This window comes from Kitasatospora sp. NPDC127060, assembly GCF_042724935.1.
GTDB lineage: Bacteria > Actinomycetota > Actinomycetes > Streptomycetales > Streptomycetaceae > Kitasatospora.
Window position 1 is genome coordinate 54939 of record NZ_JBHXEG010000025.1, and the last position, 42194, is coordinate 97132.

At 72.9% G+C, this 42194-nt stretch carries 35 protein-coding genes; 25 read left to right on the plus strand and 10 right to left on the minus strand.

Translation table 11 applies throughout. The features are described from left to right. Positions 1-94 precede the first annotated feature (94 nt). The 4 genes from ACFWIS_RS16520 (at position 95) to ACFWIS_RS16535 (ending at position 4150) form a co-directional block, all read left to right on the plus strand. Positions 95-1327 carry an SUKH-4 family immunity protein gene (locus ACFWIS_RS16520; protein WP_380456333.1) on the plus strand — a complete coding sequence of 411 codons (1233 nt, stop codon included), beginning with the start codon at positions 95-97 and terminating at the stop codon, positions 1325-1327. A gap of 98 nt (positions 1328-1425) precedes the next feature. Then, a complete protein-coding gene (locus ACFWIS_RS16525) occupies positions 1426-1806 on the plus strand; it encodes a hypothetical protein (protein ID WP_380523890.1) in 381 nt (126 codons plus the stop codon). 342 nt (positions 1807-2148) lie between these two features. Further along, positions 2149-3240, plus strand: coding sequence for a DUF2332 domain-containing protein (locus tag ACFWIS_RS16530; RefSeq protein WP_380456330.1), 1092 nt, complete (start codon positions 2149-2151; stop codon positions 3238-3240). A gap of 148 nt (positions 3241-3388) precedes the next feature. Next, positions 3389-4150, plus strand: coding sequence for a MerR family transcriptional regulator (locus tag ACFWIS_RS16535; RefSeq protein WP_380456386.1), 762 nt, complete (start codon positions 3389-3391; stop codon positions 4148-4150). A gap of 112 nt (positions 4151-4262) precedes the next feature. Here the strand turns inward: ACFWIS_RS16535 and ACFWIS_RS16540 are convergent, their stop codons facing one another. Next, positions 4263-6653: an FtsX-like permease family protein gene (locus tag ACFWIS_RS16540; RefSeq protein ID WP_380456328.1), complete on the minus strand. Its 2391-nt coding sequence runs from the start codon at positions 6651-6653 to the stop codon at positions 4263-4265. Then, on the minus strand, positions 6650-7375 hold the full coding sequence (locus ACFWIS_RS16545) for an ABC transporter ATP-binding protein (protein ID WP_380456326.1): 726 nt from the start codon (positions 7373-7375) through the stop codon (positions 6650-6652). Before ACFWIS_RS16545 ends, ACFWIS_RS16540 begins: the two co-directional genes overlap by 4 nt. A 271-nt stretch (positions 7376-7646) precedes the next feature. Between ACFWIS_RS16545 and ACFWIS_RS16550 the strand changes: the two genes are divergently transcribed. The 4 genes from ACFWIS_RS16550 (at position 7647) to ACFWIS_RS16565 (ending at position 12255) form a co-directional block, all read left to right on the plus strand. Further along, a complete protein-coding gene (locus ACFWIS_RS16550; protein WP_380456325.1) occupies positions 7647-9098 on the plus strand; it encodes a histidine kinase in 1452 nt (483 codons plus the stop codon). Then, entirely contained in the window at positions 9050-9697 is a 648-nt protein-coding gene (locus tag ACFWIS_RS16555) for a response regulator (RefSeq protein ID WP_380456323.1), read from the plus strand. The genes ACFWIS_RS16550 and ACFWIS_RS16555 overlap by 49 nt, the downstream gene beginning before the upstream one ends. Before the next feature lie 513 nt (positions 9698-10210). Then, positions 10211-11233 carry an isopenicillin N synthase family dioxygenase gene (locus ACFWIS_RS16560; protein ID WP_380456321.1) on the plus strand — a complete coding sequence of 341 codons (1023 nt, stop codon included), beginning with the start codon at positions 10211-10213 and terminating at the stop codon, positions 11231-11233. A gap of 197 nt (positions 11234-11430) precedes the next feature. Further along, positions 11431-12255 (plus strand): MerR family transcriptional regulator, encoded by an 825-nt coding sequence (locus ACFWIS_RS16565; protein WP_380523892.1) that lies wholly within the window; start codon positions 11431-11433, stop codon positions 12253-12255. 238 nt (positions 12256-12493) lie between these two features. On the opposite strand, the gene ACFWIS_RS16570 is transcribed toward ACFWIS_RS16565, so the two are convergent. From ACFWIS_RS16570 to ACFWIS_RS16585, 4 genes are all read right to left on the minus strand, one after another. Next, positions 12494-14677 (minus strand): 3-hydroxyacyl-CoA dehydrogenase NAD-binding domain-containing protein, encoded by a 2184-nt coding sequence (locus ACFWIS_RS16570; RefSeq protein ID WP_380456319.1) that lies wholly within the window; start codon positions 14675-14677, stop codon positions 12494-12496. A gap of 58 nt (positions 14678-14735) precedes the next feature. Beyond that, positions 14736-15950, minus strand: coding sequence for an acetyl-CoA C-acetyltransferase (locus tag ACFWIS_RS16575; protein ID WP_380456317.1), 1215 nt, complete (start codon positions 15948-15950; stop codon positions 14736-14738). Positions 15951-16085: 135 nt separating this feature from the next. Continuing rightward, the gene (locus tag ACFWIS_RS16580) at positions 16086-17228 is read right to left on the minus strand and encodes an acyl-CoA dehydrogenase family protein (protein ID WP_380456315.1); all 1143 of its coding nucleotides are present in this window, start codon (positions 17226-17228) and stop codon (positions 16086-16088) included. Positions 17229-17230: 2 nt separating this feature from the next. Next, on the minus strand, positions 17231-18373 hold the full coding sequence (locus tag ACFWIS_RS16585) for a CaiB/BaiF CoA transferase family protein (protein ID WP_380456384.1): 1143 nt from the start codon (positions 18371-18373) through the stop codon (positions 17231-17233). A gap of 312 nt (positions 18374-18685) precedes the next feature. Between ACFWIS_RS16585 and ACFWIS_RS16590 the strand changes: the two genes are divergently transcribed. The 8 genes from ACFWIS_RS16590 (at position 18686) to ACFWIS_RS16625 (ending at position 26876) form a co-directional block, all read left to right on the plus strand. After that, positions 18686-19156, plus strand: coding sequence for a hypothetical protein (locus tag ACFWIS_RS16590; protein WP_380456313.1), 471 nt, complete (start codon positions 18686-18688; stop codon positions 19154-19156). A gap of 23 nt (positions 19157-19179) precedes the next feature. After that, the gene (locus tag ACFWIS_RS16595; protein WP_380456311.1) at positions 19180-21324 is read left to right on the plus strand and encodes a hypothetical protein; all 2145 of its coding nucleotides are present in this window, start codon (positions 19180-19182) and stop codon (positions 21322-21324) included. A gap of 92 nt (positions 21325-21416) precedes the next feature. Beyond that, positions 21417-22379, plus strand: a complete 963-nt coding sequence (locus ACFWIS_RS16600; RefSeq protein ID WP_380456310.1) for a hypothetical protein — start codon at positions 21417-21419, stop codon at positions 22377-22379. 74 nt (positions 22380-22453) lie between these two features. Continuing rightward, the gene (locus tag ACFWIS_RS16605) at positions 22454-23005 is read left to right on the plus strand and encodes a GNAT family N-acetyltransferase (RefSeq protein ID WP_380456308.1); all 552 of its coding nucleotides are present in this window, start codon (positions 22454-22456) and stop codon (positions 23003-23005) included. Positions 23006-23090: 85 nt separating this feature from the next. After that, positions 23091-24074 carry a hypothetical protein gene (locus tag ACFWIS_RS16610; RefSeq protein ID WP_380456306.1) on the plus strand — a complete coding sequence of 328 codons (984 nt, stop codon included), beginning with the start codon at positions 23091-23093 and terminating at the stop codon, positions 24072-24074. After that, positions 24071-25339: a sensor histidine kinase gene (locus tag ACFWIS_RS16615; protein WP_380456304.1), complete on the plus strand. Its 1269-nt coding sequence runs from the start codon at positions 24071-24073 to the stop codon at positions 25337-25339. Before ACFWIS_RS16610 ends, ACFWIS_RS16615 begins: the two co-directional genes overlap by 4 nt. 113 nt (positions 25340-25452) lie before the next feature. Then, entirely contained in the window at positions 25453-26109 is a 657-nt protein-coding gene (locus ACFWIS_RS16620; protein ID WP_380456383.1) for a response regulator, read from the plus strand. A 125-nt stretch (positions 26110-26234) separates the two neighbouring features. Then, the gene (locus ACFWIS_RS16625; RefSeq protein ID WP_380456302.1) at positions 26235-26876 is read left to right on the plus strand and encodes a Pr6Pr family membrane protein; all 642 of its coding nucleotides are present in this window, start codon (positions 26235-26237) and stop codon (positions 26874-26876) included. 123 nt (positions 26877-26999) lie between these two features. Here ACFWIS_RS16625 and ACFWIS_RS16630 read toward each other — a convergent pair whose 3' ends face one another. Next, positions 27000-27212 (minus strand): hypothetical protein, encoded by a 213-nt coding sequence (locus tag ACFWIS_RS16630; RefSeq protein WP_380456300.1) that lies wholly within the window; start codon positions 27210-27212, stop codon positions 27000-27002. Positions 27213-27453: 241 nt separating this feature from the next. On the opposite strand from ACFWIS_RS16630, the gene ACFWIS_RS16635 reads away from it, so the two are divergent. Continuing rightward, positions 27454-28956, plus strand: coding sequence for a S41 family peptidase (locus ACFWIS_RS16635; RefSeq protein WP_380456299.1), 1503 nt, complete (start codon positions 27454-27456; stop codon positions 28954-28956). A 3-nt stretch (positions 28957-28959) separates the two neighbouring features. On the opposite strand, the gene ACFWIS_RS16640 is transcribed toward ACFWIS_RS16635, so the two are convergent. Next, positions 28960-30567: an ABC-F family ATP-binding cassette domain-containing protein gene (locus ACFWIS_RS16640; RefSeq protein WP_380456297.1), complete on the minus strand. Its 1608-nt coding sequence runs from the start codon at positions 30565-30567 to the stop codon at positions 28960-28962. 505 nt (positions 30568-31072) lie between these two features. On the opposite strand from ACFWIS_RS16640, the gene ACFWIS_RS16645 reads away from it, so the two are divergent. From ACFWIS_RS16645 to ACFWIS_RS16660, 4 genes are all read left to right on the plus strand, one after another. Beyond that, complete coding sequence (locus ACFWIS_RS16645; RefSeq protein ID WP_380456295.1) at positions 31073-32290, plus strand: hypothetical protein; 1218 nt, start codon at positions 31073-31075, stop codon at positions 32288-32290. Positions 32291-32462: 172 nt separating this feature from the next. Beyond that, positions 32463-34100, plus strand: a complete 1638-nt coding sequence (locus ACFWIS_RS16650; protein ID WP_380456293.1) for an ABC-F family ATP-binding cassette domain-containing protein — start codon at positions 32463-32465, stop codon at positions 34098-34100. Between the two features lie 123 nt (positions 34101-34223). Continuing rightward, complete coding sequence (locus tag ACFWIS_RS16655; RefSeq protein ID WP_380456291.1) at positions 34224-34907, plus strand: nitroreductase family protein; 684 nt, start codon at positions 34224-34226, stop codon at positions 34905-34907. A 142-nt stretch (positions 34908-35049) separates the two neighbouring features. Further along, entirely contained in the window at positions 35050-35706 is a 657-nt protein-coding gene (locus tag ACFWIS_RS16660) for a GNAT family N-acetyltransferase (RefSeq protein WP_380456289.1), read from the plus strand. Here the strand turns inward: ACFWIS_RS16660 and ACFWIS_RS16665 are convergent. Continuing rightward, entirely contained in the window at positions 35700-36659 is a 960-nt protein-coding gene (locus ACFWIS_RS16665; protein ID WP_380456287.1) for an aldo/keto reductase, read from the minus strand. The two genes, ACFWIS_RS16660 and ACFWIS_RS16665, sit on opposite strands and share 7 nt — an antisense overlap. Before the next feature lie 311 nt (positions 36660-36970). On the opposite strand from ACFWIS_RS16665, the gene ACFWIS_RS16670 reads away from it, so the two are divergent. From ACFWIS_RS16670 to ACFWIS_RS16680, 3 genes are all read left to right on the plus strand, one after another. Continuing rightward, complete coding sequence (locus ACFWIS_RS16670; protein ID WP_380456285.1) at positions 36971-38464, plus strand: carbohydrate binding domain-containing protein; 1494 nt, start codon at positions 36971-36973, stop codon at positions 38462-38464. 167 nt (positions 38465-38631) lie between these two features. Then, positions 38632-39033 carry a peptidase inhibitor family I36 protein gene (locus tag ACFWIS_RS16675; RefSeq protein WP_380456283.1) on the plus strand — a complete coding sequence of 134 codons (402 nt, stop codon included), beginning with the start codon at positions 38632-38634 and terminating at the stop codon, positions 39031-39033. 89 nt (positions 39034-39122) lie between these two features. Continuing rightward, complete coding sequence (locus tag ACFWIS_RS16680) at positions 39123-40526, plus strand: SDR family oxidoreductase (protein ID WP_380456282.1); 1404 nt, start codon at positions 39123-39125, stop codon at positions 40524-40526. Positions 40527-40643: 117 nt separating this feature from the next. On the opposite strand, the gene ACFWIS_RS16685 is transcribed toward ACFWIS_RS16680, so the two are convergent. Continuing rightward, positions 40644-41387: an SDR family oxidoreductase gene (locus tag ACFWIS_RS16685; RefSeq protein WP_380456280.1), complete on the minus strand. Its 744-nt coding sequence runs from the start codon at positions 41385-41387 to the stop codon at positions 40644-40646. 111 nt (positions 41388-41498) lie between these two features. On the opposite strand from ACFWIS_RS16685, the gene ACFWIS_RS16690 reads away from it, so the two are divergent. After that, on the plus strand, positions 41499-42137 hold the full coding sequence (locus ACFWIS_RS16690) for a TetR/AcrR family transcriptional regulator (RefSeq protein ID WP_380456278.1): 639 nt from the start codon (positions 41499-41501) through the stop codon (positions 42135-42137). Positions 42138-42194 lie beyond the last annotated feature (57 nt).

The following is a 42194-nucleotide window of genomic DNA, read 5'->3' on the forward strand; positions in this document are numbered from 1 at the left end:
CCCGGGGAAACCCCCGTGGCACTGTCGGATCGGCCCGCTAGGGTCAGGGGGTCAGGGGGAACGGTGAAGGGCGGGGCGCGTGGGGTGTGTGCGAGTGGCCGGGGTTCCGGGCGGGGTGGTGCACGAGGGGAGCCGGGAGTTCCTGGTGCGGGAGGGACTGCCCGCCGCCGGGGCGTTCCTGGACTTCGGGGTGCTCGACGGCGGCTCGCTGAAGGCCTTCCCGAGCACCGGGGCGGAGCGACTCTTCGTCCTCGGGGAGACGGACTACTGCATGCCCTTCGCCGCCCTCGGCAACCTGGTGCTGCTGGACGGGACGACCGGTGAGGTGTTCCTCGGCAACGGCGGCCCCCGGCGGGATCCGCTGGCCTCCGACCTCGCCGCGCTGGCCGCGCTGATCCGAGAGGTGGAGGCGGTGGGCGAGGCGGCCCTGCGCCCGGACGCGCTCGACGGGCGGCGCGGGCCGGCGGTGGTGGCCGAGGTGCTGGCCGGGGCCGAGCGGCGGATGAGGGACATCGATCCCGCGCTGTTCGGGCGCGCCGCCGCGCCGGACGCCACGCCTGAGGCCGCGCCCGATGTCGTGGACGCCTTCGTACCTGACGCCGTGGACGACGCCACGCGCGGCGCCGGGTACGGCATCGCGCCGGCGCACTGGGGGACGGCGCTGCTGGTGCGGGCGCTGGCCTGGGGCGCGCTGCCCGGCGGGCCGGGCGGGCCCGCGTACGAGGTCGGCCCGGAGCTGGTGGCCGAGCTGGCGGCGCTGACCGACGAGGACGGCGGTGCGGGCCTGGTGCACCGGTTCCGGCCGGAGGGGCTGCCCGCCGCCCTGGTGCACGAGCCCACCCGACGGCTGCTGACCGAGGTCGGGCTGCCGCTCGGCGGGGCGATGTTCGGGGCGTGCCAGGAGCCGCTGGTCACCATGGCGGAGGCCTACCCCGAGTACTTCGACGGCGAGGAGGAACGCCCCTACCAGCGCGACTACCTCGCGCTCGGCGACTGGCCGACCGACCTCACCATCGCGCTGGACGGCGTCACCGGCCGGCTCGAACTGCCCGACTGGTACGACGACGGCCAGCCCGAGGCGTACCTGAACCGCGACCTGTCCGCCCTGCTCTACGCCCTGTGGACGTACGAGCGGCTGCGCGCCGAGTGGGAACGCTGGGAGCACGGCCGGGGCCGGGACACCTGGGCTGTGTTCGATCCGCAGTCGCTGCTGAGCACCGTGGTGGACCGGCTGGTCGAGGGCGTCGACCCGGAGGCCTTCGCCTCGCCCGGCCGCTCCTGGCGGCTGCTCGCCGAGGACGGGCACATGGGCGGCCTGCTGGGGTGATCGGGCCGGGGCCGCCCCGGGGAGCGGGGCTGGATGGGGCTGGGTGGGGCCGCGCGGTCCGCGCCCGGCCGGGACCGCCACGCCGGTACGCTGCCCCGGTGACGAACATCCGTACGGCGGCCGGGCGAAGACAGCTGATGCTCCTGGGCATCAGCGCCGCCCTCTCCCTCGCCTCGGCGGGCGGGCTGTACGCCCTGCTGTACGTACGGTCGCTGGACTACGGGGAGCGCTGCGAACGCGGCCTGGTGTCCGGCGGTGGGCGGTTACTGGAGACGGGGGCATCCTGGCTACCGCCGGACGCCTGGTGCCGGTTCGAGGACCGGAGTCTGTCCACCACCCCCTTCTGGGCGCTGCTGCTGTTCTACGCGTTGCTGACCGTGATGGTCTGGTCGCTCACCTCACTGCTGCACACCGTCCGTCCGCGCACCGACCCGGGGCTGGACTGGCAGCCGGGGCACGGCGTCGGTCCGGGGCGGTAGGCGGGCTGGTAGGCGGGGCGGTGGGTGGGGCGGTTCGCTGCCGTGGTGGCGCAGTGACCGGGACGGCGGCGGCGCTCGCCGCGGCCGAACTGCCGCTCAGCCCCAAGGAGAGCGCAGCGATCTCGCCCTCGGAGACCTTGCCGCGCCGGTTCCACTCCTCTCCCACTCCTCTCCCGCTTGGGCCGCCCCGATCACGGCGGCGGTGCCGAACCGGCACGGGCGCGGGACTCTCCCCGGCGGCGGTTCAGCGCCCGTACGGCGGACGGCGAAAGGCACGGCCAAGGCCGAGCCGAGATCGATTGGCAAGACCCGACCAAGGTCGGCGGAAAAGGAGCACGGAACATGGACAACAACGGCGCCACGGCGAGCCATTACCTGGCATTTGCGGAGCGGGAGGCGCGCGGCAACTCGCCGGTGTACCGGGAACTGGCCGAACGGACGGCCGGGGACCAGGAGTTGATCGACTTGCTGGACGGACTGCCGACCGCGAAGCGGCAGCCGAACCTGCTGTTCGGTGCGGTGCGGCACCTCGGCGGACCGGTGACGGACGGCTGGCCGGCCTTCCGCGACTGGACGGTGACGCGGTGGGCCGAGGTCTCGACGACGATGCTGGAACGGCGCACCCAGACCAACGAGGCGGGCCGCTGCGCCACCCTGCTGCCACTGCTGGCCTCGCTACCGCAGCCGCTGGCGCTGATCGAGGTGGGCGCCTCGGCTGGGCTCTGCCTGTACCCCGACCGGTATCGGTACCGGTACCGGTCGGGGTACGCGGGTACGGGCGGTACCGGCGGTGAGGTGAAGGCAGTCGGTGAGGTGAAGGCAGTCCGTGAGGTGGAGGCAGTCGGTGAGTTCGGGGCCGTGGGGAGCCCGGTGACGCTGGACTGTTCGGTGAGCGGGCCGGTGCCGATGCTCGATGCCCTGCGGGAACAGCTGCCCGAGGTGGTGTGGCGGGCCGGAATCGACCTCAACCCGCTGGACGTCCGCTCCGAGGACGACATGCGGTGGCTGGAGTCACTGGTCTGGCCGGAGCAGACCCACCGTTTGGAGCGGCTGCGCGGCGCGGTCCGGATCGCCCGGGCCGAACCGCCGCTGCTGGTGCGCGGCGATCTCAACGAGACCGTACGGGATTTGGTGGCGCAGGCACCGGCGGGCTCGACGCCGGTGGTGTTCCACAGCGCGGTGCTCGCGTACCTGTCGCCGGAGGAACGGGAGGAGTTCGCGGCGACGATGCGAGAGCTGCCCGCCCGCTGGATCTCCAACGAGGCGGTCTCCGTCCTGCCGACCGTCGCGGAACGCCTCCCCCACCCGGCCCCGGCCGGTTCCGGGCTGTTCGCTCTCGCCCTGGACGAGCGGCCGGTCGCCTTCACCGGGCCGCACGGGCAGTCCCTGGAGTGGTTCGCCGAGGACGGAGACCGATTCGCCGCCCGGGCTTGAAACTGCCGCAGCGGCAGCTTCTACCGTCGTGACCGGGGCCGGAGGAACCGGCCCCGGTCCGAGCGAACGTGCACGTCGATGGACGTGGGACGAGACCCGGAGGACGGGATACGAGAGGGGAGGGGAGGAGATGGCAGAGGAGACGGCAATGGCCTGGCCGATCGCGGAGGTCGCCCGGATGTCGGGCGTGACCGCCCGGACCCTGCGGCACTACGACGAGATCGGACTGCTGCCTCCCGCCCGGATCGGCTCCAATGGGCATCGCTACTACGAGGAGCGGCAGTTGCTGCAACTGCAGCAGATCCTCGTCCTGCGGGCCCTGGGCGTGGGGCTGACCGAGATCTCCCGGATCATCGGCGACCAGGTGGACGAGTTGGAGTCCTTGCGGGGCCACCACCGCCAACTGGTCGCCGAACGCGACCGGCTCGACGCCCTCGCCGCCACCGTCTCACGCACGATCGCCGACCTGGAACGCTCCCGGAAGGACGGCACACCCATGACCGACATCAACCGACCCGAGAACCTGTTCGAAGGCATCCAGCCCGCCGACATCGACGTCAGCCTGCGTGACTTCCCCGAGCACGCCGAAGCGGCCCGGCAAGCGACCGCCGCGATGACCCCGGCCGAGATCGAGGCCGGCCAGCGTGAGCGGACCGCACGGATGGTCCGCCTGGCGGAGCTGATGGCCGCCGGCCACCCGGCCGGTGCCGAGCCCGCCCAGCGCATGATCGACGAGGAGTACCGGATGCTCAACGGGCTCCGCACGGTCCCGCCGGAGGAGTACCTCGCCATCGCGCGCTCGTGCACGGAGAACGAGCAGTGGAACGCCGCGTACGAGGCCATCGCCCCGGGGCTGGCCGCCTACCAGCGCGCCGCCATGGAGGCGTACGCGGCGGCACGGCTCTCCTGAGCCGAGCTCTGGGTCCGCTTCCGGAGGGGGCGGGCCCATCGGGGCGGCCCGGCGGAGGGGGGCGAGCTCGGAAGCCGCTGCCCTCTCCCCCGCGGTCACTCCGTCCCCACTGTCACTCCGTCCGCAGCGCCGTGACCGTCCGGGTGCGGGCGGCCCAAGTGGCCGGCAGGAGGGCGCCGAGCAGCGCCAACACCAGGCCGCCGAGTATCAGCGGACCCACCACCGACGGGGCGAACACCGTGAGGTCCTCGTCCGGCACCCCGATCCCGGCGGCGCGGGCCATCGCGGGCATCACCAGATGGTGCACCGCGATCCCGATCGGGACCCCGATCAGCCCGGCCAGCAAGCCGCTGCCGCAGACCGAGGTGAGCACCATGCCGACGGTCTGCCGGGGCGACATCCCGAGTGCCTTGAGCACCCCGAGGTCGTGCACCCGTTCCCTGGTGTCCAGCAGCACCGTGTTGAGCACCCCGAGCCCGGCCACCACGGAGAGCAGCAGTGTGAGCATGCCCGCCAGGGTGTTCATCGCCAGCACCACGATGTTGAGGTGCTCCTCTCCGGGGTCGGCGCTCAGCCCCATCGGTTCCACCACCGCGTCCAACCCGTCGGCGTAGACCTTGGCGTCGGTGCCCTGGGTGAGGTCGATGTGGAAGGAGAGCGCTTCGGGGTGGACCGCGCCGCCGAGCGGATCCAGCGAGGCTCGGTCCATGAACAGCAGGTCCTCGACGGTCAGGACCTCGCCGGTGATCTTCGCCGGGGTGCTGCGCCCGTGGTCGGTGAGGGTGACGGTGTCACCGACCTTCGCCTGGTTGGCCCGCAGGAAGGCTGCGCCGACCACCACCTCGCCGGGGCCGTGGAACCAGCGACCCGTGACCAGCTGGAAGCCGCTCCAGGAGGCATCGCCGGTGAAGGCGACCAGCTGGGAGCGTCCGGTGTTCCCGGCCACGGTGGCCGAGGTCGGCACGCTGCTGTACCAGGCCCGGGTGCCGGGGCGGGACTCGATCGCCTTCCGCACGGCCGCCTCGTCCACGTGGTCGACGGGCTTGGAGCCGTCGAACGGGGCCTGGACCACGACCTTGCCCCCGCGGTCGGCCGTCAGGCCGTTCTGGAGCGAGCCCAGGGAGAGCGTCAGACCGACGCAGAGGGTGACCCCGACCGTGCCGAGCACCACCGCGGCCGCGGTGGTCGCCGAGCGGCCCGGCCGGTTCAGCGGGGACGCCAGCCCGAGGCTGAGGGCGCGGGGCACCGGCAGCCGGCCGGTCAGGTTCTGCATCCGGGTCGGCAGACCGGCCGCTGTGGCCCGTCCCGACGCGCCCCTGGCGGCCGCCCGCCTGGCGCCCGGCGCCGTCCGGCCGACCGCGAGCGCCTCCACCGTGCGCAGCCGTCCGGCCCGCAGCGCGGGCACCAGCGCGGTGCCGGCCACCGCGCCCAGGGCCACCACCGCGACCACCACGTCCACCCAGGTCGGGATGCCCAGCAGCCCTCCGCGCAGCGCCTTGTGGGCGATTCCGAGCACCGGCACGGACAGCAGGTTGCCCCCGACCACGCCCAGCGCGGTGCCGATCCCGGCGGGGATCAGCGCCTGGCCGACGTAGGCGCGTGCCACCTGGGCCGGGGTGAAGCCCAGGGACTTGAGGATGCCGATCCGCCGGGTGGCGGCGCTCACCGCGCCGCTGACCACGACGCCGATGATCAGCACCGACATGGCCAGGCCGAGCACCCCGAAGGCGGTGACGAAGGGGACGAAGGTCGAGGCCGTCCGGTTCGCCTCCGCCTGGGCGGGCCGGTTGGTGGTCGCCTTGATGAGCGCGCCGCTCGGCACCGCGGCGGCGATCGCCGCGTGGTCGGCCTCCATCTCGGCGTCGCTGCCGGCGTGGGCGAAGCGGTAGAGGTACTGGGCGGCGGGCGTGGTGCCCGGTGCCGTCAGCCCGGCCACCTGTTCGGGGGCGACCCAGCCGTCCGCGCTCCAGGAGACCGAGTCTGCCAGGCCGACGACCTTGAGCGTCGGGTGCCCGGGCAGATCAGGGAACTGCGCGCTGTCCCCGACCGCCAGCGGTGAGTGCCCGTTCAGGAACACCACCTCGCCGGGGCCCGCGACCCAGCGGCCCATGGTGATCCGCAGGTCGTCCATCGGGCCGTCCTGCGCCCGGCCGACCAGCGTCATCGGCGGCAGCAGGCTGCCGGCCGGCGGGATCCTGGTGTCCTGGCCGGCCCGCGGCTGGAGGGTGACCGCCGGGTAGGGCCCGGACGAGGCCGTCACCCCGGGCGCGTGCGCGGCCGCGGCGAGTTGGGCGGGGCTCGCCTTGGTCTGGTCGTACAGCACGTTGAGGTGCGCGCCGTGCTGGTCGGTGAAGGAGCGCTCATACGGGGCCTGGGCTGCGACCAGCAGCCCGAGGGCGAGGATGCAGGCCGTCACGGACATCATCGTGGTGAGCACCATCACCAGGGTCTGCACCCGCTTGCGGCCGACCCCGGCCCGGACCACCTTTCCCATCGCGTTCATGCGCCCGCTCCACTCCGGCCGCCGGCCACCTGGGCGCCGGCCGTGTCCCGGATCAGGCGGCCGTCGAGCAGCTCGATCGTCCGGTCGGCGCAGGCCTCGGCGAGCGCGGTGTCATGGGTGACCAGCAGGATCGTCTGGCCCTCCGCGTTGAGCCGGCGGAGCAGGTCGCGGACGTCGGCGGCGGAGGTGCTGTCCAGCGCCCCGGTGGGTTCGTCCGCCAGCAGCAGCGGCGGGCGGTTCATCAGCGCCCTCGCCACCGCGACGCGTTGGCGCTCACCGCCGGAGAGCCGCCCCGGGAAGGCCTTGGCGTGCCGGGCCACCCCGAGCCGCTCCAGCAGCTCCCCGGCCCGGGCCCGGGCCTGCTCCCGCCGCATCCCGGCGAGTTGGGCCGGGAGCAGCACGTTGTCCTCCACGTTCAGGTCGTCCAGCAGGTTGAAGAACTGGAACACCATGCCGATCCGCGTCCGCCGGTACTCGGCGAGCGCGGCCTCGCCGAGCTCGTGGACGGCCACGCCGTCCACCTCGACTCCGCCCTCGCTCGGGCGGTCGAGGCCGGCGATCAGGTTCAGCAGCGTGGACTTGCCACTGCCCGAGCGGCCGAGCACGGCCAGCGCCTCTCCCGCCCGCACCTCGAGGTCGAGTTCGGCCAGAGCCGGACGGGCGGCGTCGGTTCCGTCGTACGTCTTGCTGACGCCACGGATCCTGATGATCGGCGCGTTCACGGGCCCTCCACGGTTCGCGGTCCGGCGCCGGGGAGACCCGGGCCGGCTGACGGAACATCACGCTACGAATCCGCGACCGGGTGCGGACAGCCGTCTGAGCGGCGTCCTGGGGGTGTATCCAGATACACCTCGAACTGGGTGTTCAGGCCTAGAGCTTCGGGCTTGCGGGCGGGGCAGACTGACTCAGCGAAAGATCGGGACAGAGGCCGGCGGGGTCTCCGGAACCCAGGCTTCGAGCCCTCGGCAGGGCTCAGGACGGAGGGGGCGCGACATGAGGGCAGAAGAGATCGGCCGGGCGGCCCGGCGGGTGGGCCGGGCCTGTGCGGACGGCGCGCGCGCCTGGTACGTGGTGACGTTGGCCGTGACGGGCCTGATCTCGCTGCTGGCCGGACCGGTCCTGCTCGGCGCCGCGCTGCTCGGGCCCGACGAGTCCCGGCCGTTCGGCCTGGGCGGCCCGCTGATCCTGGCGGTGCCGCTGGGCCCGGTCGCCCTGTGGGCGCTCTGCTGGGCCACCGGCGGTGGCGGTCGGGCGATCGGAGCCGTCCTGTTCGCCCCCGGCGCGCTCGCGGTGACGGCCACCCACCTGTACGGCGGCGCCGCCCCCGGCGGGCGGTCCGTCTCGCTCTGGCTGGCGCCCTCGCTGCTGGTGCTCGGGCTGTTCGGCGCGCGCTGGATCGCCACCGAGACCCGGCGGGTCGTCGACCGGTGGAGCGGGCAGCCGATCCCGGTGCCGTACCGCCGCCCGACCGGCGGGGGCGGCTCCTGGGAGCGGCTGCGGTCCGGCGGCTGGCTGACCGACCCGGCGACCTGGCGGGACCTCGCCTGGGCGTTCCTCAGCGGACTCACCGTACTGTTCACGGCCGCGGCCGTGCTGTTGACGCCGGTCGCCATGGAGATCTTCGGGCGGAACGGGCTGCTGTTCCCGCTGGTGATCGTCTACGGCATGGGTGTCTGGATGGCCCCGTTCGCGATCCTGTGGGCCGCGCCGCCCGTGCTGCGGATGCACGCGAAGGCAGCACGGTCCCTGCTCGGACCGTCCCGGCGGACCGAACTCGCCCGCCAGGTCAGCCACCTGTCGCGCACCAGGGCGGACACCATCGATGCCGGGGCGGCCGAGCTGCGCCGGATCGAGCGGGACCTGCACGACGGCGCGCAGGCCCGGCTGGTGGCGCTGGGCATGCTGCTGACCGTCGCCGAACAGGTGAAGCACGATCCGGAGGCCCTCGGGCCACTGCTGGTCGAGGCCCGGACCTCTTCGGTGAAGGCGCTGAGCGAACTGCGGGACCTGGTCCGGGGCATCCACCCACCGGTGCTGGCCGACCGAGGCCTGGCCGACGCTGTGGAGGCGACCGCACTGGACCTGCCGCTGCCGGTCACCTTCGCCGGCAGCCTGCCCGGCCGGGCCCCGGCTCCGGTGGAGTCGGCCGCCTACTTCGCGGTGAGCGAACTGCTGGCCAACGCGGTGAAACACTCCGGGGCCTCGCACGTATGGATCGAGATAGGGCACAGTGACGGGCTGCTGCGGATATCGGTCACCGACGACGGGCGCGGAGGCGCGGACCCGTCCCGGGGCACCGGCCTCAGCGGAACCGAACGGCGACTGGCCGCCTTCGACGGGGTGCTCGCGATCAGCAGCCCGTCCGGTGGACCGACCATTGTGAACCTGGAGATCCCGTGCGCGTTGTCATCGCGGAAGACCTCTTCCTCCTCCGGGACGGGCTGACCCGGCTACTGGAGGCCAACGGCATGAAGGTCACCGCGGCGGTCGAGAACGGCGAGCAGCTGCTCACCGCGGTGGCCGCCGAGCGGCCCGACATCGCCGTGGTCGACGTACGACTGCCGCCGAGCTTCACGGACGAGGGGCTGCGCGCGGCACTGGCGGCCCGGCAGGCCCACCCGGGCCTGCCCGTGCTGGTGCTGTCGCAGTTCGTGGAGCAGCTCTACGCCCGCGAGCTGCTGGCGGGCAGCTCGGGCGGCATCGGCTACCTGCTCAAGGACCGCGTGCTGGACGGCGCGCAGTTCCTGGACGCCATCCGGCGGGTCGCCCAGGGCGGTACCGCGATGGATCCGGAGGTGATCACCCGGCTGCTGACCCACAACTCCTCGGCCGGCCCGGTCTCCACCCTCTCCCCACGGGAGCGGCAGGTGCTGGGGCTGATGGCAGAGGGCCGCTCGAACGCGGCGATCGCCCAGCAGCTGGTGATCACCGAGCGAGCGGTCGCCAAGCACACCGCGTCGATCTTCGTCCGGCTCGACCTCCAGCCCTCCGATGACGACAACCGTCGCGTCCTGGCCGTCCTGGCCTACCTCAACAACGCCTGACAGCCCTCGATAACGATCGCCTGACAGCCCTCGATCCCAAGCCACAATCGACACCACCCCGCCCAGGAGACACCCAATGTGACCGATCCCTGACAAGCGACGGGCGACCTTCCGCCGCAGGGGGGTTCGCCCGCCACCGAACGGGTCATCTACGCTGGTGAGGTGCTCATCCTTGTTCGCCGCCGCCACGTGGACCTGCTCCGCGTGACGAGCATGTCCTGTCGACGCTCCGGCTGAACCTCGCGCCACCCACCCTCATGGCGGCCCCGAGCGGCCGCCACCACCTCCCGGCTACCGGAGCACCCGCCGCACCAGGCGCGGCTCCGGCCTCCCCTGGTCGACCACCGGGACCAGCCGGGACGAGACCAGCGGATGTCACACATGACGCAGCAGCACACGCCCATATCCGGAACCAGCGCCACCCCGGAGCCGCACCCGGAGCCTCGCCCTGAGAGCGGCCCCGAGACCGGCACCGAGACCCACCCTGCGGCCCGCCTCCCGGCAGGTGCCGAAGTGGGTGCCGCAACAGGTCCAGGGACCCACCCCGACGCCCTCCCGGTGATCGACCTCTCGCTCGCCGACGGCAGCCCGGAGGACCGCCGCCGGCTGCACGACGAACTCCGCACCGCGGCCACCGGCGTCGGCTTCTTCCAGCTCGTCGGCCACGGCATCACCCCGGAGGAAACGGCCGCGCTCACCGGAGCCATGCGCGCCTTCTTCGCCCTCCCCGAGGCCGACCGGCTCTCCGTGAGCAACCTGAACTCCCCCCACTACCGCGGCTACACCCGCACCGGCGACGAGCGCACCGGCGGCAGCCAGGACTGGCGCGACCAGTTGGACATCGGCGCCGAGCTGCCCCCGCACGCCCCCGGCACCGGCGAGCCCCCGTACTGGTGGCTGGAGGGCCCCAACCAGTGGCCGGCCGCGCTCCCCGAACTGCGCACCGCCGCCCTGGGCTGGATCGACCACCTCGGCACGATCGCCCAGCGCCTGCTGCACGAACTCCTCGCCTCGATCGGCGCCCGCCCCGACTTCTACGACGACGCCTTCGCCGGCCACCCCCACCTGCGCCTCAAGCTGGTCCGCTACCCCGGCACCGCCCCGGACGGCGCCGGTCAGGGCGTCGGCGCCCACAAGGACTACGGGTTCATCACCCTGCTGCTCCAGGACACCGTCGGCGGACTCCAGGTCGAGCGCCCGGACGGCACCTTCCTGGACGTCCCGCCACTCGACGGCGCCTTCGTGGTCAACCTCGGCGAGCTCCTGGAGGTGGCCACCGACGGTTACCTCAAGGCCACCAGCCACCGGGTGGTCAGCCCGGCCGGAGCCCGCGAGCGCTACTCCGTCCCGTTCTTCTACAACCCCCGGCTCGACGCCCACATCGCGCCGCTCGACTTCCCCCTCGCCCACCACGCCCCCGGCGCCACCGAAGACCCGGCCAACCCCCTCTTCGCCGACTTCGGATTCAATGAGTGGAAGGGCTACACCCGAGCCCACCCCGAGGTCACCCGCCGCCACCACGCCGCCCTCGCCTGACCCACCGGCCTCGCCCGACAGCAGGCCTCGCCCGACCCAACGCCCTCGCCCGACCGGACCGGCGCTCCCCCGTACACCGGGGCGCGTGCCGGTCCGGTCGTTGGGGCTCCGGGTCACCCCGTCCGATGGACCGGATCGAACCGCACTGTCACACTGCTGCTGTCACAGCAGGAATGTGCCAGCGCGGGAGGCAGCAGATGGGGGAGCACGGCGCCGGGGTGGGCGAGGTGCGGCTGACGGTCGACGAGTTGGCGGCGCGGGCCGGGGTGACGGTGCGGACTGTGCGGTTCTACGGCACGAAGGGGCTGCTGCCGCCTCCCGAGCTGGGGCCGCGGCGGGTGGGCCTGTACGGGGCCGCGCACCTGGACCGGCTGGGGCTGATCGAGGAGTTGCAGCGGCAGGGGCTGACGCTGGCCGCGATCGAGCGGTACCTGGCCCGGCTGCCCGAGGACAGCACCCCGCTGGGCCTGGCGATCCACCGGGCGCTGGTGGCGTCCTGGACGCCGGAGGCGGCCGAGGAGGTGGGCCGGGCGCAGTTGGAGCGGCGGGCCGGTCGGGGGCTGTCGGAGGAGCAGCTGGAACGCCTGGTCGCGATGGGGGCGCTGGAGCGCACGCCCGACCCTGAGGTGTTCCGGGCGGACCCGGGCCTGCTGCCGTTGGGCGTGCGGATCCTGGACGTGCCGATCCCGCTGGAGACGCTGCTGGCCGCCCGCGCGGTGGTCGTGGAGCACAGCCGGGCGACGGCGCGGGAGTTGCAGCGGCTGTTCCGGGAGACGGTGTGGAAGCCGTACCGGGAGAGCGAGCCGGATCCGGCGGAGCTGGCCCGGATGAAGGAGCTGACCGACCACATCCAGCCGATGGTGGCGCAGGCGCTGGTCACCGCGTTCCAGCGGTCCTTGGGCGAGGAGTTGGGCGAGGAGTTGGGCGAGGAGTTGGGCGGCGAGTTGGGCGGCGAGTTGGGCGGGGAGTTGGGCGGGGAACCGGGTGAGGCCGCACCCGCACGCGGCCCGGCCTCACCCTGACCCCCCCGAGTCCCAGTCCCAGTCCCGGGCCCGTAGGCCCAGGCCCGCGGGGCCCAGGCCTGCGGGGCCCAGGCCCGCAGGGGCCCACCCGGTCAGTCGGTCCTACGTTGTTGATGGGTTGGACGGGCCAGTCGTATGGTCCGGACGCCCAGAGACGCCGGGTACGGCTCTCAGTCGGTTGCCCTCGATGGCTCCCCTCACCTGGCCGCCCGGCGTCTCACGACGACTCGGCCGCTGATCAGGAGGTGAAGGTCCGCCCCTCCGCCGCGATCCGCTCCAGCAGCGCCGGCGGCGCGAACCGCTCGCCGTACGCGGCCGCGAGTTCGCGGGCGCGGGCAGCGAAGCCGGCCGGGCCGCCCTCGTACCCGTTGATGTACTGGAAGACGCCACCCGTCCAGGCCGGGAAGCCGATGCCCAGGATCGAGCCCACGTTGGCGTCGGCGACCGAGGTGAGCACGCCCTCCTCCAGGCAGCGCACCGAGTCGATCGCCTCGCTGAACAGCATCCGCTCCTTGAGGTCCTCGAACGGGACCTCGGAGGGATCGGCGGAGCCCGCGACGGAGAAGTGCTCCAGCAGCCCCGGCCAGAGCCGGCCGCGCTTGCCGTCCTCGCCGTACTCGTAGAAGCCCGCGCCGCCGCTGCGCCCGGGGCGGCCGAACTCGTCGACCATCCGGTCCACCACGGCGTCCGCCGGGTGCGGGGTCCAAGTCCCACCGGCGGACTCGACCGCGAGCCGGTACTCGTCGCGGATCTTGCGCGGCAGGGTGAGGGTGAGCTCGTCCATCAGGGAGAGCACCTTGGCGGGGTAGCCGGCCTGGGCGGCGGCCTGCTCGATCGAGGACGGGTGGATGCCCTCGCCGACCATGGCGACGCCCTCGTTGAGGAACTGGCCGATCACCCGGGAGGTGAAGAAGCCCCGCGAGTCGTTGACCACGATCGGCGTCCTGTCGATCTGCCGGACCAGGTCGAAGGCGCGGGCGAGCGCCTCGTCGCCGGTCTGCGGGCCGCGGATGATCTCGACCAGGCGCATCTTGTCGACCGGCGAGAAGAAGTGCAGGCCGATGAAGTCGCCGGTGCGCTGGACGCCTTCGGCGAGTACGCCGATCGGCAGGGTGGAGGTGTTGGAGCAGAGCAGCGCGTCGGGGGCGACCACGCCCTCGATCTCCTGGAACACCTTGTGCTTGAGCTCGGTGTTCTCGAAGACCGCCTCGATCACCGCGTCGCAGCCGGCCAGGTCGGCGGCCTCGGAGGTGGTGGTGATCCGGGCGAGCAGGGCGTCGCGCTTGGCCTCGGTGGAGCGGCCGCGGGCGATTGCCTTGTTCAACAGGCCCTCGGAGTAGGCCTTCCCCCGTTCGGCGGCCTCCGCGCTGACGTCCTTGAGCACGACCTCGATGCCGGCCTTGGCGCAGGCGTAGGCGATGCCGGCGCCCATCATCCCGGCGCCGAGCACCGCGACCTTGCGGACCGGCCGCTTCTCGACGTCCTTGGGGCGCCCGGCACCGGAGTTGACCGCCTGCATGTCGAAGAACAGCGCCTGGATCATGTTCTTGCTGGTCTGCCCGCAGGCCAGCTCGGTGAAGTAGCGGGCCTCGATCGCCATCGCGGTGTCGACGTCGACCTGGCTGCTCTCCACGGCCGCCGCCAGCACGTTGCGCGGGGCCGGGTAGGGGGCGCCGTTGAGCTGCTTGCGCAGATTGGCCGGAAAGGCGGGCAGGTTGGCGGCGAAGGCGGGGGTGGCCGGGGTGCCGCCGGGGATCTTGTAGCCCTTGACGTCCCAGGGCTGGACGGCGGTCGGGTTGGCCTCGATCCAGGCCTTCGCTCGCGCGGTCAACTCCTCCGGGGTGTCGACCAGTTCGTGCACCAGGCCGTGCTCCAGCGCCTGTGCCGGGCGGTACTGGCGGCCCTGCAGCAGGAACTTCAGCAGGGCGTCGGTGATGCCGAACAGCCGCACCGTACGGACCACACCGCCGCCGCCCGGCAGCAGGCCGAGGGTGACCTCGGGCAGGCCGATCCGGCTGGCGGGGGTGTCCAGCGCGATCCGGTGGTGACAGGCGAGGGCGATCTCCAGTCCGCCGCCGAGGGCGCTGCCGTTGACGGCGGCGACGACCGGCTTGCCGAGGGTCTCCAGCGTGCGCAGCGAGCGCTTGATCCGCATGGACTTCTCGAAGACGACCTCGGCCTCCTCGGGGCGGGCCGCGGAGAGCATCCGCAGGTCGCCGCCGGCGAAGAAGGTCTTCTTGCCGGAGGTGACGACCACGCCGCGCAGCGCGTCCCCCAGGCTCGCCAGCCGCTGGACCACGGCCTCGAAGTCGGCCGTGAAGGCCTCGTTCATGGTGTTGACGGACTGGGTGGGGTCGTCGAGGACGAGGGTGACCACGCCGTCCTGGTCCTGCTCCCAGCGGATGGTGGTGGTGTCGCTCATGAGTTCACGGTCTCCAGGTCTACCGGTCTGCTCTACCGGTCTGCGGGGGGCGGGGTGGTCAGACGCGCTCGACGATGGTGGCGACGCCCATGCCACCGCCCACGCACAGGGTGATCAGGCCGTAGCGCAGGTCACGCCGCTCCAGCTCGTCGACGACGGTGCCGAGCAGCATCGCGCCGGTGGCGCCGAGCGGGTGGCCGAGGGCGATCGCGCCACCGTTGACGTTCACCTGGTCGGGCCGGAAGCCGAGTTCGCCGATGAAGCGCAGGGCGACCGCCGCGAAGGCCTCGTTGATCTCGACCAGGTCGATGTCGGCGGCGGTGAGCCCGGCCTTGGCGAGCGCCTTGCGGGTGGCCGGGGCGGGGCCGGTGAGCATGATGGTCGGCTCGGAGCCGGAAACGGCGGCGGAGACGATCCGGGCGCGCGGGCGCAGCCCATACCGTTCGCCGACCTCGCGGTTGCCGATCGCGACGAGCGCGGCGCCGTCCACGATGCCGGAGGAGTTGCCCGCGTGGTGGACGTGATCGATGGCCTCCACCCAGTGGTACTTCTGCAGGGCGACGGCGTCGAAGCCGCCGGCCTCGCCGATCGCGGCGAAGGACGGCTTGAGGGCGGCCAGGGTCTCGACGGTGGTGCCGGGGCGGATGAACTCGTCGCGCTCCAGCACGACCAGGCCGTTGCGGTCGCGGACCGGGACCACCGAGCGGTCGAACAGGCCGTCCGCCTGGGCCTTGGCGGCGCGGGCCTGGGACTCGGCGGCGAAGGCGTCCACGTCGGTGCGGGAGAAGCCGCCGATGGTGGCGATGAGGTCGGCGCCGATGCCCTGCGGGGCGAAGTTGGTCTCGTACGAGGTCATCGGGTCGGCGAACCAGGCGCCGCCGTCGGAGGCCATCTTGACCCGGGACATCGACTCCACGCCGCCGGCCAGGATCAGGTCCTCCCAACCCGAACGGACCTTGGCGGCGGCCAGGTTGACGGCTTCCAGGCCGGAGGCGCAGAAGCGGTTCTCCTGGACGCCGGCCACCGTGTCGGGCAGACCGGCCGCGATGGCGGCGATCCGGGCGATGTCGGAGCCCTGGTCGCCGATCGGGCTGACCACGCCGAGCACGATGTCGTCGATCGCGGCCGGGTCCAACTCGGGGTATCGGCGGCGCAGTTCGTGGATCAGGCCGACGACCAGGTCGATCGGCTTGGTGCCGTGCAGCGAGCCGGTGGCCTTGCCGCGGCCGCGCGGGGTGCGGATCGCGTCGTAGACGTACGCTTCGGTGGTCACGATGGGGATGCCTTTCGGGGCGAGGGTTCCTGCGGGTCCGGGGGCCTTCCGGGGCCTGGGGAGCGGGCGGCGCCGGACGGGGCCTGGGGGTAGGGGCGGCGGCGCCGGGCGGGGCCCGGCCGAGGGCGACGGGGCTCAGCCGAGGATGGAGCGGCCGACGATCTCCTTCATGATCTCGGTGGTGCCGCCGTAGATCGTCTGGATCCGACCGTCGGTGAACGCCCGGGCGACCGGGAACTCGCTCATGTACCCGTAGCCGCCATGGAGTTGGAGGCAGCGGTCGGCCGTGCGCTTCTGCAGTTCGGTGGCCCACCACTTGGCCATCGAGGCGTCGGCCGGGGTGAGCGCGTAGCGGTTGTGCTCGGTGATGCAGCGGTCGACGAAGGTCCGGGTGATCGCGCACTCGGTGGCCAGTTCGGCGATCTCGAAGCGGACGTGCTGGAGCTTGGCCAGCGGACGACCGAAGGCCTCGCGCTGCTTGACGTAGTCGGTGGTGATCTCCACCAGGTACTCGGCGCCGGCGATCGCCGCGGCGGCGATGGTCAGCCGCTCCTGAGCGAGGTTCTGCATCAGGTGGACGAAGCCGCCGTTGAGCTCGCCGAGCAGGTTCTCCTTCGGCACCCGGACGTCCTCGAAGAACAACTCGGCGGTGTCCTGGGCCTTCTGGCCGATCTTGTCCAGGTTCCGGCCGCGCTCGAACCCGGGTGTGCCGCGCTCGACGGCCAGCAGGCTCAGCCCGTGCGCGCCGCCCTCGGGCGTGGTCCGGGCGACCACGATGACCAGGTCGGCCAGGATGCCGTTGGAGATGAAGGTCTTGGCGCCGTTGAGCAGGAAGTGGTCACCCTGGTCGACCGCCTGGGTGCGGATGCCCTGGAGGTCGGAGCCGGTGCCCGGCTCGGTCATCGCGATCGCGGTGATCAGCTCGCCGCTGCAGAAGCCCGGCAGCCAGCGGCGCTTCTGCTCCTCGGTGGCGAGCGAGGTGAGGTACGGGCCGATGATGTCGTTGTGCAGCCCGATCGCCAGTCCGGAGGCCCCGGCCCGGGCGAACTCCTCGGCCAGCACGGCGGCGTAACGGAAGTCCGGGGCGCCGCCACCGCCGAACTCCTCGGGCACGGCCGTCCCGAGCAGCCCCTGTCGGCCGGCCGCCAGCCAGACGGAGCGGTCGACGATGCCCGCCTTCTCCCAGCGGTCGTAGTGGGGCAGCACCTCCTTGGCGAGGAAGGCCTTCACGGTGGCCCGGAAGTCCTCGTGCTGCTCGGTGAAGATCTCGCGCTGCAACGCTACTCCCCTTGCTCTGCCGCTGAGTTGACGGATTCGGTGGCGCTGCTCGCGGGCCGGAGCGCCGGAACGCCCCACTCCCGGGCCACCTCGGCGGTGTCCGCCCCCGGCCGGGCCGGTGGGCGGCGCAGCGCGCCGGGGGTGGCGGAGAAGCGCGGGGCGGGCGCGGGCTGGGTCACGCCGTCCGCCTCGACATAGGTGCCGCGGGCCGACAGGTGCTCCTCAACAGCCGCCTGACGCATCGTCAGAACCGGTTCCACGCAGGCGTCCGAGCCCGCGAAGACGGCCTCCCACTCGCCCCTGGTCCGGGTGGCGAAGCGGGCCGCGATCAGGGCGTGCAGTTCGGGCCAGCGGGCGAGGTCGTACTGACCGGGCGCGTCCGGGCCGAGCTCCAACAGGCGGGCGAACTCGGCGTAGAACCGCGGCTCCAGCGCGCCCACCGCGAGGTGCCCACCGTCGGCGGCCCGGTAGATCGCGTAGAAGGGTGCACCGCCGTCCAGCAGGTTGACGCCCCGGCGGTCCTGCCAGTGGCCGGCCGCCAACAGCCCCCACAGCATGCTGCCGAGGTGGGCCGCACCGTCCACGATCGCGGCGTCGACCACCTGCCCGGCCCCGGTGGTACGGGCGTGGTGCAGCCCGGCCAGCAGGCCGACGACCAGGTAGAGCGAGCCGCCCGCGTAGTCGCCCAGCAGGTTCGCCGGGATCCCGGGCGGCGCGTCGGCCCCGCCCGGCGAGGCGACCAGCCCGAGCACCCCGGCCACCGCCGCGTACCCGAGGTCGTGCCCGGCGGTGGCGGCCCGCGGCCCCTGCTGGCCCCAGCCGGTCATCCGCCCGTACACCAGCGCCGGATTGCGCGCCAGACAAGCCTCCGGGCCCACGCCGAGCCGCTCCGCCACCCCGGGCCGGTAGCCCTCGATCAGCAGGTCGGCCCGCTCGACCAGGTCCAGCACCAGGCCGGGCCCCTCGGGCGACTTGAGGTCGACCAGCACCGAGCGCTTGTTCCGGTTGGTGAGGTCGTACGCCGGGTCGGTGCCGAGCGGCGACGGCTCCGGGCGGTCCACCCGCACCACGTCCGCCCCGAGGTCGCCCAACAGCATCGCCGCGAACGGCCCCGGCCCGATCCCGGCGAGCTCGACCACCCGCACACCCGCCAACGGCCCCGGCCCGCCCGCACCGGCCACCGGACTGCTTGTGTCACGCACTGGCTGCAGAACCCTCCGGGGTTTGACAGTAAAGCTGTAACACTCGCGATGATAGGCAAGCGACCGGCCGGTAACAAGCCCTCGACCCCGGGCCCGTGTCGCCAATTCACCCCCGCGTAAGCCCTGATGGAATCGATCACGCCCAGTGCGGCCGACGGCACGGAGGGTGGGTCGGTGCACTGACGGAGCCGACCTGTACGGTCGTCATGTCGCGGGGGGTGCACGACCCCCCAACGTCCAGGGGAGGACACACACATGGGCAGCCCGTACTTCACCACCGGACCGGTCGCCCCGGCGACGGACCCGATGCCGAGCACGGCGGCCAAGAAATCGCCGTACGCCCCTCCGGCGCCGGCCGACAACGGCACCACCGTGCCGCAACTCCCCTTCATCCCGCCCGGCAAGGTCACCAGCCGACTGGACACCCCGTACGAGCTCACCGCCTCCGCCGGACTCGCCCGGCAGATCGCCACCGACCTCGACGACGCCAACGCCAAGGCCGGGCCCGGCGCGCACAGCCTCACCGAGTACGCGAGCACCGCCGCCACCAGGATCCGCGGCTTCTCCTTCGGTGCCGCCCTCACCGGCAGCACCGAACGGTGGCTCCAGCAGTGCAAGACCCTGCACGACAAGGTCGACAACGCCGCCACGGGCCTCGACCAGACGCGGCAGAACTACCACTCCAACGAGCTCACGACCACCGCCGATCTGCGCGCGACCCGGTAGAAGTCAGAAGGGGGAACGGACACATGGTGTCCTTCAAGGAACTGCACGAAGCCGACTTCTCCGGGGTCTCCGACGCCGCCGAGGCATGGGCCGGGGTCGCCAAGGCCCTCACCGCCCTGGACGGTCGGGTCACCAAGGACCTCACCAGCACCGCGCAACGGGCCGGCTGGAAGGGCGACGCCGCGGACAGCGCCACCAAGGCGCTGCAGGGCATCGACGACGACTTCAAGAAGGGCTCGGCCGTCGCCACCTCCCTCGCCGCGATCATGAAGACCGCCGCCGAGGACTTCACCGCCGCCCGCCACGACCTGGACACGGCCCTCCACGACGCGCAGGCGCAGGGACTGAGCGTCTCGGCTGACGGCACTGTGAGCTGGAGCCTCCCGAAGGATGCGAGGAACGACACGGACAGCGAGGTCCTGGCACGGGACATGGCCGCCAAGTCCCTCGCAATCTCGGACCGTCTGGGCAAGGCCGTCGAAAAGGCCACCGCCGCCGACCAGCGGGCCACTCTCCACCTTCAGAGCGACATCGGCACCAGCAACGCCGTCTTCAACCCCACCCCCGGCGGCACCGGCCCGGTCAGCGACGCCAAGCGGGCGCAGGACCTGATCTCCAAGGCCTACGACCTCTCCGATGACGAACTCAAGCAGTTGCAGGCGCTGCTGGCCGCCAACGCGGAGAACAAGGAGTTCGCGACCACGCTGCTCACCGGCCTCCAGTGCAACGGGCAGACCGGTCCGGAAGCCTTCCTCGACTACAGCAAGATCCTCGGCGACCTCGCGCAAGGCCACCACAACGCCAAGGGCTACCAAGACGTCTACGGCAACATGGCCGTGGTGCTCGCCACCGGCACCCGTGACAACGGGATGGGCAAGGAATGGGAGAACGGGCTGTTCCGGGCCGCCCGCGGTCCGGGCGGCCCGAACGACACGTACCTGGCGCTCACCACGCTGATGGAGACGAAGGGGACCTTCGACAAGGCCTTCGTGCGCAGGGTCGGCACCGACCTGCTCGACTACGAGGCCAACAACAAGCTCAAGGGCATGGACCTGTGGGGCCCTGCCTTCTACGAGGACCCCAGGAAGGGCGACCCGCTGGCCCCGCTCCTGCGGATGATGAAGGGCGATCGGGAAACGACCCAGACGTTCCTCGACCCCAGCCAGAACAACAACCTGGTCCACCTCCTCAAGGACCGCGGCTGGCTCGACGAGGACCAGGAGCGCAAGCTTCCCGCAGACGTCCTGCGTGACACGTCCCACAAGCTGTTCGCGGACATGCTGGAGGACGCCACCACCAGCCGCGGCCCCGACCGGAACCAGCACCCGGCGCCGCACGACCCGGTCAGCCAACGGATCATGGACGAAACGCTCAAGACCCTCGGGGGCACCACGCCTGACGACCGAACGTCGGTGGCGACAGTCCTGCGCCGACCGGTAGCCAGGATGCTCGCCGACTACTCACCGGATGTGTTCGGAATTCTGGGCAACGATCTGCAAGGCCCATCGCAGCCGAACGGACTGACTGCAAAGCCGGAGCAACTCCTCCGCGTGGTCCGCGGTGCCCTGGAGGATCCGGACACGTTCCAGATCATCCACAAGTCGCAGACCGAGGAGATCGCCCGCCGCCTCGACACCTACGGGCCCGAGGACTTCAAGCCCGATGCCACGGGCCGCCCGGACCACACCCTGTCCGCCTTCTCGCAGCAGTCTGCCAAGGTCCTCGGCGGGCTCGACGCAGCGTTCGTCAACGCGGTCACCGACCACGCGGATGCCAAGAATTCGGCCATCGACTGGCAGCAGCGGATGCTCTACCACGCGATCGGCACGCCCGTGAACCTGGCGCCGGACTTTCTGATGCCCGGGGTCTCGAAGGTGGTGCCACTGGGAGACGCAGCGCAGCGCCTCGTCGACATCGGGACCGCCTCGTGGGCCGAGCAGGCAAAGGCGCCGATCAGCAGCGCCACTGCGGCCAGCGTGAGCGACCGCTACTCGGCGGGACGCTCCGAGCTGGATGCGATGATCGTTGGCAAGGCGAGCCAGTACGGCATCGCTCCGGCGGACGCCGGCCACGCCGGCACCGTGACGAACCATCTGCTCCTTGAGGCGGGGCCCTTCTACAACACCGGGATCGACAACGCGTACCACGCCGCATTCGGCAAGGGGTGAGGACCATGGACATTGAACCTGACGAATGCTCTGGCACTCCTGCTGCGTCCGCCGAGCGCGATGGCTCCAAGCACACCTGGCGGAGGCGGTCGGTGGTGGTAACACTGGCGCTCTCCCTGCTCCTGGCCGGGGCGGGGGGGTTCGCGGTGTACCGGCAGACGAATCTCGGCGGACCTGACACCGTTTGCGACGGGGCGGCCACGGCGGACCAAGTGCACGACGCGGTAGGGCCCGGACGAATCAGCGAGTACAGAAACGGCTCCTACGACCGGACCGGGGTCTCCGCCGGCAACGACTGCTTCGCCACCGTCAGTTCCGGCCTCTTCAAGACGAAGGAGAGGGAGGTGCGCTTCACCCTCAGGCCCAACCGTGACGGCCCGACCGAGTTCGCCTCGGGGGACGCCCGACTGTTCTCCGGAGATTCGGCCGGCTCGGTGACCTCCCGCGTGGCGTGGGCCCTGCTCCCCGAGGGGTGCCCGAAGGGCCTGCTTGCCGAGGTGCGCACCGACGTCGCGGGGCACGACGAGGCCAGGGCGAGGCTGGCCGTCGCGTTCGCGAACGGAGCTGCCAAAAACCACTCCTGCGCGGACCGCACACTTCCTGCGCCGACGAGTCTCTCCGCAAGGGGCTCCGAGACGGATCCGGACTGGAACAACCTCTGCGGCCTTCCAGGGTTCGCACCCGCGAGGGACCCTAACGTCCAGTGGACGTACCGGCAGCAGGTCACCACCGCGTCCGACCCGGTCTGGACCTGCGCAATCAGCAGGCCGGGCACGAGCAGTCTGCCTCAGATCCTCGCGATCACCACCGACCCGCGGCCCATCGCTGTGCCCCCGCAACCCGACAACGAGCCGCTCGGGCGGGCCCGATGGGTCGCCCGCGGGACACTCGTTGCCACCTGCCAGGGCCGGGACGTCTACTTCACCATCGACGGCGGTTTCGAGGGGCCCCTCCGCGGCGGCCTCGGAGACTACCTGTTCTCCGACCAGAACGACCTGGTAAGGCAGTTCCTCACCGCCGGGGGCAAGGCGATCGGGTGTGAGCCGATCCTGTAGGAAATAACCGGGCGAGTGTCGACGTAATGGCCTATCGTGCCATTGGACCATTACGCACGACACGGGGAGCCACCATGCCCGCCACCGACCTCTCCACCGACCTTTCCGTCTCCGGCCGGACGATCGTCACCGTCTCCGAGCGGCTGGTGCTGAGCCGGCCGCAGGAGGGGGACGCGGAGGCGATGTTCGCGATCCACGGGGATCCGGAGACCAACCGGTACAACCCTGACGGGCCGCAGCGGGACATCGCGGCGGCGCGGGAGCAGCTGGCCGGGTTCGTGGCGGACTGGCCGCGGGACGGGGTGGGGTACTGCATGGTGGCGACCCGGGAGGAGCCGGGGGTGGTCATCGGGGTGGCCGGGCTGTTCCTGCACTCGCTGGACGGGGAGCCGGTGTTCAACCTGTACTACCGGTTCCGGCCGTCGGCGTGGGGCAAGGGGTACGCGGCGGAGGCGTGCCGGGCAGCGATGGCGGAGGCGCTGCCGCGGTTCCCCGGGATTCCGGTGACGGCGCTGATCAGGGCGGACAACCTGCCGTCGCGCCGGCTGGCCGGGCGGCTCGGGCTGGTGCCGGACCCGGACGGGCGGGTGGACCACGAGGACCGGCTGATCCACTGGATGGCCTGAGGTACGGGAGGATCCCCCGCCGGGGGGAGCGGGATCGCCCCCGGGGCGGAGGCCGCGGGCCGGGGTGCGGCGGCAGCGTAGGGACATGAGGATCAACGAGGGAGCGGTACGGACCGGGGCCGCCTGGATCGCGGTGTCGGCGACGGTGCCGTACCTGGCGCTCAAGGCGCTGTGGCTGACCGGGCATCCGGTCGGGTCGGGCGATCCCGGCGGGATGGACCGGCTGTGGCTGCTGAACCTGCTGACCGTCGGGATGGACGCCATCGCCGTGGCCCTGACACTGGCCTTCGTCCGGCCGTGGGGACGGCGGCTGCCGGCCGGGCTGGTGGCGTTCCCGATGTGGGTGGCGACCGGGCTGCTCGGCACCATCCTGGTCGCACTACCGCTGTACCTGCTGAGCACCGTCGTGCTGGGGTCGGAGCGGAGCACGGGCCAGGGGGACGACAACGGGCTCGACAGCTGGGTCTTCGCCGTGGTGTACGGCGGGTTCGCCGCACAGGGCGTGGCGCTGATCACCGCCTTCGTGCTGTACGTCCGGCGGCGCTGGGCCACACTGCTGCGGGCGCGGACCGGCGACCTGCCGCACACCCCCACCCTGACCGTCCAGCGGACTCTCGGCTGCGTCGCGGCGCTGCTCGGCGTCGGCGTCGCGGCGGCCCGGGCGTACTGGGCGGCGGGCGGGGCGGCCGGGGTGCCGATCGCGATGGCGGAGGAGCGCTCCCGGGGTGTGGCGGTGATGAACACGGTGACCGCGGCCATGGCGGTGGCCGCACCGGCGGCGCTGCTGATCCTGGTGTTCCGGATCCGGCCGCAGCGGCGGCTTCGCGGGCCACTGCTGGTGGCGTGGACGGCGGCCGGTTCACTGTTCGGCTGGGGCAGCTGGCAGTTGGTCGCCTTCGGCGCGACCACGACCGGGGTGACCGACCTGCGGATGGCGGTGCCCGGGCTGATGCCCCTGGTAGAGGCCGCCCAGGTGGTGACCGGGGTACTGATCCTGGCCGCCGGCGCGGTGGCACTGACGGAACGCGGCGCCCGGGAGGCCGCCGCTGACGTAGAGTCGCCCGGATGAGCACGGGGGGCAGCCGGATCCGGCGGGCGGGCGAGGCGTTGCTGGGGCGGCGGGCCCGGCTGCGCTGGGTGCACCTGGTGCTGGGCGGCGCCCTGCTGATGCCGTACTACCTGTTGTCGGTGGTGGGGCTCGGGGCGCTCAACCCGAACCAGGGGCACGTGCGCCAAGCACTGCTGCAACTCCTCGCGTTGTTCACCTCGCTGCCGATGGCCGCGGTCACCGCGCTGGTGCCGACGGTGCGGGGGCTGGAGGGCGCCGCCGCCCGGGCGCTGTGCGCGGTGGCCCGGCCGGAGGAGCTGGCCACCGGGCCGTCCCGGTCCTGGGCGGCCCGCCGGCGCACCTCGCTGTTCTTCGTGCTGCACCTGTTCTCCGGCGGGGTGGTCGCCGGGATGACGCTGGCCGGGGTGCCGTTCGCGGTGGTGCTGCTGTTCGGCCTCATCGGGCCCGGGGACCTGGCCGACTACTGGACGGATCGTTTCCCCGCCTGGATGTTCACCGGCCCCGCGCTGGGCCTGGCCGTCCTGCTGCTGGTCGTCGGGAGCAGTGCCGCCTGTGGTGCGCTGCTGGCCCGCTGGGCGCCCACGCTGCTCGGCCCGACCCCGGAGGAGCGGCTGACCGCCGCCGAACGCCGGGCCACTGTACTGGCCCAGCGCAACCGGCTGGCCCGCGAGTTGCACGACTCGGTCGGGCACGCGCTCAGCGCGGTCGGCATCCAGGCCTCGGCGGCCGCCCGGGTGCTGCGCACCGACCCGGACTTCGCCGCCGAGGCGCTGCGGGCGATCGAGGAGACCGCGCGCGGGGCGGTCGCCGAACTGGACACCGTGCTCGGACTGCTGCGCGAGGAGGAGGACGGCGGTGCCGCTCCGGCCGGGCCCACGCTGGCCGGGCTGGACGACCTGCTGCGCCAACTCGCCCGCACCGGCGTGACGGTGGACGCCGAGCTGGCGCCCGGCCTGGGCGCGCTTCCCGTCGAGGTCTCCCGGGAGGCGTACCGGATCGTGCAGGAGGGCCTCACCAATGTGCTGCGGCACGCCGGGCCGGCCCCGGCCGGACTGCGGGTCGGGCTGGACGCGGACCGGCTGGAGATCGAACTGACCAATCCGCTGGGCCCGTCCCGCCCGAGCCGCCCCGGCGGCGGGCGCGGACTGCGCGGGATCGGGGAACGGGCGGCGGCCCTGCGCGGCGGGAGCGCGGTGGGGCCGAGCGAGGACGGGACGACGTGGCGGCTGGCCGTCTGGCTGCCGGTGGGAGGGACTGCGGGATGAGCGGCGGGAACGGCACGGGCGCCGAGAGCGGGATGAGCGGCGACGACGGAACGGCCGGCGGGAACGGGGTCGCCGGCGGGAACGGGGTCGCCGGCGGGAACGGAGTGGCCGGCATCCGGGTGGTGATCGCGGACGACGAGCGGCTGGTCCGGATGGGCCTGCGGGTGGTGATCGACGCCGAGCCGGACCTCTTCGTGGTCGGCGAGGCCGCCGACGGCGCCGAGGTCGTCCCGCTGGTGCGCGAACTGCGCCCGGACGTGGTGCTGATGGATGTCCGGATGCCCGGCATCGACGGGATCCGGGCCACCGAGCAGCTGGTCGGCGGGATGGCCGAGCCGCCGAGGATCCTGGTGGTCACCACCTTCGAGCACGACGACCACGTGTACGACGCGCTGCGCGCGGGCGCGGCCGGGTTCCTGCTGAAGCGGGCGCGGGCGGAGGAGATGGTCCAGGCGGTGCGGCTGGTCGCGCGCGGGGACTCGCTGCTGTTCCCGGCGGCGGTGCGCGACCTCGCGCTGCGGCACGGCGCGGACGGCCGGCGGGGGGCCGCCGCCGACCGGGGGCCGATCGGTCGGCTGACCGAACGGGAGGGGCAGGTGCTGCGGTTGATGGCCACCGGGCTCAACAACGGGGAGATCGCAAGGCAGTTGGTGGTCAGCCAGGAGACGGTGAAGACCCATGTCGGCAGCGTGCTGGCCAAGTTGGGGGCCCGGGACCGCACCCAGGCGGTGATCGCGGCGTACGAGTCGGGGTTCGTACTGCCGGGGTGACCCGGAGGACTCCTGCACGAAGTTCGTACACGAGTTCCATCCGGCCGGGGCCAGGAAGTAGAGTGCGATCTCCCCCTCCCGACGTCCGATACCTCCCGTATCGCCTGGAACGAACTGGTGACCGTATGACCGTCCGGACCCGCCCCGCGCTGTGGTGGCGCATGGGCATCGTGCTCTCGGCGGGCCTCGGCCTGTCCCTCGGGACCGCCTCGCTGGTGTACTTCACCGTGCAGAGCAACGTCATCGTGCTCGGCTACTTCATCGGCGCGGTGTACTGGATGGTCAAGCGCGACACCGTGGACGCCCCCGCACCCCGGCTGCGCGGGGCGGCGACGCTGTACATCCTGATCACCGGCCTGGTCTCGCACGTCCTGCTCCAGCACGGCGCCAGCCCGCTGCCCGGACTGGTCAGCGGGCCGGACCGGCTGGCGCACTGGTCCTCCTTCTTCCTGCACTACGTCACGCCGGTGATGGTGCTGATCGACTGGCTGGCGCTGAAGCCGCGCAACGCGGCGGCCTGGAAGGACATACCGCTCTGGCTGGCCTTCCCGCTCGGCTACGCGGCGGTCGTGCTCGCCCGCAACGCGCTGTTCGACGACTTCCCGACGCCCTACCCGTACTTCTTCTTCGACCCGACCACCAAGGGCTACGGCTACGTCTGGGGCCAGATCGCCCAGCTGACGGTCGAGTTCATCGTGCTCGGCCTCGCCGTCGTCGGCCTGGACCGGCTGGGCACCCGAGTCGCAGGGAAGCTCGCCCGCGCCTGACAGCTCGACTCCCGACCGGATCCACTCGGCCGACCGCGCACCAGGACGGGTCGGCGTCGTGGCCGAGCTGGGCGGTGGTGACCCGGCCCTGTCCGGCCGCTCCCCGGGCCGCTCCCCCGCGCCTCACGCGGCGGGCGAGTCCTCCGGGGCCGCGGCGTCGAACTCCGCCCGGTGACCCTTCCAGAACGCCACGGCGTGGTCGACGAAGACCCGCCGCTGCTGCTCCCGCACGCTGAGGTCGTGGACGTACGCCTTGACGCTCTTGCCGTCCGCCGCGGCGGCCTCGCGGATCGCGGCGAGTTCGTGCTCCGTGTACTCGATGTTGAGCGCAGGCATGTCGCCGATGGTACTGCAGCGCACGGTAGTTGGACCCGGTGCGACGAATTTCCACCCGCCGTCAAACGGTTTGCCGTCCATCCCTCCAGAGGCTGTTCGGGCGGGCGGACGAGTGGACCCACAGGAGGGTACGGCGGCGGCGCGTCGGATGACGCCCGGGCGGGGCCCAGGGTCCTAACGTCGGCACCACGGCGGCGGAGGGGTTCCGCAGGGGGAAGCCGGGATTCGGCGGAGGCCGGAGATGACGCACAGGGGTATCGGCAGGGCGGCGGCCGCCGCGGTCGTGACGGCGGCACTGGCGACGACGGTCGCCGTGGTGACGCCGGGAGCGGCGTCGGCGGACGGGGCGGCGGACGGGGCGGCGCCGACGGACGGGGTGACGCCGGTCGAAGGGGTGGCCGGAGCACAGGGGCAAGGGCAGAAGGGCGATCCGCTGCAGGGGGTCTGGCGGATGGACGGCTACGGCACGGTGGTCTCCGTCGTCGGGGGTCGGCTGACCACCTACGACGTGACCGCGCACAGCTGCGTGCCCGGCTGGATCACCGCGACGCAGGCCGGCCCCGCCGGGCCGGACGGCGCCGTCCGCTACGCCATGGGCAACGACGCGGTCTCCCTCACCCCGACGGGCCGGAACCGGGCCGTCGAGCGCGAGGAGGGCGGGGTCGGCGCCAAGGAGCTGAACCGGATCCCGGCGCTGCCACCGCTGTGCACCACCCCGGCGCCGAACGACCCGCTCGCGGTCTTCGACCGGTTCTGGGAGGACTTCGAGGAGAACTACCCCTTCTTCGCGGCCAAGGGGATCGACTGGCACGCCGTCCGGGACGAGCAGCGGCGGCGGATCACCCCGGCGACGTCCACCGATCAGTTGCAGGCGGTCTTCGTCGACATGCTCCGGCCGCTCGGCGACGCCCACACCGGACTGGCGCGGATCGTCGACGGACAGCCGAACCCGGTGTTCGGCGGGCGGCGGCCCGGCTCGACGGTACGCACCAAGGAGCTGACCGCCCGGGCCGGAGAGGCCGTCGCGGCCCAGCTCACCGGCCCGGAGCAGCTCTTCGCGGGCGGCAAGCTCGGCGTGGGCCGGCTCCCCGACGGCGTCGGCTACCTGCGGGTGGGCAGCTTCGACGGCTACACCGACGGCGACTACCGCAGCCAGGTCACCGAGCTGGACAAGGCCCTCGACGCCCTGCTCGCCGATCCGGACCGGGTCAGCGGCCTGGTGCTCGACGTCCGACTGAACGGCGGCGGCTCGGACGCGCTCGGGCTGCACATCACCGCCCGGCTCACCGACCGCCCGTACCTCGCCTACCGGAAGGTGGCGCGCGACGACCCGGCCGACCCGGCGAAGTTCACCCGGCCCGTGCCCGTCCCCGTGCTGCCCTCGGACGGCGAGCACTTCACCGGGCCGGTGGCGCTGCTCACCTCCTCGATCTCGGCCAGCGCCGCGGAGACCTTCGCCCAGGCGTTGATGGGACGGTCCCCGCGGGTGACCCGGATCGGCGAGAACACCCAGGGCGTCTTCTCGGACGTCCTGATCAAGCCGCTCTCGCCGGACTTCGCGGTGGTGCTGCCGAACGAGGAGTACCTCACCCGGAACGGCAGCACCTTCGACGGCCCGGGCATCGCGCCGGACCTCCGGACCCCGGTGTACAGCCCCGAGGAGCTGGCCGCGCTCAAGGACTCCGCCCTGAGCACGGCCCGCCGGGTGCTCGCCGAGTCCGCGGGGGGCGACCGACGGCACTAACCGCTACATCGGATCCACCACCCTCAGTTCGCCGTCCAGCTCCAGCCACCTGGTCAGGCCCAGGCCGCGCAGGAAGGGCAGGTCGTGGCTGACCACGACCAGCGCGCCCTGGTAGGCGGCCAGCGCCTGGGTGAGCTGACGGACGCTGGCGAGGTCCAGGTTGTTGGTCGGCTCGTCGAGCAGCAGCAGCTGCGGTGGCGGGTCGGCCAGCAGCAGGGCGGCCAGCGTCGCCCGGAACCGCTCGCCGCCGGAGAGGGTGCCGGCCGGCTGGTCGGCCCGGCCGCCACGGAACAGGAAGCGGGCCAGCCGGGCGCGGACGGCGTTGTCCCCGGCACCGGGGGCGAACAGCTTGACGTTCTCCGCGACCGTCAACCCGTCGTCCAGCAGGTCCAGCCGCTGCGGCAGGTGGCGCAGCGGCACCTGGGTGGTGACCATGCCCTCCAGCGGGGCGAGTTCGCCCGCCATCGTGCGCAGCAGTGTGGTCTTGCCGGAGCCGTTGCGCCCGACCAGGGCGATCCGCTCGGGGCCGCGCAGGTCGAGGTCGACGGTGCCGCCGGTGGGCAGCCCGACCTTCTGCAGGGTGAGCACGGTGCGCCCGGCCGGCACGGCGGTGCGCGGCAGGTCGATCCGGATCTCGGCGTCGTCGCGCACCGCCTCCTCGGCGGCGGTGAGCCGCGCCTTGGCCTCCTCCAGGCGTTCGGTGTGCATGCCGGTGAGCCGGCCCGCCGTCTCCTGGCCCTTGCGTTTGAGCATCCCGGCGATGATGTGCGGGTCGTTGCGGGTGACCGAGCGCTTCTTGCCGTAACTGGCGCTGCGGTCCAGCCTGGTGCGGGCGTCGACCAAGTCCCGCTTCTGGCGCTGGACGTCGGCCTCGGCGTTGCGCAGCAGCCGCTCGGCCGTCTCCTGCTGGGCCGCGAGGGTGCGCTCGTACTCGGCGAAGTTGCCGCCGTACCAGGTGACTCCGCCGTCCCGCAGGTCGGCGATCTGGTCGACGTGCTGGAGCAGCTCGCGGTCGTGGCTGACGATCACCATGACGCCCTGCCAGCCGGCCACCGTCTCGTAGAGCCGCTCGCGGGCGGCCCGGTCGAGGTTGTTGGTGGGCTCGTCCAGCAGCAGCACGTCGGGGCGGCGCAGCAGCAGGGCGGCCAGCCGCAACAACACCGCCTCGCCGCCGGAGAGTTCGCCGGTGGTGCGGTCGAGGTCGAGGCTGCGCAGGCCGAGCCGGTCGAGGGTGGCGCGGGCGCGCTCCTCGACGTCCCAGTCGTCGCCGACGGCGTCGAAGTGCCGCTGGTCGGTGTCACCGGACTCGATGGCGTGCAGGGCCTCGCGGGCGGCCCGGATGCCGAGCGCCTCGTCGACCCGCAGGCCGGTGTCGAGCGTGAGTCCCTGCGGGAGGTAGCCGAGTTCGCCCGCGACCCGGACGGTGCCGCCGGTGGGGGTGAGTTCGCCGGCGATCAGCCGTAGCAGGGTGGACTTGCCGGCGCCGTTCAGGCCGATCAGTCCGGTGCGGCCGGGGCCGACGGCGAGGTGGAAGCCGTCCAGGACGGATTTGCCGTCGGGCCACTCGAACGCGAGGTCGGTGCAGAGGACGGCGGTGGTGGGTTGTGCCATGCAAGGCCTCCCGGGTGGTTGCTGAAGGGGTGACGAGCAACACGGGGAGACACCGCGGGTGCGGAACCGGTACGGCCGAACGACAGGAGGGCGGCGCAACGAGGCGCCACGGGGCCGTGACTGAGGTCGCACACTCGCACACCACGCGGCGGCAGGGCCTGCGTGGCGGGGGCGGTGTCCCGGGACCTCAGTAGAGCAACGGCCTTCTCCTTGTCTGGCGGATGACGCGAACCACGCTAGGAGCCCCGACGGAGGCATGCAACCGATTTTCGAGGGCCGCACGGAGACCGGAGAGGAAGGCCGCACGGAACCCGGAGGAGGAGCCCGGCCGGAGGCCCGGTGCCGATCCCGTGCCGATCCGGTGACAGCCTCGTACCGGCCGGGGCCGGGTGTAAGGAGTTCCTTATCCGCATGGCAGACTCCTCACCTGCCATACCTGCGGCCCCGGGGCCGTACCCGAGGAGAACGGGCCGTATGGCGGTAGTCAACAGGGGGATTTGAACTCATGTCACCGATATCCCGGCCGAGCCGTGCCGTCCTGGGCGCTTCCGTCGCCGCGCTGACCATGGTGGTCGCCACCGGTTGCGGGCCGGACAACAGTGACCCGGCCGGTGCCCAGACCGCCGCGCCGTCGGTCGCGGCCAGCGCCTCCGGGAAGCCGGGCGCGGCTCCGATCAAGCTGCCGACGGTCGAAGAGCTGAAGACCTGGAAGCTCGAGGACTGGGACAAGTGGGCCCAGGCCAACGTGATCACCCCGGCGGCCAAGGGTTACTGGACCCTGCAGAAGCTGCTGAACGCCAAGCCGAAGCCGCTGCCCCAGGCGCCGACCCAGAGCCCCTCGCAGGCGCCGGCCCAGCCGACCGCCCAGCCGACCGGCGCGGCCCCGGCCCAGCCCACCGGCGCGCAGCCGCCGACCGGCCCGGACCAGCTGCCCTCGGTGATCGCGGCGAAGCCGGTGGCGCACCCGTTCCCGAAGAACATGCACGTCAACGGCAAGATCTTCTTCAAGGACGGCAACGACGACTACGTGTGCTCCGGCACCGTCGTCTCCGACCCGGCCAACCCCGGCAAGAGCAACCTGGTGTGGACCGCGAGCCACTGCCTGCACGGCGGCAAGGGCAACAAGTACTACACCGACATCACCTTCGCCCCCGCCTTCAACAGCAACGGCGTGCTGAGCAACGGCAACAAGCAGAAGTCCAAGCTGGACGACGCCGAGCCGTACGGCGAGTGGGGCGCGACCGCCGGCATGGTCTCCCCGCAGTGGACCCAGGAGGCCGACCCGGAGCGCGGCGGCCCGTGGAGCCAGTACGACTTCGGCATCATCAAGGTCGCCAACCCGGACCCGAACGGCAAGTCGCTGGAGGAGACCGTCGGCGGCTCGGTGCCGCTGTGGTTCAACGCCCCGCGCGACCAGCTCGCCTCCGTCGCCAACTACGGCTTCCCGGAGGGCAAGCCCTTCGACGGCGTCGAGCTGGAGCACTGCGACGGTGGCAAGCCGGCCGCCAAGCCCGGTGACCCGAGCCGCCCGGCGATGCTGATGATCGGCTGCAACATGACCGGCGGCAGCAGCGGCGGCGGCTGGTACACCACCAAGGACGGCAAGCCGGCCCTGGTCAGCGACACCTCCGTCGGCAACGGCGCCAACACCTACGAGGCCGGCCCCTACCTGGAGGACGTCGCGGCGCACATGTTCGACTACTTCTCCAAGAAGGCCAAGTGATCCACGGGTAGCGCCCGTCCGGGGGCCGCGACCGCCGATCGGGCGTGGTCGCGGCCCCCGGCCCTTCCGGCTCCGGGCCCGTGGCCCTTCCGGCTCGCGGCCCCCGGCTCTTCCGGCTCGCGGCCCCGGCTTTTCCGGCTCGGGCCCCGGTCCTCCTACAATCGGCCCCATCATGAGCGCCACACTCGTAGTCAAGGACCTCAGCGCCGGCCACGGCGAACGCACCCTCTTCTCCGGCCTGGACCTGGTCGTCGCCCCCGGCGACGTGGTCGGCCTGGTCGGCGTGAACGGCGCCGGCAAGTCGACCCTGCTGCGGCTGCTGGCCGGCCTGGACACCCCCGAGGGCGGCTCGCTGCGGCTCAGCCCGGCCAGCGCCAACGTCGGCCACCTGCCGCAGGAGCCGGAGCGGCGCGAGGGCGAGTCGGTGCGCGACTTCCTGGCCCGGCGCACCGGCGTGGCGGCCGCCCAGGCCGAGCTGGACGAGGCCACCGAGGGCCTGGTCGAAGGCCGCCCGGGCGCCGACGACGCGTACGCGGCGAGCCTGGACCGCTGGCTGGACCTCGGCGGCGCCGACCTGGAGGAGCGGGCCGAGGAGGTGGCCGACTCGCTCGGCCTGAAGGTCTCCCTCGACCTGCCGATGACGGCGCTCTCCGGCGGCCAGGCCGCCCGGGCCGGCCTGGCCTCGCTGCTGCTCTCCCGCTACGACGTGTTCCTGCTGGACGAGCCCACCAACGACCTCGACCTGGACGGCCTGGAGCGGCTGGAGTCCTTCGTCAAGGGCCTGCGCGCCGGCACCGTGCTGATCAGCCACGACCGCGAGTTCCTGGCCCGCACCGTCACCAAGGTGCTGGAGCTGGACCTGCACCAGCAGCAGGTCAACCTGTACGGCGGCGGCTACGAGGCGTACCTGGAGGAGCGGGCGGTGGCCCGTCGGCACGCCCGCGAGGAGTACGACGAGTACGCGGACACCAAGTCCTCGCTGGAGGCCCGCGCGCAGATGCAGCGCAACTGGATGGAGCACGGCGTCCGCAACGCGCGTCGCAAGAGCGGCGACAACGACAAGAACGCCAAGGCGAAGCGCACCGAGTCCACCGAGAAGCAGGCCTCCAAGGCCCGGCAGACCCAGCGGATGATCGAACGGCTGGACGTGGTCGAGGAGCCGCGCAAGGAGTGGGAGCTGCGGATGGAGATCGCCGCCGCGCCGCGCTCCGGCTCGGTGGTGGCCACCCTGCGCGCGGCCGTCGCCAAGCGCGGGGACTTCACCTTCGGCCCGGTGGACCTGCAGATCGACTGGGCCGACCGGGTCGCCATCACCGGCGTCAACGGGGCGGGGAAGTCCACCCTGCTGGCCGCGCTGCTCGGTCGGCTCGAACTCGACTCCGGCAACGCCGCGTTGGGCTCGGGCGTGGTGGTCGGCGAGGTGGACCAGGCGCGTGGGCTCTTCCTCGGCGGGGAGCCGCTGTCGGACGCCTTCGCGGCCGCCGTACCGGAGCTCACCGAGGAGGAGGTGCGCACCCTGCTGGCCAAGTTCGGCCTCAAGGCGGTGCACGTGCGGCGCCCGGCGGGCACCCTCTCCCCCGGCGAGCGCACCCGGGCCGCGCTGGCACTGCTGCAGGCGCGCGGGGTCAACCTGCTGGTGCTGGACGAGCCCACCAACCACCTGGACCTGCCCGCGATCGAGCAGCTGGAGTCGGCGCTCGGCTCGTACACCGGCACCCTGCTGCTGGTCACCCACGACCGGCGGATGCTGGACACGGTGACGGTGAACCGGCGGATCGAGGTCCGGGACGGCCGGGTGCACGAGCTGTAGCCCCCACGCTGAAGCCCCGCGCCGACGCCCCGCGCGGTAGCCCGCCGCTCGCGATGGTCGGCCGCTCCCGGAATTGGTCTCTACCTCTTCCCGGAGCGGCCGTCATGTGCTGTGCTGTCGGCCATGGTTGACACGATTGACAGCGCAGTGGCGGGGACGCCCCACCCGACCGTCCCGCTCACCCCGATGACGGTGCCGGCCCACCAGGCCGAGGCCCGCGGCAAGGCCTTCCACGACGTGATGGCGCAGCGCCGGACCGTCCGCGACTACTCCACCGAGCCGATCCCGGACGGGGTGATCGAGTGGGCCGTGCGCACCGCGAGCACCGCTCCCAGCGGCGCCCACGTCCAGCCCTGGCGGTTCGTGGTGATCACCGACCCGGAGCGCAAGCGGCTCCTGCGCGAGGCGGCCGAGGCGGAGGAGCGCGAGTTCTACGGGCACCGGGCGTCCGAGGAGTGGCTGGCGGCTCTGGCGCCGATCGGCACCGACTGGCGGAAGCCGTTCCTGGAGGACGCGCCGGCCGTGATCGTGGTCTTCGAGGTGCACAAGGGCCCCGACTCGCCGCGCCCGTACTACACCAAGGAGTCGGTGGGGATCGCGGTCGGGCTGCTGCTGGCCTCGCTGCACCAGTCCGGGCTGGCGACGCTGACCCACACACCGAGCCCGATGCGCTTCCTCAACGAGGTGTGCGACCGCCCGGCGGAGGAGCGCGCCGCCTATGTGATCCCGGTCGGCTACCCGGCCGAGGGGGCGCGCGTGCCGGACCTGCGGCGCAAGGAGCTCGACGAGGTGATGATCAGGCTCTGACGCGCCGGGGGCACCGGGCACGACGCGCCCGCGGCCCGGGACCGACGCGCCGGGCGCAGCGAACGCACCCGCCGGACGGAGGGGTCCCGGATGCGCCTCCGTCCGGATGTGGCAGGTCCGGGCCAAGGACATAATCGCCGCCATGAGCCCAGCACAGTCGCAGTCCTGCGGGCGGGCGCGGCCGTCCCGCGAGCCCTCCCGGGCGGCGCCGGAGGTGACCGCGGGGCGGCCGCCGGAACTGCTGCGGCTGCCCGGCGGCCTCTCCCTGCACCGCCGCCGCAGCACCCACGCGCCGGCCCTTCACCGGGCCGTGCACGCCAACCTGGAGCACCTGCGGCCCTGGCTGGACTGGGCGGGCGAGGCTCCCAGCCGGGCCCGGACCGCCGAGCGGACCCGGGCCGGCACCGCCGCCTGGGAGGCCGGAACGGACTTCATGTACCTCGCCGACCTGGACGCGGCGCCCGGCCGGGTGGTCGCGGCCCTCGGGCTGCACGGGCGGATCGGCCCGGGCGCGCTGGAGATCGGCTACTGGGTCGCCGCCCGGCACGTCGGCCGCGGCATCGCCACCGCCGCGGCCGGGGCGCTGACCGAGGCCGCGCTGGCGCTGCCCGGGATCGCCCGGGTGGAGATCCGCTGCGACCAGGCGAACGGCGCCAGCGCGGCCGTCCCGCGCAAGCTCGGCTACCGGCTGGACCGGGTCACCGAGGCCGCAGTCCGGGCGCCGGGCGAGACCGGGCGGCAGCAGGTGTGGGTCATGGAGCGACGGGCGGGCCCCGGGGCCCGCCCGGTGGCTCAGTAGTAGCGCCCGCCCGCCGCGTCCGGCAGCGCGTCCAGCTCCGCCAGGTCGGCCGCCGAGAGCTCGATCGCGGCCGCGCCCGCGTTGTCCAGCAGGTAGCGCGGAGTCTTGGTGCCCGGGATCGGGAAGACGTACCGGCCCTGCGCCAGCACCCAGGCCAGCGCGACCTGCGCGGGCGAGGCACCGATCCGCTCGGCGACCTCCCGGACCCGCCCGACCAGCTCCAGGTTGGCCTGCAGCGCCTCCTGCTGGAAGCGGGGCAGCCGGCGGCGGAAGTCGTCCTCGGGCAGCTCGTCCAGGGAGGTGATGCTGCCGGTCAGGAAGCCCCGGCCGAGCGGCGAGTACGGCAGGAAGGCGATGCCCTGCTCCTCGGTGTACGGCAGCACCTCGGCCAGTGCGTCCCGGGTCCACAGCGACAGCTCGGACTGCACCGAGGCCACCGGGTGCACGGCCTGCGCCCGCCGGATCTCCTCGACGCCCACCTCGGAGAGCCCGATCCGGCGGACCTTGCCGGCCCGGACGGTCTCGGCCAGCGCGCCCCAGGTCTCCTCGATCGGGACGGCCGGGTCGACCCGGTGCAGCTGGTAGAGGTCGAGGTGGTCGGTGCCGAGGCGGCGCAGGCTGTCGTCGATCGAGCGCCGCACGTGCTCGGGGCTGCCGTCGCGGGCCGCGTCCTGGCCGCTGCCGCCGGGGACGATGCCGACCTTGGTGGCCAGGAAGGCGCGCTCGCGGTGGGGGCCGGCCAGCGCGGCGCCGACCACCTCCTCGTTGGTGTACGGGCCGTACATGTCGGCGGTGTCGATCAGGGTGACGCCGAGGTCCAGCGCCTGGCGGATCACCCCGACGGACTTCTCGTCGTCCCGGCTGCCCACGTCGTAGGCGAAGGTCATCCCCATGCAGCCGAGGCCGATGACGCCGATCTCCGGGCCGTTGCTGCCGAACGGGGCGTTGCGCATGACGGTGCTCCTGTCTGGTTCCGGCTGGTCCTGCTGTGGGGCGGTGCCCGCGATCGATCATGACTGACGATCAGTCACTTCGGCTGCGAGTCCGGAACTTTGACCGACAGGCCTCCTTGAACCCGCCCTAAAACCCGCCCTCGGAGGACCCCGGAAGCCCGGAAGTGCTTGACGTGCACAGCTGGTCTAGTCCAGTTTGATCCTCAGCACCGCGCTCCTCCCCGCACCGGACCAGCCCCCATGCTGCCGCCCGCCCCGTGTCTCCCCCCCCTTCACGGCGCGGGCGGCCCCACGTCCCGAGAGGCACCCCCATGCCCAGCGCGCCCCAGCACGCCCCCACCCACCGCCGCCCCGCCGGCCGGACCAAACTGCTGAGCCTCGCCGCCGCCACCGTGCTCGCCGCCGGCGGCCTCGCCACCCTCGCCGGGAACGCCGGTGCCGCCGACGTCGACCTGCTCGCCAACGGCGGCTTCGAGAGCGGCGCACTCTCCCCGTGGAGCTGTTCCGCCACCACCGGGAGCATCGTCAACTCCGGTGCGCACAGCGGGACGTACGCACTCAAGGGGGCGGTCGGCGCAAGCGACACCGCCCAGTGCGGCCAGACCGTGAGCGTCCAGCCCAACACCAGCTACACCCTCAGCGCCTGGGTGCAGGGCCAGTACGTCTACCTCGGCGCCACCGGCAGCGGCGTCACCGACCCCGCCGTGTGGACCCCGGGCGGCGCCAGCTGGCAGCAGCTGTCGGCCGCTTTCACCACCGGCCCGAGCACCACCAGCGTCACCGTCTACCTGCACGGCTGGTACGGGCAGGGCGCCTACCTCGCCGACGACGTCACCCTCACCGGCCCCGGCGGCGGCCCGACCACCCCGCCGACCACCCCGCCGAGCGGAACCCCCACCGGCGGCCCGACCACCCCGCCGCCGAACGTCGCGCTCCCGGTCGCCCCGTACATCGACATGGGCGCCTGGCCCACCCCGTCCATGCCCGACATGGCCAAGGCCGGCGGCGTCAAGGGCTACACCATGGGCTTCGTCACCGGTGTCGGCTGCAAGGCCAGCTGGTTCAACGCCTACGACCCGCGCACCGGCTGGGCCAAGGACCAGGTCGACGCGCTGCGCGCGGCCGGCGGCGACGTCAAGCTCTCCTTCGGCGGCGCCAGCGGCACCGAACTCGCCGCCGCCTGCACCTCGGTGGACTCGCTGTTCAACGAGTACGACGCGGTCGTCAACGCCTACAACCTGCGCTACGTCGACTACGACATCGAGGGCGCGGCGATCGCCGACACCGCCTCCAACGACCGCCGCTCCGCCGCCCTCGCGAAGCTGCAGCAGGCCCACCCGGGCCTCAAGGTCTCGCTCACCCTGCCCGTCCTGCCCGAGGGCCTGACCAGCGACGGCGTCGCCGTCGTCAAGTCCGCCCGGGACGCCGGGGTCGACCTCGACCTGGTGAACGTCATGGCGATGGACTACTACCGCTCCGGCAGCGACTACGGCAACGCCGCCGTCCAGGCCGCGCAGGCGACCTTCGGCCAGCTGAAGGCGCTCTACCCGGCGAAGACCGACGCCCGGCTGTGGGCCATGGTCGGGGTCACCCCGATGATCGGCGAGAACGACGACCACCAGATCTACAACCAGGCCGCGGCCCAGCAGTTGGTGACCTTCGCCAAGCAGAACCACCTCGGCCTGCTCGCCTTCTGGGACGCCACCCGGGACGCCAACGCCTGCACCGGCTCGCTGGCCAAGTGCACCAACATCCCGCAGCAGCCGTACGAGTTCGCGAAGGTCTTCAGCCAGTACACGGGCTGAGCCGCAGCACTTCCGGGGCCCCGGCGGACCGGGGGGCCGTCGGCGCCCCGGCCCGTTCCCCGGGGCCGCCCGGCCGCCCGCGTGGCGCCGACCGTTCGTCCAGGAACCATCTAGCATGCGGTGACGCCGACGACACCGTCGGTCACCACCTCGTGTTGGGAGCCCCCGTGCGTCACCGCCTGATCCGCGCCGCCCTCGCCTCCGCCGCCGCCCTCGGCCTCGCCGCCGCGACCGCCCCCGCCGTCCACGCGGCCCCGGCCTCCCGCGCGGCCGTCCACTGCCCCAAGGGCCACCTCTGCCTGTTCGAAGGCCCGAACCTGACCGGCCGCCTGCTGCTCGACGAGGACGCCCACATCACCAAGGAGGGCTTCCGACTGCGCGAGCTGGAAGACATCGAGCCGCCGATCTTCCCGCACTCCGCGGTCGACCCGCTCCCGGACGACTTCGGCTGCATCATCCGCCTGAACGACCAGCCCAGGTTCGCCGGGGACGAGCAGGAACTCTCCGGCTTCGGCAAGCACGAGCTGGACGGCCGCCGGGTCGGCTCGCTCACCTCCGACTGCGGCTGAGCAGGCCGGACAGCCGGAGAAATTGGCATCTCATCCTCCCGGACCGTCCACTACAGTCCCTCCCACCTGTACGGAACGAGGGGGCGGACATGACGGTCCGGGACGACCACCATCAGCTGATCACCGACACCACGACCAGCGAAGCCGCCTGCGCGGCGGGCCTCACCCCCGAGGAACTCAGCGCGTTCAGCACCACCCTGGGCCGCCTGCGCGACCTCCCCTTCCAGGACCGCACCCGGCTGCACGCCGAGCGCCAGCTCAGCTCCTTCGTGGTGGAGAGCCGCAAACGCCGCCGCCAGGAGGCCAAGCAGGCCGTCCGGCAGGCCGACGCCGCGCTGCTCGCCGCCACCGCGACCGGCGCCCGGCAACGCCGCGAGGACACGCCGCTCCCGCCTGCGGGAGGGCCGGTCGGCGAGCTGCTCGTCCCGCGCAAGTGCTACGTCTGCAAGCAGCCGTACCGCCAGGTCGACGGCTTCTACCACATGCTCTGCCCGGACTGCGCGGCCGACAACACCGCCCGCCGCGACCTCTCCACCGATCTGCGCGGGCGCCGGGCACTGCTCACCGGCGGGCGGGTGAAGATCGGATTCCAGCTCGCGCTGATGCTGCTGCGGGACGGCGCCGAGCTGATCGTCACCAGCCGCTTCCCGCAGGACACCGTCCGCCGCTTCCGCGCCGCCGAGGGCAGCGGGCAGTGGTGGGAGCGGCTCACCGTGGTCGGCATCGACCTCCGCGATCCGCGCCAAGTCCTCGGCCTGACTGAGGAGTTGCGCGCCGACGGGCGGCCGCTGGACATCCTGGTCAACAACGCCGCACAGACCCTGCGGCGCCCGCCGGAGTCGTACGCCCTGCTGGCGGCCGGGGAGTCCACCGCCCTGCCGGGCACCGACCGCCGGGCCGTCACCCACGCCCCCGGGTTCCGCCCGCTCACCGATGTCGCCCAACTGCCCTCAGGGGCCGGTTCGCTGCTGGACCTCACCGACGAGGCCGGACTGCTGCCCGACCTCGCGCCCGTCAACTCCTGGTCCACCACGCTCGGCTCGCTCGATCCGGCTGAGGTGCTGGAGACCCAGCTGGTCAACGCCCTGGCCCCGGCGCTACTCTGCGACCGGTTGCTTCCGCTGCTGCTCGCCTCCCCGCACCCCGCCCGCTACATCGTCAACGTCACTGCGGTGGAGGGCCGGTTCGCCGTCCGCAACAAGACGGCGCGCCACCCCCACACCAACATGGCCAAGGCCGCGCTCAACATGCTCACCCGCACCAGCGCCGCCGAACTCGCCCCGCAGGGCGTGCACATGTGCGCCGTGGACACCGGCTGGATCACCGACGAGAACCCGGCGCCCACGAAGACCCGGATCGCCGCCCGGGGCTTCCGCACCCCGCTGGACATCGTGGACGGCGCCGCCCGGGTCTACGACCCGATCGTGCGCGGCGAGGCCGGGCACCCGGTGTCGGGGGTGTTCCTCAAGGACTACCGGGTGGCGGAGTGGTGACGCCCCAGCCGTCGCATCAGCCGGCGCACCAGGTGCCGCACCAGGTGCCGTAGCGGTGCGCCGGAACGGCCCGGCCCGGGGCGATCCCGGGCCGGGCCGTCGGCGTTCCAGCAGGGCTCAGCGCCCGGTGGGCAGGTTGGCCCCGCCGGTGCAGTCGAGCACCACGCCGGTGACGAAGGTGTTGGCGGCGAACATGTGGATCGCCCGGGCGACGTCCTCGGGCCGGCCGACCCGGCCGACCGGGGTGGTGGCGGCCAGGCCGTCGAAGAGGGCGGCGCGCTGCTCGGTGGGGACGCGGTCCCACCACGGGGTGTCGATGACGCCGGGCGAGACGGCGTTGATCCGCAGCGGGGCGAGTTCGACGGCCAGCGGCGGGACCATCGCCTCCAGGGCCCCGTTGATGGCGGCCAGGCCGACGGTGCCGGGGATGGCGGCGCGGGCCGAGGCGGCGGTGATCAGGGTGACCGAGCCGTCCTTGCGCAGGTGCGGCAGGGCCGCCTGGAGCACCCGGACCTGCGGCCAGAACTTGGCGTCGAAGCCGTGGGCGAGATCGGCGAAGTCGAGTTCGGCGAACGGGCCGCTGCCGGCCGCGCCGCTGACCGCGACCACCAGGTGGTCGACGGCGCCGGCCCCGGCGAAGAAGGCGGCCAGCGCGGCCGGGTCGGTGGCGTCGAGCCGGGCGCCGCTGGTCTTGCCGCCGATCCGGGCGACGGCGGCGTCCAGCTTCTCGTGGTCGCGGCCGGTGATCACGACCTCGGCGCCGTCGGCGGCGAAGGCGGTCGCGGTCGCCTCGCCGATGCCCGAGCTGCCGCCCATGACGACGACGTGCTGTCCGGCGAAGAGGTTCGTTGCAGTGCTCATGTTCGGGCCTTTCCGGCTTGCTCGAGTTATTGTCGAGACCGCTAGTTCCGGTAATGATGGTTGCCGAGACTGTTAGTCTTGTCAAGCGGGGGAAGGGAGAAAGGGACCACGATGAGCAAGAGCGACCCCTCGGCCGAGCAGGCCTCCGCCGTCCGGCCGCACACCGGCCGCCGCCGCAACGAGGCGGCCCACCGGGCGATCCTGGACGCGGCACTCCGCCTGCTCGCCGACTCCGACGGCACGCCCGTCACCATCGACGCCATCGCCCGCACGGCCGGCGTCGGCAAGCAGACCGTCTACCGCTGGTGGCCCTCCAAGGGCGCCGTCCTGCTGGACGCCCTCACCGACCGCGCCGACCAGGACGTCACCGACCACCCTGACACCGGCACCCTCCGCACCGACCTGCGCGCCTTCATCGGGACCACCTTCGACGCCGCTCAGCGCGGCACCACCGCCTCCGCGCTGCGCACCGTCGCCCGCGAGGCCGCCCGCGACCCGCACCTGGCCGAGCTGATGCAGACCTTCACCGCCACCCGGCGCACCGCACTGCACGAACTCCTCACCCGGGGCCGCGAGCGCGGCGAACTGGCCGACCACGCCGACCTCGACCTGATCGTGGACCAGGTCTACGGGGTGTTCTGGTACCGCTTCCTGCTCGGCCACGGCCCACTGGACGTGTCCACCGCCGAGCGGCTCGCCGACACCCTGATCACCGGGAACGACTCACCGGCGACGGCGTCCGCGAACTGACCGCCCGGGCCGGGCCGGTCGCCGTCGGCGAGTACTACCGGACGCACTGAGAAACGC

Excerpts from the sequence above, each read along its gene's own strand:
- ACFWIS_RS16530 (WP_380456330.1), top strand. The coding sequence starts at position 2,149 with ATGGACAACAACGGCGCCACGGCGAGCCATTACCTGGCATTTGCGGAG.
- ACFWIS_RS16535 (WP_380456386.1), top strand. The coding sequence starts at position 3,389 with ATGGCCTGGCCGATCGCGGAGGTCGCCCGGATGTCGGGCGTGACCGCC.
- ACFWIS_RS16540 (WP_380456328.1), bottom strand. The coding sequence starts at position 6,653 with ATGAACGCGATGGGAAAGGTGGTCCGGGCCGGGGTCGGCCGCAAGCGG.
- ACFWIS_RS16550 (WP_380456325.1), top strand. The coding sequence starts at position 7,647 with ATGAGGGCAGAAGAGATCGGCCGGGCGGCCCGGCGGGTGGGCCGGGCC.
- ACFWIS_RS16565 (WP_380523892.1), top strand. The coding sequence starts at position 11,431 with ATGGGGGAGCACGGCGCCGGGGTGGGCGAGGTGCGGCTGACGGTCGAC.
- ACFWIS_RS16570 (WP_380456319.1), bottom strand. The coding sequence starts at position 14,677 with ATGAGCGACACCACCACCATCCGCTGGGAGCAGGACCAGGACGGCGTG.
- ACFWIS_RS16590 (WP_380456313.1), top strand. The coding sequence starts at position 18,686 with ATGGGCAGCCCGTACTTCACCACCGGACCGGTCGCCCCGGCGACGGAC.
- ACFWIS_RS16595 (WP_380456311.1), top strand. The coding sequence starts at position 19,180 with ATGGTGTCCTTCAAGGAACTGCACGAAGCCGACTTCTCCGGGGTCTCC.
- ACFWIS_RS16605 (WP_380456308.1), top strand. The coding sequence starts at position 22,454 with ATGCCCGCCACCGACCTCTCCACCGACCTTTCCGTCTCCGGCCGGACG.
- ACFWIS_RS16610 (WP_380456306.1), top strand. The coding sequence starts at position 23,091 with ATGAGGATCAACGAGGGAGCGGTACGGACCGGGGCCGCCTGGATCGCG.
- ACFWIS_RS16615 (WP_380456304.1), top strand. The coding sequence starts at position 24,071 with ATGAGCACGGGGGGCAGCCGGATCCGGCGGGCGGGCGAGGCGTTGCTG.
- ACFWIS_RS16625 (WP_380456302.1), top strand. The coding sequence starts at position 26,235 with ATGACCGTCCGGACCCGCCCCGCGCTGTGGTGGCGCATGGGCATCGTG.
- ACFWIS_RS16630 (WP_380456300.1), bottom strand. The coding sequence starts at position 27,212 with ATGCCTGCGCTCAACATCGAGTACACGGAGCACGAACTCGCCGCGATC.
- ACFWIS_RS16635 (WP_380456299.1), top strand. The coding sequence starts at position 27,454 with ATGACGCACAGGGGTATCGGCAGGGCGGCGGCCGCCGCGGTCGTGACG.
- ACFWIS_RS16640 (WP_380456297.1), bottom strand. The coding sequence starts at position 30,567 with ATGGCACAACCCACCACCGCCGTCCTCTGCACCGACCTCGCGTTCGAG.
- ACFWIS_RS16645 (WP_380456295.1), top strand. The coding sequence starts at position 31,073 with ATGTCACCGATATCCCGGCCGAGCCGTGCCGTCCTGGGCGCTTCCGTC.
- ACFWIS_RS16650 (WP_380456293.1), top strand. The coding sequence starts at position 32,463 with ATGAGCGCCACACTCGTAGTCAAGGACCTCAGCGCCGGCCACGGCGAA.
- ACFWIS_RS16655 (WP_380456291.1), top strand. The coding sequence starts at position 34,224 with ATGGTTGACACGATTGACAGCGCAGTGGCGGGGACGCCCCACCCGACC.
- ACFWIS_RS16660 (WP_380456289.1), top strand. The coding sequence starts at position 35,050 with ATGAGCCCAGCACAGTCGCAGTCCTGCGGGCGGGCGCGGCCGTCCCGC.
- ACFWIS_RS16665 (WP_380456287.1), bottom strand. The coding sequence starts at position 36,659 with ATGCGCAACGCCCCGTTCGGCAGCAACGGCCCGGAGATCGGCGTCATC.
- ACFWIS_RS16670 (WP_380456285.1), top strand. The coding sequence starts at position 36,971 with ATGCCCAGCGCGCCCCAGCACGCCCCCACCCACCGCCGCCCCGCCGGC.
- ACFWIS_RS16680 (WP_380456282.1), top strand. The coding sequence starts at position 39,123 with ATGACGGTCCGGGACGACCACCATCAGCTGATCACCGACACCACGACC.
- ACFWIS_RS16685 (WP_380456280.1), bottom strand. The coding sequence starts at position 41,387 with ATGAGCACTGCAACGAACCTCTTCGCCGGACAGCACGTCGTCGTCATG.
- ACFWIS_RS16690 (WP_380456278.1), top strand. The coding sequence starts at position 41,499 with ATGAGCAAGAGCGACCCCTCGGCCGAGCAGGCCTCCGCCGTCCGGCCG.